The organism is Corynebacterium sp. HMSC074C05 (assembly GCF_001838325.1).
In the GTDB taxonomy this organism is placed as follows: domain Bacteria; phylum Actinomycetota; class Actinomycetes; order Mycobacteriales; family Mycobacteriaceae; genus Corynebacterium; species Corynebacterium amycolatum.
The window spans coordinates 1-56,159 of record NZ_KV836290.1 but is presented as its reverse complement, the minus strand read 5'-3'; the positions used below and the strand labels follow the sequence as shown (position 1 = coordinate 56,159).

The window sequence follows — 56,159 nt, the reverse complement described above, 5'->3', positions numbered from 1 at the left end:
AGCTTTCGCCTCCAGCGCCGGTGCCGGTGCATCGCCGAAGCGGGACAGGAAGCCGAGATCGAGGAGCTCAGTGTGTGCTACTGCCAGCAGGGTGCGCATGAGAATGACGGTGACCAGAGCCTCGATGATTGCCAGCGGAATTTGCGTGATAGCGAACAGGCCGAGGAATGTAGCCAGCGCGCCGCCAACACCGCCCGGGTTTGCCGGGTGCGCAAGAGCGAGCTGCATGGAGGTCACGACGTAGGTGGAGAGGTCAGCGAAGAACGCTGCCATAAACACACCTGGCAGCAGGCCTCCACCGAGCTTTCGAGTCGATACGTAGAAGGCGTAGCCGACCCACGGGCCGACGATTGCCATGGAGAAGATGTTCGCACCAAGCGTCGTAATGCCGCCGTGAGCGAGCAAGATTGCTTGGAAGAGCAACACGATGGAGCCAAGCAGCGCCATCACCGGAGGTTTGAAGATTACAGCACCAAAACCCGTACCTGTCGGGTGCGAAGTAGAACCCGTCACGGATGGAATCTTGATTGCGGAGAGCACGAAAGTAAACGCACCGGCAGCACCGAGCAGCATGCCGCTACCGGGATGCTCCTTCATAGTGCGCTTGGCTTGAACTGCGCCGTGAATGACAAAGGGAGCGGCAGCTACACCCCACCCAATGCAATGAGTAACTGGGAGAAATCCCTCAGCAATATGCATGATGTAAATCTTCTTTCTGCGGCACTATTCACCTCGACAGCACCGCTCGACCGCCAATACGCGGGTGCGAATTGGATGATTTACAGTCGGTCTCCTGGCTGATGGGCTGAGGAAAGCTGTTTTGCTTCCCAGTAATGCCCCGCCTCCCTTCCCCAAAGGCTTGATTCCCCTGAGTGGCTTAGACGACGCACCGCGATTGTCTGGCCCATTAGCTGCATCGTCGGTTATCGACGATAACCGCTGCGCAGACAACTGCCGCAATCGCGCCCAATCACAGTGGCGAGGGCCGCTGCCTATTTGCAAGGCATTCCCGTGCACCGTAAATCAAGTCCCAGAATAGTGGAATCTAAGAAACTTTAATGTTCTTTACCCTCACAATGGAGGTGAGGACTCTGGCCAAGGCAATGGCATGGCGTTAACGTGGCGGAGACAGGGCAAGTGCGGTGACAGAGGGCGGCTGCAACGGCGACCGCAACGGCGCCTGCGCAAGAATTAACAGCCCCCTTCCCCACGCCATTCCCAAAATAGACGAACTGGTCTGTACTAATTGCAGCATCAGGCGTACACTACGGCTACGTACGAAAACTCATTAGGAAGTCCTCTGTGATTTCCGGAATGGATAAGATTAATGACTATTTATAACGATGTCACTGAACTGATCGGCAACACCCCGCTGGTTAAGCTCAACCGTGTTACCGAGGGCCTGCCGGGCAACGTGATTGCCAAGCTGGAGTTTTACAACCCTGCCAACTCGGTCAAGGACCGCATCGGCAACGCAATTATCGATGCCGCCGAGCGCTCTGGCGAGCTCAAGCCGGGCGGAACCATCGTCGAGGGTACCTCGGGCAACACCGGTATCGCGCTGGCAATGGTCGGCGCAGCCCGCGGTTACAAGGTCATTCTCACTATGCCGGACACCATGAGCCAGGAGCGCCGCGTCGTTCTGCGCGCATTCGGCGCTGAGCTTGTACTCACCCCGGGCGCAGATGGCATGCGCGGTGCTGTCGATAAGGCCAACGAAATCGTGGCTAACACCGACAATGCAATCCTGGCTTCCCAGTTCGCCAACCCGGCCAACCCGGCTATCCACGAGGCAACCACTGGTGAAGAAATCTGGGAAGCTGCCGACGGCAAGGTTGATTACTTCGTGGCTGGTGTCGGCACCGGCGGCACCATTACCGGTGCTGGTCGCACGCTGAAGAAGCACAACTCGGACATCAAGCTGGTGGCCGTTGAGCCGAAGGCCTCCCCGCTGCTGACCGAGGGCACCGCCGGCCCGCATAAGATTCAGGGCCTGGGCGCAAACTTTGTCCCAGAGGTTCTCGATCAGGAGCTTCTCGACGAGATTATTGCGGTTACCAACGAGGACGCTATTGAGGTCTCCCGCAAGGTCGCTGCAGCCGAGGGCATCCTCGGCGGCATTTCCGCCGGTGCAAACATCAAGGCTGCTCTCGAGATTGCAGCCCGCCCGGAGGCTGAGGGCAAGAATATCGTCGTGATTGTCCCTGACTTCGGCGAGCGCTACGTCTCCTCCATCCTGTACGAGGACCTGCGCGACTAAAACCAAGCGCTATAAGCGCCCGTAACCTTCTCTGCAGAGCCCGCTAGCTGGCACTTTCCGTCGGCAAGCGGGTTTTTGCATTGCCGACACTTCCGACCAGATAGAATTGACGCCCATGAGTGACTTTTTCCGAATCCTCAAAGAGGATCTGGACAATGCCCGTGCGCATGACCCAGCTGCTCGCAGTGATGTAGAAAATGCCATTGTCTACTCCGGTCTACACGCAATCTGGATTCACCGATTCTCGCACCGCCTCTGGAAACGAGGCGGGATTTTCAAGGGCATTGCACGAGTACTCGCACAGTTTTCCCGTTGGCTGACTGGTATTGAGATTCACCCGGGCGCTCAAATTGGCCGGAGGTTTTTCATCGACCACGGCATGGGCATCGTCATTGGTGAAACTGCAGAGATCGGTGACGGCTGCATGCTCTACCACGGCGTGACACTCGGCGGCCGCTCACTGGAGAAGGTAAAACGCCACCCAACTCTGGAGGACAACGTCACCGTCGGGGCAGGCGCGAAAGTCCTTGGCCCGATCACAATTGGTGCTGGCTCGTCGATTGGCGCCAACTCCGTGGTCACCCACAGCTGCCCACCCGATTCCATCGTGATAGGAATTCCGGGCCGCGTACGCCCTGCCAAGCCCGGCGAACACAAGCCGTTGTGCGATCCGGCGGTGTACGTCCAGGGTGACGGGGACTTCATCTAGCTCGACCCTAAAACTAGTTCTACATACATAAGCCGACCGGCTGCTCTTGCTATCGTGAGCAGCCGGTCGGTTTCTTTATGCGTTCTTTGCCCTTCAGCGACTAGTCAGCCAGTAGATCCTGGTATTCCGGGTTTTTCTCGACGAAGTTGGCAACAGCGGAGCAGCTGGTGCGAATCTTGCGGTTGTTCTTCCGAACATCATCCAGCGCGCCTGCGATAAGCGGCTTGGACAGACCCTGTCCACGGAATTTGCCATCTACTACCGTGTGGTCAAAATCCAGGGCACCTTCCACCGGGGTGTAAGCGGCAAAGCCGGCCTCTTCTCCCTCTACGGTGAGAACGTAGCGCTGACCGGCCTCATCATGCGAAATAGTGTGTGCCATTTTCGGAATCACTTCCCTCTCGTGGTTGTGAAGCGTCGTCATTGCAAACGACTCTTAGGATGTAACCCAGATAACAGCTCGCGCTTCGGATTAATTCCGAATCCTGGCTAATTCTGCACTAGCGGAGGTTCGCCCGGGTGCTCGTCGGCACGCCCGACAGCGACACGGCACGGGACATCGCCCTTCGCGACCTTAGCCGCAGCCTCACCTTCTGCCCACCCCGGACTGACGGCCTCAGCGAGCGGGCCTGCCAAATCCGCCATTTCGCAGTGAGAAAGCCCCGGAGCCACCACACTGATGCGATAACGCTTCCGATCCCCCGGATCCATGCCTGGGTTGGCCTCCGCCCACAAATCAGCGAGCGAAGAGGTGCGCCCCACATCGGGCATGACATCCTCGTAGACGTTGACTTCCTGATCCGGAATCAGTTCCGCGAGCACCCCACGAACCTTCTCAGCAGCCGATTGGCTGCCCTCAGCATCCGTGTAGACGAAGATGCGCACGACCCACGGCAGCGTCTTATCGTGGGACAGCGTTCCTGCTGAGGCGAATTCCTTACTCATGCACAACATCCTATCCGCTAGGGTGTGTACGCGGTTTAATTTCCCCCACTTTAAGGTTTTCGCACGGCTCAATGCACTTTGCTTTACGACGATTCCCGCGACAAACACCTGGTAAAAACAAAGAATCCCCAGTCCGTTTCCGGACTGGGGATTAATTGTGGCCAGAAGCGGGATCGAACCGCTGACCTTCCACTTTTCAGGCGGACGCTCTACCGACTGAGCTATCTGGCCAGACTTGAAATTAATCAAGTGGCGACCCTGACGGGACTTGAACCCGCGACCTCCGCCGTGACAGGGCGGCGCGCTAACCAACTGCGCCACAGGGCCTTAAATGCCGCGCTCAGCTTTCTGGATTACCAGCGCTGCGCACGAGTTGTTACTCTACAGAACAGCGCTAAACATAAGCAAATCGCCAGTTCATGGCAGATATTTTAAGTTGAAAACTGACATCTGGACCCCGGGGCTCGGGGCAACCTAGACTGTGGCGCCCCGGTGGCAGCGACGGGTTAACAGACAAAAGTATGTCCGCTCAGCATGTCGCAGGGTGGACGCTTTTTGCCACTTAGCCCTTAATGCGAGTTACTGACTGCGTTTATGTCTGGCGGCGTTGGGTCGATGCGAGTTACTGACTACGTTTATGACAAATATGGCCTGAAAAATGGCCTGGAAGTGTCATAAACTCGCACAGTTTCACATTTGCAGCCCGCATTCGCTTGTGCAGCCCGCAATCTTTCGGACTGTCAGTTTTGCTACTTAACCCCGGGTTATGGAGCTGCCGCAGTTGGGGGCTGACCAGTCACTATCTTGAGAATCAAACACACTTTTTACCCCCCACACACCGACGCCCGGCGCACCACTAACCAAAAGCAAAAACACCAGCTCCAACCGGAACTGGTGTTTAGAATTGCGACCCTGACGGGACTTGAACCCGCGACCTCCGCCGTGACAGGGCGGCGCGCTAACCAACTGCGCCACAGGGCCATCATGATTTTTCGTGGTACTCCCAACGGGATTCGAACCCGTGTTGCCGCCGTGAAAGGGCGGAGTCCTAGGCCTCTAGACGATGGGAGCCCGACTTGACGCTGCAAAGAGCTGGCCACTCAATGACACATTCCGCGTACGTCTGCAGTGCATGAACACTGCATTTGCGCGCGCTCTTGGCAACGTAAAGAACTATAGAGGATAAGTACCCTTTTCCCAAAATCCACAGCTGAACTGGGATTTCTTAGCTATTTACGAAAGCACTATTAGCGCTCCGATAAGCTCGTCACTATGGCAACTCCGGATTTCATTGTTCAGCTCCGCGAAAAAATAGGCCACGCTCCGCTATGGCTCCCCGGTGTCACAGCTGTCGTCATTCGCGATGTTCCGCCGGATGCACCGATGTACGCCCTGCCCGAGGTATTGCTGGTTCGCCGCTCCGATAATGGGGAATGGACTCCAGTTACCGGAATCATCGACCCGAACGAGCAGCCTCACGACGCCGCCGTGCGGGAGGTAAAGGAAGAAACTGGACTCGATGTCACAGTCGAGGCCCTGCTCGGCACCGGCGCCGTCGGCCCTGTCGAATACCCCAATGGCGATGTCACCTCTTACGTGGATATCGCCATGCGCTGCAGTGTTGTCGGCGACGACGTCCCCCATGTCGCTGACGACGAATCGACCGAAGTCGGATGGTTTCAGATCTCACAGATGCCACCTATGAAGCCACGCTTCCGTCTAATAGTCGCCGATGCTGTCGCGCAGCTCAAGCACCCCGCGGGCTTCAAGCCGCGAATGGGTTACCACAAGCGGGAGAAGTAGCTGCCGCGAAAGGGCAAAACAGGCAAGATACGACAAAACCCCAGGCTGTTAATGACCTGGGGTTTTGCGTGCTTGTGGGCCCTGCGGGGCTCGAACCCGCGACCTGCGGATTAAAAGTCCGTAGCTCTACCAACTGAGCTAAAGGCCCGCGCAAGAAAATAGCCTAGCAATTGCGCGCCAACTTTTAATAATCACCCCACACTTGCGACGGAACTACTGAAACACTCGTGGGATAAATGAGCGCAGTCAAACGCACGACCAATCCAACCGGCCGACCAAAACAGATTCGAAAACGGCAGTTCAGCGTGACACAATACTGTACGTGTTAGATACCTCCACGAGTCCACTCAGCGCCGCCAAGCCCGCCGATGCCACGTCCGCGCACATGCACATCGGCCCCTTTGAGCTCGCTTCCCCCGTGGTACTCGCTCCGATGGCCGGTGTCACCAATGTGGCATTCCGCACGCTGTGCCGCGAGCAGGAGCTGCAGCGTACAGGCACGGTCTCCGGCCTCTATGTCTGCGAAATGGTCACCGCGCAAGCACTGGTCGAGCGCAACGAGAAGACCATGCACATGACAACCTTCGCGCCCGACGAAAACCCGCGCAGCCTGCAGCTCTACACCACTGACCCGAAGTGGACCTACGAGGCCGCGAAGATGATTGTCGACGAAAACCTCGCCGACCACATCGATATGAACTTCGGCTGCCCGGTACCTAAGGTCACCCGCAAGGGCGGCGGCTCGGCACTGCCGTATAAGCGCCGCCTCTTCGGCAACATCGTCGCCGCTGCCGTCAAGGCCACGGAGGGCACCGACATCCCGGTGACCGTGAAGTTCCGCGTCGGTATCGACGACGAGCACCACACGCATCTCGATGTCGGCCGCATCGCCGCCGAGATGGGTGCCCAGGCTGTGGCTCTGCACGCCCGCACTGCGGCGCAGCGCTACTCCGGTCACGCCGACTGGTCGCAGATTGCGCGGTTGAAGGAGCACATGGTCGACTCCGGCTTCAGCAATATCCCGGTGCTTGGCAACGGCGACATCTTCGCCTCCACCGATGCCCGCAAGATGCTCGACGAGACCGGCTGCGACGGTGTCGTCGTCGGTCGCGGCTGCCTTGGTCGCCCGTGGCTATTCGCGCAGTTGTCCGCCGAGCTGCGTGGCAAAGAAGTGCCGCCGGCACCAACATTTGGTGAGGTCGCGGGGATTATCCGTCGTCACGCGGAACTACTCGTGGAGCACGAGGGAGAACGTAAGGGCTGCCGCGACCTGCGCAAGCACATCGCCTGGTACTTGCGGGGATACCCGGCAGGCGGTGAGGTGCGCAAGTCTCTCGCACGCGTCGATTCGCTGGCAACGCTCGACGAAATTCTCACGCCGCTTTACGACGGCCCCAGCGCCCACGCCCGCCCGGAGGACGCCGACGGCGCCCGCGGCCGACAGGGATCCCCTGCAAAGGTGGTCTTACCGGAGGGCTGGCTGGACGACCCGGAGGACGACACCGTGCCTGAGGGCGCGGAGATTATGCACTCCGGTGGCTAAGCTTCGGTTCTGAGCGAGTGTTTACATAACTTTACGAGGGGTAATTGGGGGTTCCCCACTAACGCGCGACCTTGTTGAGGATTGCCTACTATGGAACGCATGCGCACTGTCTACCGAGAACAAATGGACAACTTGGCCCACAGCCTGATTGTGATGTGTGACCGAGTTGGATCCATGCACAAGCTTGCGAACAAGGCCCTCTTTGAGGCTGATTTAGTCTCGGCTGAAACCGTTCTTTCCCAGATTGATTCTCTCGAGGACCTGCGCCAGGATGCGGAGCAGCGAGCCTTTGAGCTGTTGGCACGCGAAGCTCCTGTAGCTGGTGACCTCCGGCAGATTGTCAGTGGCCTCTACATTGTCGAGGACATCTCCCGCATGGGCGCGTTGAGTGTGCATATTGCCAACGTTGCCCGACGTCGCCACCCGAACAAGGCACTGCCGGAGCCCGTGGAGGGATTTTTCCGCGAGATGGCAACTGTATCTGAGCAGATGACGCACGAAACCCGTCAGGTGCTCATCGACTACAACGTTGACCAGGCATTGGCCTTAGATAAGACTGATGACAGCATCGACGACATCCACCAGCACCTGTTTACGCTGACCAACGACGATAATTGGCCACACACCCCTGCGCAGACGGTGGATGTCACCCTGCTGAGTCGCTTCTACGAGCGCTACGCGGATCACGCCGTCGAGGTTGCAGCCCGGATTGTTTACCTGGCCACCGGTTACAAGCGCGATGTCTACCTGGACAAGCTTGAGGACGAGCGCGACCAGCGCAGCTTTAACCAACGCCTGCAGGCCTTGGAGCGTCACCTGCGGATGTAGGTTCGTGGAGTTGCAGGCTGCTGGGCTAGGTGTTGGGTTGCTCAGGGGACTGGGTGTTGGGCCGCTGAGCTGGGCTGGGTGTTGGACTGCTCGGCGGGTTTCAGGCCGGAGTGGAGCCGTTTTTAAGTCACACCAGGCTAAACACCGCCCCACCCAAACACCGCCCCACCCCGAGAAAGTGACTAGGTTTATGACACTTTACTGCGAGTAAACGCTATTCATCTGACATAAACCTAGTCAGTAACTGTTTGATCCCGCCACAAAAACTGTGTGCCCCGGCACAAAACACCTCCGCGGTTAGACAATCGGGTGGCAAAACATGTGCTCGACATAGCAATCTCATAAACCGCAACAACAAAAAGAGCCCCGTACCTCGCGTGCACACGCGTGAGGTACGGGGCTCTTACTTTTTGATTATTTTGGCCATTAAGGCATACGCAAAGCGTTTAGCCGAAGCGACCGGAGATGTAGTCCTCGGTTTCCTTCTTGTCCGGATTCTCGAAGATCTTCTTGGTCGGGCCAACCTCGACCAGGCGACCCGGTTTACCGGTTGCCTCGAGGGAGAAGAATGCGGTCTGATCGGACACACGAGCTGCCTGCTGCATGTTGTGGGTCACGATGACGATGGTGAATTCTTCCTTCAGCTCGTGAATCAGGTCCTCGATTGCCAGGGTGGAAATCGGGTCCAGTGCGGAACATGGCTCGTCCATCAGCAGAACTTCCGGCTCAACTGCAATTGCGCGTGCGATGCACAGACGCTGCTGCTGACCACCGGAAAGGCCGCCGCCCGGCTTGTCCAGGCGGTCCTTGACCTCATCCCAGAGGTTGGCGCCGCGCAGGGACTTCTCGGCAACCTCCTGGAGACGAGCCTTGTTCTTAACACCGGCCAACTTCAGGCCAGCCACGACATTGTCCTCGATGGACATGGTCGGGAACGGGTTCGGACGCTGGAACACCATACCGATGGTGTTACGAACGGAGACCGGGTCAATCTTCGGGCCATAGATGTTTTCGCCGTCGAGAAGCACCTCGCCAGTGACGTAGGCACCCGGGATGACCTCGTGCATACGGTTCAGCGAACGGAGCACGGTGGACTTACCACAGCCGGACGGGCCAATGAATGCGGTAACGGAACGCGGCGGGACGTGCAGGTCGACGTTCTGCACAGCGTGGAAATCGCCGTAGTAGATGTTGACATCGTTAAGATCTAGGCGCTTAGCCATGGTCTTTCAAAAACCTTCCTTGAAATAGCGGACGTTAGGCGCCCAGCATTAACTGCTCTTGACGGAGAACTTGGCGGATACGACGCGCGCCAGGATATTGATGAGGGCAATGATGAGAACCAGCGTGAGCGCTGCGCCCCACATCTTGTCGAATGCCGCACCGGTATTACCGGCCTTGTACATGTCCAGCATGAACAGTGGCAGCGAGGACTGCGACTGGCCGAACGGGTTGTAGGTAATGATTCGCGAGGTTGCAACCAGAATCAGCATCGGTGCGGACTCACCCATAACGCGGGCGACGGCCAGCATGATGCCGGTGACGATGCCCGACAGTGCGGTCGGGAGCACAATCTTCAAAATGGTCTTCCACTTCGGAACACCCAGAGCGTAAGAGGCTTCACGCAACTCGTGCGGAACGATGCGCAACATTTCCTCGGTGTTGCGGACCACGATTGGCAGCATCAGCAGAACCAGCGCCAGCGAGACGGCGAAGCCGGAGCGGCTCATGCCGAACATGACCACCCACATCGAGTAGATGAACAGCGACGCAACGATCGACGGCACACCGGAGAGGATGTCGACCATGAAGGTGGTGACCTTGCCCAAGCGGGAGTTACCTGCGTACTCGACCAAGTAGATGGCGACGAAGATGCCGAACGGCACGGTCATGAGAGTTGTGACCAGAGCCTGAACCAAGGTACCGACGATTGCGTGAGCAACACCGCCGGCAGACGCACCAACGGTGACACCGCGCTGGGAAGCAGTCCACCACTCACCACTCAGCAGTGACGGGGTACCTCGGACGACAAGCTCAAAGAGAACCCACACCAGCGGGATTAGGGCAAGAGCCATGCAGCAGTAAATGAGGACCGTGGAGACGTTGTCCGCTACCTTGCGGGAGCCCTTAATCTGGGTGAATGCCGACTCCGTGGTGGGGACCATGTCTGCGGGGCCGTGAGGCGAAGAATCAGTAGTTGAACTAGTCATTGTTACTTCTCGTTTCTTTTCCTACGACCTTGCTACTTCTTCGCAATGATTCGGGCTGCGGAGTTGACCACGAAGGTCAGCAAGAACAGCACCAAACCTGCGGACATGTATGCGCCGGCCTTGAGGTTGTCATTGAACTCCGGTGCCGCATTGGCAATCGCGGTTGCGAAGGTGGTACCGCCGTCGAAAAGCGAACCACGGAATGCCGAAGACGGGGAGATCACGAGGTACAGAGCCATCGTCTCACCGAGGGCACGTCCCAGACCCAGCATCGAGCCAGAGATAAAGCCAGAACGACCGAATGGCAGAATAGCCAGCTTGACCATCTCCCAACGGGTCGCACCGAGAGCCAGCGATGCCTCAATGTGACCACGCGGGGTCTGAACAAAGACCTCACGGGTGGTAGCCGCGATAACCGGCAGAATCATAATTGCTAGCACAATGCCACCGGTGAAGAGGTTTCGACCGGTCTCGAAGGCCGGTGAGTTTGGGTACAGGGCAAACATCGGGATAAAGCCCAGTGTCTTAGCCAACCACCCGTACAGACCGGCCAATGCCGGACCGAGAGCCATAAAGCCCCACAGACCGTAAACAATCGACGGCACTGCGGCCAGCAAATCCACGAGGTATCCCAGCGGCTTGACCATCTTCTTTGGAGCATAGGCAGTCAGGAAGATGGCAATACCCAGCGCAACCGGCATCGCCAGAATCAGCGCCAGGATGGAAACCGCGACGGTCACCAGAAACATGTTCGGAATACCGAAGTACATGGCGGAGGTATCCGCCAGGTTCCATCGTTCGGTGTAGGTGAAGAAGTTCGCTTCGTTACGGGACATCGCCGGAACTGCGCGCAGGAGCAGGAACACTGCAATTGCGATGATGGCAGCAGTCACCAATGCGGAAGATCCTACCGCCAGAATCTTGAAGATTCGGTCACCAGGACGAACAACGCCGGACTGAATGGCTTGCTCTTCCGAGCTCTCGTCGCCGGAGGAATCCACCTGCGGTGCTGAGGACTGCAACAGACTGCTGTCTACAGCCTCCTGCTTCCCTTCAATGGGAGTCGAGGAACTCATGATCTCATTTCCTAAGTAGAAGTGATTTGTGCTTCAACGCACATGAAGACCGATTGGCCTCAGTACCCCTCTACGAGCGGTACCCAATCAACTGAGGTGTCGATATATAAAGCCAACCGGTCTACGTCAGGTTTTCGGCCTACAGCTCAAATCTGCGTGGCCGGCTGAAGTAATCCTCGCGCCAACCGGGTAACAACAGAACCAACTCTGCTTTCACCCGCGTTGCACGCAAAGAATTACTTGATAGCGTCAACCGCTGCGGACAACTTGTCCTTGAACTCACCCTGAACCGGGATGTAACCCAGCTCTTCGAGCTCTGGGCCCTGGCCCTCTTCCAGAACAACCTTCAGGAAGCTCTTAACCAGATCACGAGTCTCCTCGTCGTAACCAGCGGAGCAGACGATTTCGTAGGTGGTCAGAATCAGCGGGTAAGCGCCATTCTCATCCATTGCGAACAGAGCGTCGGTGTCAACAACCATGTCGTGACCCTCAGTCTTGAACGTGACGGAATCCAGAGCCTTACCGACGGTGTCGTTGTTCAGCTCAACCGGACCATGACCAAAGTCCATCTTGGCGATGCCCAGGTTCTTGTCCTTAGCGAAACCAGCCTCAACGTAGGTGATAGCACCGTCGATGTTGGAAACCTCGTCGACAACACCAGCCGAGCCGTTAGCGCCCTGTCCAGTAGCAGTCGGGAAGGACTTGGAAGCCTCGTGCTTCCACTGCTCCGGAGCAGCTGCGCTCAGGAACTTCATGAAGTTATCAGTAGTACCGGACTCCTCAGAGCGGTAGACAACCTTGATGTCCTTCTCCGGCAGCTTCGCGTCCTTGTTGACCTCAGCAATCTTCGGGTCGTTCCACTTGGTGATCTTGCCGTCGAAGATTTCAGCAACCAGTGCCGGGGTCAGAGTGACATCAACGCCCTCGAGGTTGTAGGCAACGGCAACCGGACCGATAACCATCGGCAGGTGCCATGCGTCGTTACCATCGCAGCGCTTCTTAGCCTCTGCAACCTGGTCCTTGCCGTCCTTCTCCTTCAGCGGAGAGTCGGAGCCAGCGAAAGCAACGGTACCGGCAATGAACTGAGTTTGACCGGAACCAGAGCCAGATGCGTTGTACGACAGGGTCGAACCGGCCTCTTCAAACTTGGTGGCGAACAGGTCCATCGCACGCTGCTGCGAGGTAGCGCCCTCGCCCTGCAGCGTTCCCCCTTCAGCACAAGCGGCCAGGGTGAGACTTGCAACAGCGGCCAGGCCAATGACGGATGCCGCACGGTTCTTCTTCAGCACAGTAAATCCTCCGGGTTTACACAATGAGTGAAACAGTTCTCGTGGAACCGCCACACTCCGGTCCACTGCGCTGAACCTATCTACCGATAGTAACCGGAACCTGTTCAAAACATTAACAATCGGTGAACGGCGCAAGTAATTCTTTATTTATCCTCATTTCCCCTGTAAGAGGCCCTAAAATGCGCCCCTGAAACACTGAGGATTGGACAACATCTCCCCAAAATCACAAGTATCATTGCCCCCGCGACAGAGGAAAACCACCTAAAACTGAGACAAACCTAAGCTCGCCCTCTCCAATAACCTCTCCAATAACTCAGCCCTTCCCCAACAACTCGCCTCCAATAAACCGAACCGTCACATTTACGCGCCGTACATCACATCACGGCGAGCCACTTCAAAGCCAACCGCACGGTAAGTGCGCACTGCCGGAGCATTGTCGCCTTCGACATAGAGAATTACCTTTTCCGCTCCCCGGCTCCGGAGATGGGAAAGCCCAACATTGGTCAACCATCGCCCCAGACCGCGTCCGCGCGCCTTCGAGCTCAGTCCAATCACATAGACCTCACCAGTTGACACAGACTCCTCAGCGTGCCACTTCGTCCAGTGGAAACCGCAAATCTCCTCCGCACTGTCGCGCGCCCCAGCCACATCTGCAGCAAAGAACACGCCCTCCGGGTCGAACCACTGCACATCCCGAGCGCGATCGAGTTGCGGCTGTGACCAATCCCCCTGCTCCGGATGCCAATCAAACGCCTCGTTATTCACTGCTAACCACGCTCGATCTACCGCTGCCGCGCCCCACTTCGCACGTGCCGCAGTCAGGGTCAGGGCTTCAACATCATCACGCTTATCGACGTCCCCCGCCGCCTTCTCCAACGCTGAGCCCGAAACGGACATCTGCAACAGCTCGCGGACAACCTTGCGTCCCGTCAACTCTGCCAAACGGCTGGCGCCGGCGACATCACCGTGAGCCCAGATAGGCAGACGCTCACCGACTTCAGCATCGATATGCGCAAGCAGCTTCGCTCCCACGCCTTGCCTGCGAAACTCCGGATCAACAACCATCTCCATAGCATCTGGCGCAACGGCTGCCAGGCCCAAGTAACGGTCGTCCTCGATAATCGCAAAGTGTCGATGCCCGAAAGAGTCGTCGTCAAGCCCTCGGACGAAAGCCTCTCCGAACGCCTCCACGCCGTCGGTGGAGTGGGCGCGCTGCAGTAGCGTACTGGCGGCGGTGGTGTCTACGTCAAGCAGTTCGGTTACGTTCATACGCCCCACCCTATACACAGCAGCGGATTCAACACTTCCCCGATGTCCGCTGGGCCAAAAGCGATGGGGTACTAATAGAGTGTGTCCATTTCCCGACGACAGAAGAAAATCGGTGGCTCCATCCTCGCCGTTGCCGCGCTGGTGATCGCCACCGACATGGGCTTCGCCAGCCATGCGGAGTACAAACTCTCCGAGCATATTCAAGAGACTGCACAGCTGGAGATGACCCCATACGTCGCCATCGGTGGCAAGGCCTACTTGTCCTCTTTTGTTACGGGTAAGTGGAGCTCCGTAACTTCGCGCATCCGCGATGTGGAGGTACCCGACTTCGGCTTGGTATCTCTGGAGTACGGAGCGTCCAACGTTAAGGTCCCAGCATCGGCAGTGCTCAGCGGAGATTTCCCAGAGTCGCCGACGAAGCAGTACTTCACCAAGCTCTCGCTCGACGGCGTCTCTCTGGGCAACAAGCTGGGGATGACGGATTTGAGCATCCAAAGTCTGAAGGACTCCTCCCCCACCGGCGGCTGGGAGACCGAGGCAATTTTCGAGGCCACACCAGCCGGATGGCAGGGAAAGACTCAGGTCACGGCGAAGTTGCGCATTGTCAGCCGCGACGTGGTCATTACGCCGATGGAGATTATTTCTGCGCCCTCGTCCCCAACGGATTCTAAGAGCCACGTCAAACCTGAGCTGTCTGAGGCTGATACGCAGCACATCATGGACACCTTCGCTCTGACACTGCGAGATTCGGATATACCGATGGGCATGCCGGCGACTCGCGTGTACGTGTCGGGCGGTTCTATCACCATCGAAGGCGAACAGATTCTGTGCACCGTGTCGCCAACGAACTTCATGCCGCCGACATCCCAACAGGATGCCGAGGCGTCAGCACAATCCACGGAGAAGCTGCCGGAGAAGAACTGTCGGGTGCGTCGCTAAGGCCGTCGTCAAGCATCGCCGTTAAACGTCGTTGCAGCGTTGGCACCATGCGCCAACAGCCCATACATGGCCACAAGAGCTTCAGCGGTAGAATGTGAAGCATGACCGAGAACAATGGCAGCAACCAGACAGACGCCGCTGCACAGGAGCCTGCGGCTGCGGCAGCACCTCGCCTCGACGGCAACGAGGCCATTAGCCGCGCGGCCGAGCAGGCCAAGAGCACCGCTACGCGCAACATCACGGAGCTTGAGGGGCTCCCGATCCCTGACGAGACCGCTAACCTGCGCTTCGGCCCGAATATTCACGACGGCCTGCTGGCACTACTGCCGCTGGTCGGCGTGTGGCGCGGTGAGGGGCAGGCAAACACCGTCGTCGACGGTGAGTACAACTTCGGCCAGCAGGTTATCTTCAGCCACGATGGCGAGAACTACCTGAAGTATGAGTCGCGCATCTGGAAGCTGGATGAAGACGGCAAGCCAACCGGACCTGACCAGCGCGAAACGGGATTTTGGCGCATCAACAACGATGACGAGATTGAGTTCATCTGCGTCCACTCCACCGGCGTCACCGAGATTTACTACGGCAAGCCAGTCTCCGAGCGCGCATGGGAACTGCAAGCGGCCTCCACAATGGTCACCGCAACCGGTCCGGCATCGCTCGGCCCGGGCAAGCGCCTCTACGGCCTGATGCCGAACAACGATCTCGGGTGGGTGGACGAGCGCCTGCGGGATGAGGAATTCACTCCCCGTATGTCCGCGCAGCTTAAGCGTTACGCAGGCTAGGTTCTCCCCCGCTTTACGACGGGCGCTGTGTGGCCTGGCTGCGGGGCCCTATTACTTTGCGCACTACGGCTTGGCGCCCTACTGCGACAAGCCCTACTGCATCGCCAGCGCCTCGTCACACAGGTCACGGAATTCCTTTTCCGCAGCTACATCTGGCTGCGGAATGGGCTCACCATCGATGGACTTAACCACGACCGCGATGCGCACCGAGGACACTAGCCACACCGCATCAGCGGCGAATAGGTCCCTTGGTACCAGAACCGTCGGAGTGACTTTCCAGCCGCAGTTGGCAGCTGTTTCAAACAGCGCTGCCTGAGTCGTGCCCGGCAGCACTCCTTCACCGGGATTGGGGGTCAGCAGCTCATTGCCGCGCTGAACGATGATGGTCGATGTCGGGCCTTCCAGGAGCTTTCCCTCTGCGGAGGTGAAGATGACATCGTCAAAACCCTTGGACTTGGCATAGCGTAATGCGGCCATATTAGCTGCGTATGACAACGTTTTCGCGCCGATGAGCGCCCACGGTGCACGGGAGCCAAGGTCGAGCGAGAAACCACGCTCTGCAAGCATGACCGATACCGGCTTCAGGCGATTTTCCGCCACCTTTTCCGCGGAGCTTGCCAAAACGTAGCCAGTCGGCCTTCCAGTGGACTCGCGACCACGCGAGTAAACCCACCGCAACGTCGCATCCCCCTCAATTGACCTATCGCGCAACTCCCGTAGTGCAACCTCGGTAGCCGCCCGCCATTGCTCCAGGTCCGGGGTTGGCAAATCCAGCATTAGCGCTGACGATGCGAATCGCTTCTCATGCCGGTCGGTATTACAGGTATGACCACCCCTGACCAGGAGTGTTTCAAAAACTCCGTCGCCGCGAATAGCTCCGAGATCGTCCGCGTAGAGGAACGGCTGTCCTGCCTCGACAGCAATCGGACCACCGTCTGCGTAGACGTCGATAAGCACTAGAGAAGAAAGCGAATCCGTCATACACACAAGCTTAATCCATGCTTAATTTGGGGATTTCTGGTTAACATGAGAGAGTGAGTGTTGAGTATGTAAGTCCTTTGATGTCTCACGTGGCTGGTGCCGCTGCCCTCGAATTGGGCGGACAGACGGAAGGTTTAGAGAAGGACTCAGAGAACGCCTCAGACGGAACCTCAGCGAAAAACGTTGAGCAAACCACAGGGCAAGCTAGCGTGGCATGGCACTACGGCCGTCCACTGGTAGAGCAACGTCATCTACAGGAGGACTGCGGAGTAGTAGATCGCTCGTACTACCGCGTTATTGAGGTTACTGGCGAGGATCGCCTGACCTACCTCAACACACTTTTTTCACAGAAGGTCGACGATGCCACCCCCGGCACTGTCACTGAAGCACTGAACCTGGATGCCAACGGTCACGTTCTCCACCACATGACGCTGACTGTTTTGGACGATTCCGTGCTTATCGACGTGCCCCCTGTTGGCTTCGACTCCCTGCTGAAGTACCTGAACATGATGGTGTTCTGGTCCAAGGTGGAAATTGCTGAGGTAGAACGGGCGGTTATTTCCGTCATGGGGCCGAATGCCCCTGAGGTACTGGTGTCCGCCGGCCTCGCATTCCCGCAGGTGGGCAAGGCTACGACGGTGGGGCATTCCTATGTCCGGCACCTGCCTTGGCCACGCGGAGGACGTGTGGATGTGCTCGTGCGCCGACAGGATTTAGTCGGTGCTTGGGACGCGCTGGTGGCCGCTGGCGCCTCCCCAGTTGGCCTGATGGGCTGGGAGGCCGAACGCGTAGTCTCCTTGCGGCCAGAGCTGGGAATCGATGTAGATGAGAAGATGATTCCGCATGAGGCTCCGCGCTGGATTGCCTCTGAATTCGACACGGCTGCCGTGCACTTGGACAAGGGCTGCTATCGCGGCCAAGAGACTGTGTCTCGAGTCCACAATGTTGGTCGCTCCCCACGAGTTTTGGTGATGCTGCAGCTCGACGGCTCAGCTACTCTGCCGGAAACCGGCGATCCAGTGATGATGGGCAAGCGCGCCGTGGGCCGCGTAGGCACCGTCGTGCAACATGTCGATTACGGCCCGATTGCATTGGCTCTGCTTAAGCGCTCGGCGCAGGAACGCGAGGGCCTTGTGGTGGGTGACTGCGCCGTGGCCGTCGACCCTTCCTCCATCGACCGCGTCGAGCAGCTGCCACCGGGTCGTGTGGCCATCAACCGCCTGCGTGGGAAATAAGTAACGGGAAATAGGTAAAGCCACCAGACAGAGTGGTGAAAAAATAACTTTTTCCATTCTTTTTCAGAAAGGTTATTCCCCCAGGTCACAGTACATATTGAGTTGCCTGAGCGCGAGGACACAACCCACTATGGACCTCCCCGCGTAACCCCTTCGTCTAAAAATCGGCTATGGTGTCTTACAGGAATTAACGCAATAAGACATAAGTGGGTCGGCCGTATCCCCGTGCCGTCCCACGGATTACACAAGGGGGTCAGGCCATGGGTCGCGGCCGTGCGAAAGCAAAGCAGGCGAAGGTTGCCCGTCAGCTCAAGTACGATTCACCAGAAATGGACTTGGAGCGTCTGCAGCGGGAACTCGTCGGCAAGTCGAACGAGTCCGATCGAGACGACTATTACTCTGACTGGGAGGAATGGGCCTCAGGCGCTGGTCGCGACAGCTAGCGCAAGCTAACCGCTGTCGTATTTTCCGCAAAGCGTTTCTATTTCAATAAAACAAGCACCCGCCAACGATTCCGTTGGTGGGTGCTTGTTTTTGCTTAGCTGGCCAGAGGCGGAGGCTTAGTGACCGCATTTATGTGTGGTTTATGTGCGGCGGCGGTGGGGCCACGGCGGATCAATCCGAGTTACTGACTGCGTTTATGACAAAAACAGCCCGAAAAACGGCTCGGAAGTGTCATAAACTCAAACAGTTTCACATTTGCAGCCCCACGTTATTTCTGGGTTGTCAGTTTTGTAGCCCAAATCCAGTCCCGACCAACCCCAGTCCCCGGCCGCTCGACCAGATGCAGGCCGACGCTTAGAAGCGCGGGTGGCTGCCGCGCAAAACAGCCCCGTCCTCGCCCTCCTCGCTCTTGCGGACAGTACCCAGCTCCCAAGCGTTGATGTGGCGGGCAGTCAGCAGAGCCAGTGCACGATCGCGATCCTCTGCAGAAACAATCGCAACCATACCAACACCCATGTTAAAGGTCTTCTCCATCTCCTCGCGGGAGACGTTGCCGAGCTCAGCAATGGTCTTGAAGATCGGGCCCGGGGTCCATGTTGCGCGGCTCATGTCAGCGGTCAGGCCTTCCGGCATGATGCGGACCATGTTGCCAGCCAATCCACCACCGGTGACGTGGCAGAAAGTGCGAACCTCTGCCTCGTTCATGAGAGCCAGGCAGTCCTTCGCATAGATCTTGGTTGGCTCCAGCAGCTCCTCACCGAGGGTACGTCCGAAGTCTTCGACGTATCCGTCGAGCTCCAGACCGGCCTTCTCCAGGAGAACGTAGCGAGCCAGCGAGTAGCCATTGGAGTGAAGTCCAGAGGATTCCATGGCGATAATGACATCGCCCTCACGCACGCGGTCCGGGCCGAGAAGCTTGTCCTCTTCCACGACACCGACGCCGGTAGCGGAGACATCGTACTCGCCTGGTTCCATCACACCCGGGTGCTCTGCAGTCTCGCCGCCCAGGAGAGCGCAACCCGCCTGGACGCATCCCTCGGCGATGCCGGAAACGATCTCGGCGACGTGCTCCGGCACGACCTTGCCAATTGCGATGTAGTCCTGCAGGAACAGCGGCTCGGCGCCGCACACGACCAGGTCATCGACGACCATGGCGACCAGGTCCAGGCCGATGGTGTCGTGCTTGCCGACGGCCTGCGCCACGGCCAACTTGGTCCCCACACCATCGGAGGATGCGGCCAGCAGCGGCTTTTCGTAGTTGCCCAGTGCAAACAGGCCGGCAAAACCGCCGAGCCCGCCACGGACCTCTGGGCGAGTGGCCTTCTTGGCAATCGGGGCGAATAGTTCAACGGCGCGGTCGCCGGCTTCGATGTCGACGCCGGCTGCAGCGTAGGAAGCACCAGAAACGTTCTCGGTCATTAGAGGCTCTCGCTTTAAACTTTCTCCCCCGGGCGGCGTTACTGCCGTATCCGGGAGTATTGGCGGACCGGGAACAAAGCAACGGCTGCAATCCACAGCACCGCTTGCGCTTCGTTCTCGGTTCAGTTCTCGTAGTTCATTCTAAGGAGGTTTCGAGGCTAATTGCTCGTTGCGGCTTTGGCAGCCTGGGCTGCCTGCATCCTCTCCACAGCTGCCGCATTCGGATTGCCCTCCGGCAGACCCAACGGGTACTTGCCATCGAAGCAGGCACAACAGACTTCGGTCTTTGCCTGCTCGGAAGCGGCAACCATGCCATCGATGGAGACAAATCCCAGGCTGTCGGCGCCAATCGCGGTTGCGATACCGGCGACGATGTCATTTTCATCCACGCCGTTGGCCAACAGCTCGCCCGGAGAGGCGAAGTCAATGCCGTAGAAGCACGGCCATTTCACCGGCGGTGCGGCGATGCGCACGTGCACTTCCTTCGCACCAGCCTCACGCAGCATGCGAATCAGGGCACGCTGAGTGTTGCCGCGGACGATGGAGTCATCGACCACTACCAAGCGCTTACCGGCGATAACTTCCTTCAGCGGGTTCAGCTTCAGTCGAATGCCCAGCTGACGAATCGTCTGCGAAGGCTGAATGAAGGTACGGCCCACGTAACCGTTTTTGGTCAGCCCCTGACCAAACGGAATGCCCGATTCCTGGGCGTAGCCAACAGCGGCCGGGGTACCGGATTCCGGAACCGGCATCACCAGGTCACCGTCAGCCGGGAACTCACGGGCCAACTGGCGGCCCAGCTCAAGACGTACAGCGTTGACGGAGCGACCACGGATGTTGGAGTCCGGGCGCGCCAGGTAGACGTACTCAAAAATGCATCCAGCGTGGGTGGTCTCGGCAAAACGCTGCGAACGCACACCGGAAGCATCAATGGCCACCATCTCGCCTGGCTCGATTTCGCGGACGAACGATGCGCCGACGATATCCAGCGCGCAAGTCTCGGATGCGACTACCCAGCCACCGGACAGGCGGCCCAAGCACAACGGACGCACACCGTGTGGGTCACGCGCAGCGTACAGCGTTTCACCATCGGTGAACGTAAGGCAGAAGGCCCCCTTCAGGCGCGGCAGGAGCGTCAGCGCAGCCGCTTCCACGTTGGTGCTACAGCCGTGGTCTTCTGGGTGGTCAATCTTGCCGGTTTCGTCGGCAAGCAATGTGGTCATGATTGCGGAGTCACTGGGCAGCTCGCCGCCATCGCGCAGCAAGCCCTTGTCGACCGCCTCACGGAACAGCGTGAGGTGGTTGGTCAGGTTGCCGTTGTGCCCCAGCGCGATGTCCGTGCCGTCGGAGGCCATCTGGAACATCGGCTGTGCATTCTCCCACGCAGGAGCTCCAGCGGTGGTGTAGCGCGTGTGCCCTACGGCTACGTGCCCCTTCAGAGCGTCGAGCGTCTGCTCATCAAAAACCTGGGAAACAAGCCCGAGATCCTTGAATACGAGAATTTGGTCGCCGTCGCCGACTGCGATACCGGCGGCTTCCTGGCCGCGATGTTGCAGGGCAAACAAGCCATAGTAGGTGAGTTTGGACACGTCTTCGCCAGGTGCCCAAACGCCAAAGACCCCACATTCTTCACGCGGGGATGTCTCCCCCAAATCGTCGTAAGGCGAAATTGGCAAAAGTTTGGTCTTTGGTGCACCTGAAATGTTGGTATCGGCCACGACATTCACACTAATAGCCCCACCCGCCCGGGCACCAATTCAGTATCCCCCCACGGGTTTTAAGAAATGCGCGCCACCGGCAAATGATTCCCGATTTCCGCCGCGCGCGTGCCCGACATATCGATGTGCGCCTGCACCTGCTCTAACGTGATCATTCCGCACGCGAGTCCCAGCCAAATCTCCGGCGACATCTCCACGACATTGGGCGGCGTACCGCGTGTGTGCCTGGGCCCGTCAATGCACTGGACCGCGACGAAGGGCGGTACGCGCACCTCGACGCTATGCCCCGGCGCCTCTTGGGCGAGCATCCGAACGGACAGACGCACCGCTTTGGCTAGGCTCGCACGGCTTAACGACGGCCCCTGCGCCCCATCTGCCCCGGTGAAGGAGACAGCCTCTTGGTCAGATAGCAATTCGCGGCCGAGAAGACGTTGTGCCGCCCAGGGTGCGGCGGTGGAAAGAGCGCTGCGAACGTCGAAAGGCGAGATTTTGGATACCATAACCTCATCCTAGAGTTATGCTTTCATATATGGATACGCAGTCAACTGAAAAAGCTGAACAGGTGCACGCTCCAGCGTCACCATCTCTTGTACTCCGTTTTATGGCTTCGCCGACCGATGTCATTATGGCCGGAACCAATTCCGTCCACGGCGGCCGTGTGTTGCAGTGGATTGACAAGGCCGCTTACGCCTGTGCGACCGGCTGGTCGGGACGCTACTGCGTGACTGCGTACTTCGGTCACATTCACTTCACTCGCCCGATTCCCAGCGGCCACATTGTTGAGGTGCGCTCCAAGATTGCGCATACCGGTCGCAGTTCTATGCACATCGTCAACGAGGTGCTCTCAGCTGATCCGCGCGAGGGCAAGTTCACCCGCGCAGCTGACTGCCTGGTGATCTTCGTGGCCATGGATGAAAATGGTAAGTCGACACCGGTTCCGAAGTGGGTGCCGCAAACGGAGGAAGAAGAGCGTGTTGAAAAGGCCGCTCTTTCCCGTTTTGAGCTCCGCCGCGACATCGAGGCCAGCATGCGCGCGCAGACCTATTCCGCGGACTCTTCCGCACCCGAGCTGACCACACGTTTCCTGGCAAAGCCAACCGATGTTAACTGGGGCGGAAACGTCCACGGCGGTACCGCCATGGAGTGGATTGATGAGGCTGCGACGGCAGTTACCACCAACTGGGCAGGGCGCCAGACCATTTCTGTCTACGCAGGTGGTATTCGCTTCTACAACCCAATCCACATTGGCGACCTGGTTGAGGTGCGCGCACGCATCCTGCGCACCGGCACGACCTCGATGCACCTGTCGGTGCAGGTCTACTGCTGTGAGCCCCGCAAGGGTGTCGGCGGGCTGCGCAAGGCTCTGCACTCGACCATGACTTATGTCGCAATTGACGACGATTTCAACCCGCAGCCGGTACCGCACTTCCAGCCGACCACGGATGAGGACAAGCGTCTGCACGCCCACGATCTGTCGCTGAAGGCGCTGCGTGATAAGTACAGCCCGCTACCGCTGATTGAGCGCGAACAGGATTAAGCCGCCTGGCCGCCCGGCCTCCTGTTTTTCCACCAGATAGATAGGAACATCCAGCCAATCAGCGCGAAGGTGATGTAGGTGACGTACCGGTCAATCGTCTGCAGGGAGCCCTGGATACTTGGGCCAAACTTCAGGCCCAAGTACAGGTAGAAGCACTTGAGCATTGCGGCACAGAGGAAGAGATACACACCTACTACCCAGCCGCGCACCTTCGCAATACCACCGATGGCCACGACAATCGTGGCCGGAATCGGCGAGAACGGCACAAACGATGCCAGCACACTCAGCCCGATGCGCTCATAGATGAAGTTCTCCATCTTCTTAAACCATCGCGGTGGGTGGCCGCCGAAGCTCATCGTGATGAATTCCGTGCCCCACTTCTTGCCCATCCAGTAGAAGAACGGCATGAACTTGATGGTCGACAGCGCCGCAATCACCACAACAGCGAAGAGGAAGAGCGGCCTATCCTCGTTTTCCGATGCGAGAATCAGCACCGAGAGATTCGAGCCCGTCAGCCACGTATGCAAAAAGGTGTACTTGAGCAGCAAAACCGCGCGGAACGGGATAATTGCAAAGCCGTACACGGCAACCAGCATCAGCGATGCATAGAGAAGCTTGTCTATTTTGTCCGGCTCACGCAGGAAGCTCGGCAGATCCTCACGAGGGTCGTGCTCGGCCTCGTTACGCATGTCGGATGAAGTCATGAACCACAGTTTAACTGCACGCCCCCTTCCGCAGCAGGAGCCGCAGACTATGCCATTACGTACGGCTCAGACGCACTCGCCAAGGACGACCGCAGCGCCGCCTACTATCCTGGGAAGATATGACCACCGATTCACCCGCGCCTGTGCCCGCACAGCAGCCTCACGCACCACGGTCTGAGTCTTCCTCACCATCGCTTGACGACGGCCAGGAGATCGCATCCTCACCGAGCATGCTGCAACGTGTTCGCGCCGCTATCCCGCCTGTGTCCATCCTGGTACTGACGGCGGTATTCCTCTTCGCCGGGTGGTTCACGCTCTTCGGTCCTATCAATGTTCTGGCTTGGCGTGGTGGCACGTTCCCCCGCACCGAGGCAGACCGCCCCTACTATCAGCAGGCTCTGAAGGATGTTGCGCGCTATCAGTACGAGGAGCAGCCCTCCCCTGAGGTTTACTTCGGCCTGGCGTGTGGCGCTACTGATGCCGACATCCGCAGCGTTATCCCCAAGGTCGGCGAGCACCCGAATTCAGACGCAGACCCAACCGCTGATGAAGATGCCGTCGCCGCCGCTGCTGCCACCAGGCCGGGTTCTGCACCTGCGGCTACGAACCAGACATCGAAGCTGAATCCAAACCTTGACGCATTCGGAGACACGGTCGACTGCTCCGGTTCCTGGACTGCGCCATTCTTGTCATTCCTGCTCGCATCCGCGGGTGTTCCGGTCTTTGATACGCCCGAGAATTCGGCTGCCAATAGTGCCACCGACAACAACAGCACAGAGCAGTACAACACTGCGCAGAACAGAACAGCGCAGAACAGCACTGCCACAACCGAGAACCCATGGCTGGTTACGGATGTCGAACAGCTCATGGACGCCTACAAGGCACATGATGCTTTCGTCACCGACAAGGACTTCTCTCCTCAGGTGGGTGACATCATTTTCTACCGCTACCCCGCAGGCCTTGGGGTGCACGCCAACATGGTTGTCGCGGTTCAGGGTGACTGGGTCACCATCGGTGGCGATGAGCTTGGCAAGGTCGGTCTAGCTAGCATGACCCTGCGCAACCGAGGTGGCATCGTGGGCTACGGTGCCACGGGCTACTTCGAGCAAGCACCGCTGGACGCCACCAAATAGCCAAGTTTAAATAGGCAGATTTTCCTCAATGAGGTCGCGCAGAGCGTCGTCGTCAGGCGAGACCTTGGAGCGGAAACGGCCGATGACCTCCCCCTCGGGCGAGATAACGAACTTTTCGAAGTTCCACTTCACGTCCCCAGCCTCGCCGTCGGCGTCCGGGGTTTCCTTCAGCAGCTTGTACAGTGGGTGAGCGCCGGCGCCGTTGACCTCCGTCTTTTGGAAGAGCGGGAAGGTAACGCCAAATTCGCGCTGGCAGAACTGCTTGATTTCCTCGGCACTGCCGGGCTCTTGCCCGCCGAACTGGTTGCAGGGGAAACCGAGGACGAAGAAGCCTCGGGGTGCGAGTTCGTCGAAAAGTCCTTGCAGATCGTCGTACTGATCCGTGAAACCGCACTCCGAGGCGGTGTTGACGATAAGCAGAACGTGGCCTGCCCAGTCGCTCATCGTTGCTTCGTTGCCGTCGATGGTGGTCACTGGGATGTCGAAGAGATTGCTCATAAACCCCACACTAGGGCAGTCCCACGATAGCCGTCAGAGGTGACGACTAGCCGACCTGCTCCATGCCTTCAAAGAACTCGCGGCCCAGCGGCACCGAAGAGTGGTTGACCGGCTGCGCACCCCCATCGACCGCCTGGTCAATGATGCCGACAACATCCTGGCGCAGCTTGTGCTCCCGCAGTTTCGAAGCGTTAACGGAGATACGCACCGCGCGGCCCTTCTCCAGCGAGCGCTGCACTGAGGAGCGCACCGCGCGGCGCCACCAACCGGCGCCGCCGAAGCCCTCGCCGATAGCCAGCACGCGAGTTGGATCAACAGCACCAGTGGTCAGGTCGCGGACCCCATTTCGGTCCGCTGCAACACGGAAGCCCAGCTCCGGCAGCACGTTCATGGTCTCTGGCGACATGGTCCACTTCGGCGGTGCAAAGACATCCGTCTCAAAACCCATCGCACGCATCTGGCGCGTTGCGGCAGTCAGGCGCAAGCGCGCTTCATGTTCGCTTAACGACGCAAATTCGGCGCCTCGGCCTCGAACCGACTGATCGAACCCCGCGAGAACAATCTCGATGCCGTCATCGCTACGACGGCGGAGCCAATCCAGCACCGCCGGAGCTTCCCGCAACGACCAGTTCTTACCCGCATGCGGCGCTACCAGCAGAGACGGCGTAATACCGCGCTGTTCCATCGCTGCCACGAAACGAGCGACATCGAGCAATGTGCCATCGCGCAAACCCGACACCGACACCAAAAGCGGCGAACCGACCACACCACCGTCAACAGTTACGAGCTCTTTGCCCGCTGGACGAACGACCTGGTCTGTCGTCCGAATCTGTTCTTGCACCCCACTGCCTGCCATGGATTCAACAAAAACAGGCGTATGTAAATTTTTGGTAACGGAGAGGACAAAGCTTGGAGAATACTCAGAGGCCTTTCAAGTAAGAGTTCAGATTATCCCCCAGTGCACAACCTCATCGAGTGCCAGTCCCTTGCGCCAACCGAACTTCTCCAAGTCACGCTCCGCGGCCAGGTGCGTTACCGGACCAATGCACAGCCAGGCCACCGGCCGCACGGGCGCCTCGACACCGACAAAGTTGGCCAGGAAATCCTCATGGTAGAAACTGACCCAACCGACGCCGAGCCCCTCTGCCGTAGCAGCCAGCCACAGATTCTGAATAGCCAGCGCGACTGACATTAACCCGGTGTCATCGACGGTGTCGCGGCCGAGAATGTTCTTGCCGCCACGGGTCGGGTCATAAGTGACGACGATGCCCGTTCCCGAGTCCACAATTCCTTCAATCTGAATCGGATTGAAAGTCTCGCGCCGCTCGCCTTCGAGTTTGGCTGCGAATTCAGCGCGGCGTCCGGCTACGTGGTCGGCAAACTGCTGCAGGCGAGCCGAATCCTGAATGATGTGAAAGTCCCATGGTTGGGACAGCCCCACCGAAGGAGCGGCGTGAGCGGCCGCCAACACGCGCATCAATCGCTCCCTGTCCAACACTTCTCCGGCGAATTCGCGGCGGACATCCCGCCGCCGAAAAAGCGTGTGGTAGACGGCCAACTGATCGTCGGAAAGCGAATCGGTGTCAAAACCCTGCGCGGACAGCAGCGTGCGCATATCCATGCCGTTACTCCACCGCACCAGCAGTGTGGGCAATCCAGGCGTACTCGAAGGCAGTCTGGCGCCAGCGTTCGTAACGGCCGGAAACACCACCGTGACCTGCGGACATCTCTGTCTTGAGCAGGAACTGCCCCGGTTCCCCACCGACGACTTCGCGCAGCTTGGCGATCCACTTTGCCGGCTCCACGTAGAGCACGCGAGTGTCGTTCAAACTAGTAATCGCGAGAATCTTCGGGTACTTCACATCGGCCGAGATGTTCTCGTACGGCGCGTAGGAGGCCATGTAGTCGTAGACCTCCGGGTCGTGGTACGGATCGCCCCACTCATCCCACTCCACCACGGTCAGCGGCAGCTCTGGCATCAGCATGGACGTCAGGCAGTCGACAAACGGGACCACGGCCTGAATGCCCGCGAACCTATCGCCAGCAATGTTTGCGACCACACCCATCAGCATGCCGCCCGCTGAACCGCCGAGCGCTACCAACTGCTGGCGCGTGGTCCAACCAGAATCCAGCAGGTAGTCAGCGACGGCGACGAAGTCAGTGAATGTGTTCTTCTTCGTGGTTGCGCGACCGTTCTCCCACCAGCCACGGCCCATCTCTCCGCCACCGCGGACGTGTGCAATGACGAAAATCATGCCGCGATCCAGCAACGATAGGCGCGCGATGGAAAAGCCCGGATCCATCGAGGATTCGTAGGAACCGTAGCCGTAGAGCAGCGTCGGATTCGGCGCATCCAAATCCAAATCCGCCCGGTGAATAATCGACACCGGAATCTGGGCACCATCGCTGGCACTCACCCATTCACGCTTGGCGACGTAATCACCGCGATTAAACTCCCCCCGAATCTTCTGCTCCTTGAGCAGCACCCGCTTGTCCGAGGCAATATCAATCTGCCAGAGCTGCGACGGCGTGGTGAAGGAGCCGTAGGCGTAGCGCAACACCGGGGTGTCCCATTCAGCGTTGCCGGTAGTGCCTGCGGAGTAGAGCTCTTCGTCGAATTCGAGCTCAACGAAGTTCACAGCGGACGCTGGCACTGGGTCGGCAGCATCGCCCGTTTCAGCGGAGCCAGCACCATCCTCGTCCTGCGCCAATACCGCCAGCGCCACACGCCCAATACCGCCGCGACGGTACCCAAACGCGATGTGCCCAGCGAAGCAGTCAACGCCCTCGACACGGACGTCATCGCGGTGCGGGACCAGCTCAGTGAGATCCGAAATACTGTCGAAAGACCCCACCGGCACCATGGCCAGTGCGAAGTTCGAGCCAGTCATATTGTGTGTAATCAGCCACATATCCTGGCCGCTAATGACGGCATGGTCGATGTCGTATTCAACACCGGACTCGCGCGGGCGCACGCAGGTGAACTCACTGGTCGGGTCACTGGCGTCCAGGTACCAGACCTCAGAGGTAATCTTCGAGGAGCTCTCAATAATCAGGTACTTTTCGCTGCGTACCGTACCGACTCCGACCCAGTAGGCCTCATCGGGCTCATGGAAGACACAGACGTCATCCTCGGTGGAGGTGCCCACGCGGTGACGCCACACGGAATCCGGCCGCCAGGCTTCGTCGACCTTCTGATAGAAGATCCATTCCGAGCTAACCCAGGTAGCACCTGCGGCGATGCCCGCAATTTCGTCGTCAAGCAGTTCGCCCGTGCGCAAATCCTTTACGCGCAGCGTGTAGCGCTCGTCGCCTGTGACATCGGTGGAGTAGGCCAGCAGATTGCCGTCCGCCGAGACGCTCGCTGCGCCGAGGGCGAAGAAGTCGTGGCCTTCGGCCAGCTCGTTGGCATCCAGGATGACCTGTTCTCCTGGTGCCGGGGAGTCGTCCGCAATGGTCGGCGGAGTCCACGCGGCAAGACCGTCACCGGCCTCCACACGCACGCGACAGCTCATCCCGTAGGACTTGCCCTCCTGCGTGCGTGAGTAGTACCACCAGCCATTAAGGCGAGTTGGGACCGACATGTCGGTCTCCTGCACGCGCGACTTGATCTCCTTAAAAATCGCGTCCGCGGTGCCATCAAGATTGGAGGTAAAAGCCTCCGTATAGGCATTTTCAGCCTCTAGGTATTTGATAACCTCGGGGTTTTCCTTATCGCGGAGCCACTCGAAGTTATCGGTGAAGTCCCTTCCGTGGAAGGACCGAGTCACCGGCTTCCGTTGTGCACGGGGTGCGGGCAAATCCTTTTTTGCAGGCTTGCCGACGGATGCCGAGTCCAAGGTCACTTCGCTCACGCAGGTTCTCCAATCCAGTCCGAGAAGCGGCGGCCCGACAGTCGTTCGTAGGCCTCGACGTACCGCTCGCGAGTTGCTTCCACAACACTACCCGGCAGCGCCGGCGGCGGAGTGCCCTCGTCCTTCTTCCAGCCGGACTTGGAGCAGGTCAGCCAGTTTCGGACGTACTGCTTGTCGAAGCTCGGGTTAACCGAACCCTCCTGGTAGGAGTCGGCTGGCCAGTAGCGGGAGGAGTCCGGGGTGAGGACCTCGTCGGCCAGCACCAGGTTGCCGTCGGAGTCGAGACCGAACTCGAACTTGGTGTCGGCCAGGATGATGCCGCGCTTAGCAGCCAGTTCAGCAGCCTGGGTGTAGATACGCAGGGTGGCATCGCGCAGTTCTTCGGCACGCTTCTGCCCCAGGGACTCCACAACGGCGTCGAAGGAGACATTCTCGTCGTGCTCGCCCAGTTCGGCCTTGGTGGCCGGGGTGAAAATCGGTTCTGGCAACTTGGAGCCCTCGACGAGGCCCTCTGGCAGCTCAATGCCACAGACAGTGCCGTTTTCCTTGTACTCGACGAGACCCGAGCCGGTTAGGTAGCCACGTGCGACACACTCGAATGGCAGCATGTCCAGCTTCTTGCACACCAGCGCACGGCCGAGGCACTCTTCCGGAATGCGCTCATCGTCAGCCGGGCCAGCCATATGGTTCGGAAAGTCGATCTCGTCGAAGAAGAACACGCTCATCGCGGTGAGCACTCGACCCTTGTCAGGAATCGGGGTCTCCAGAATGTGGTCGAAGGCAGAAATACGGTCACTGACCACAAGCAGCAGAGTCTCAGGGTCAATCTCGTAGATTTCCCGGACCTTGCCCGCGGAAAGATGGTTATACGAGGAAAGTTCAGGTCGCATGGCGATAAAGTCTAAACCCCTATACGCCTTTGCACTCTATTGATACCTCCGGCCACCACCCCAACTAGTGGGGATTGACGCAATTACCGTCGTCAAGCGGGAAAAATTTTGAGATTCAGGACTGCTGCCCATCGAATTTTTCACAGGTAAACGACGGTGTTTACCCCTCACCTCCCCCGCACGGTAGATGACTGGGCAAAAATATTTCTAAAAACGTGACAGAAAACACCGATACCAGTATTGTCTAAATTTAGTAATTCACGTCACACTTCAAGGATTTTGAAGGGAACAATCACATGGCAGCTCAGGCCAACAATAACTCTCTGCGCCGCGCGGTCGTCGTCGGCGGTAACCGCATTCCGTTCGCTCGTTCTAATAAGGAATACGCTAACGAGTCGAACCAGGACATGCTGACCGCTGCAATCGACGGTCTCGTCGCCCGCTTCGGTATCGGCGGCGAACGCCTCGGTGCAGTCTCCGCCGGCGCTGTGCTGAAGCACTCCCGTGACTTTAACCTCACCCGTGAGTGTGTCCTCGGCTCCGCACTGGCGCCGGACACCCCGGCTTTCGACATTCAGATGGCATGTGCCACCGGCATGGAGGCCCTCAACTCTGTCTCCAACATGATTAAGCTGGGCCAGATTGACTCCGCTATCGCCGGCGGTGTGGACACCACCTCCGACGCTCCGATTGCTGTCAACGACCGTCTGCGCAAGATCCTGCTGGAGGCCAGCCGCCAGAAGTCCACTCTGGACATGGCAAAGGTCTTCCTGAAGGCCCGTCCGTCCGACCTGGCTCCGGATACTCCGTCGACCGGCGAGCCCCGCACTGGCCTGTCCATGGGTGAACACCAGGCCATCACCACCGCCAAGTGGGGCGTTACCCGAGCTGAGCAGGATGAGCTCGCCGCCGCTTCCCACCAAAACATGGCAAACGCTTACGACGAGGGCTTCTTCACTGACCTCGTCACCCCGTACAAGGGCGTTTCCCGTGACACCAACATGCGCCCGGACTCCACCCCGGAGAAGCTGGCCAAGCTCAAGCCGGTCTTCGGCCGCGGCCTGGAAGCAGAGCCGACCATGACCGCCGGTAACTCCACTCCGCTTACCGACGGCGCCTCTGCCGTCCTCGTCTCCACCCCGGAGTGGGCCGCTGAGCGCGGTCTGCCGGTGCTTGCCGACGTCGTCGATTCCGAGGCAGCCGCAGTTGACTTTGTCCACGGCGACGAGGGTCTGCTGATGGCTCCGGCTTACGCCACCCCGCGCCTGCTGGCCCGCAACGGCTGGACCTTCGACGACTTCGACTTCTTCGAGATCCACGAGGCTTTCGCCGGCACCGTCCTGTCCACTATGAAGGCATGGGAGGACGAGGAGTTCTGCCGTACCAAGCTCGGACTGGAAGGCCCGCTGGGCTCGATTCCGCGCGAGAAGCTCAACGTCAAGGGCTCTTCCCTGGCAGCCGGCCACCCATTCGCCGCTACCGGCGGCCGCATTGTGGCAGCCCTCGCCAAGATGCTGCGCCAGAAGGCAGACGAGACCGGCAAGACCACTCGCGGCCTGATCTCCGTCTGTGCCGCGGGCGGCCAGGGTGTTGTCGCAGTTCTCGAGGCTCGCGTCTAAAAGCGCACCACCGATAAAGACACTTTTACTTTCAAGGAGAATTTTCCATGACCGATAAGTACCAGGAACTCGTCAACGGTGGTCCGCTCACTGGACTGGCTAAAGCAGCTGGCCTGCCACAGCCACCGTTCCTGCGCCGCCACAAGCCGGGCGGTCCGCTGCTGAACAACGACAAGGTGCTCGTCACCGGCGAGGGTGCAGATGCAGACGCAGTTGCAGCTCAGCTGACAGAGTGGGGCCTGCAAGTTCGTCGTGGCAACGCCGCTGACGACAAGATTGGTGCCATTGTCCTCGTCGCCACCGAGGCTAAGCGCCCGTCAGAGCTGCAGGGCCCAGTGCTCGCTGCTGCAAAGCACATGCGCAAGCTGGACAAGGGTGGCCGCATCGTCACCGTCTCCCGCGCCAAGGATGCTCACCACAACGCAACTCCGGCCGAGATTGCTGAGAACGCTGTCGCCGGTGGTATCGAGGGCCTGATTCGCTCCCTCGGCCACGAGGTTCGTGGCGGCTCCACCGCTAACGGCATCCTCGTTGCTCCGGGTGTCTCGGTCACCGCCCCGTCCGTGATTTCCTCCCTGCACTTCTTCCTCTCCGGCCGCTCGGCCTTCATCGACGGCCAGTTCCTCCGCGTCTCCTCCGACGCTGGTGAGATCCCAGCTGACTGGGATAAGCCGCTGGCTGGCAAGGTTGCCGCTGTCACCGGTTCCGCCCGTGGTATCGGTGCCGCTATCGCTCGTCAGCTCAAGGCTGACGGCGCAGAGGTCATCGTCATCGACGTTCCGCAGGCTGGCGAGGCGCTGTCCAAGGTTGCCAACGAGCTCGGTGGCCTGGCTCTGCAGCAGGACATCACTGCCGACGACGCCGGCAACGCCATTGCCGATGCTGCTGTGGCCCGCTACGGCCGCCTGGACATCGTCATCCACAACGCAGGTATCACCCGCGACAAGATGTTCGCCAACATGGACGACGCCAAGTGGGGCTCGGTCATCGCCGTCAACATCGAGGCTCAGCTGAAGATGAACGAGCAGCTGCTGAACCACAAGGCCTTCGAGAAGGCTCCGCGTATTGCCACCATGGCTTCCACCTCCGGTATCGCAGGTAACCGCGGTCAGACCAACTACGCCACCTCCAAGGCCGGTGTTATCGCAATGGTCGAGGCTTACGCTGAGGAGTTCGCTAAGCGCGGCGGCAACATCAACGCTGTTGCTCCGGGCTTCATCGAGACCGACATGACCGCTGCTATTCCGTTCGTCAACCGCCAGGTTGCTCGACGCGTGAACTCGCTGCAGCAGGGCGGCCAGCCGGGCGATGTCGCCCAGGCAATCGCCTTCCTGGTCTCCGACCGCGCGCTCGGTGTCAATGGCCACGTCCTGCGCGTCTGTGGTCAGAACATCGTCGGCGCCTAAGCGAAGCCACGGCTTCCGCATAGGCTCCCGATAAGGAGGAAAGAGGAAAACTTATGGCTAAGACCCTGGACGCCATTCCCAATCTGGTTCCGCTCTACGCCAAGGCAGCTGCTGGTTCGGCAAAGAAGCGCCCGAACTCCACCGAAATCAAGGTCGATGAACTAGTGGTCAAGGGTGTCACTGTCGATGCCGACCGCGACCAGGACTTCCGCGACGTCGTTGGCGCCCCGAAGTCTGAGCAAGCGTTCTTCGGCCACATCCACGCCCTAATCATGCCCATTCAGATGGAGCTGATGGCTGGGGACGATTTCCCGCTGCCGATGATGGGCCTGGTCCACACCGAGAACACCTACCGCGAAATCTCGCCTGTCACACTCGGCGGCAAGGTTGATATCGCGGTGAAGGTTGCCGCATTCCGCGCTCACCGCTCGGGCACTGAGGTTGTTCTGGAGTCGACTGTTGCATCGTCCACATCCGGCGCCACCTTGGTCGAGGAGCAATCGGTGTACCTGGCCAAGGGCGTTCGCCTGAAGGACGCCGAGGGCTTCGAAGAGGTCCAGGCACAGCGTGAGGCCATCAAGTCCGGCGCCGAGACCATCAAGCGTGAGCAGTTTAAGGTCCCCTTCCCCACCGCTCAGTGGAAGCTGGCTGGCAACACCGGCCGCAAGTGGGCCAAGGTTTCCGGTGACTGGAACCCGATTCACATCACCTCTGTCTCCGCGAAGGCTCTGGGCATGCCAGCAGCGATTGCACACGGCATGTACACCGCCTCCCGCGCGCTGGCTGAGGCACAGGTTCTGCCGGGTCAGTCGTACGAGTTCCAGATTTCCTTCGGTGCGCCGGTCGTTCTGCCGACCACCATCAATGTCGCACTCACCCACACCGGTGACGGTGCAGGTGCTGCTCACAACCTGACTGAGGGCAGCTCCAACATCGGCCGCGCAGTCAACATTGTCGCGTGGGATCGCAAGAAGAAGCGTCCGCACTTCACCGGAAGTGTTCGTCCGCTGAAGTAGTTGATGCGAAAGCGCTGTAGAAAACGCCGCGCTTTGGAAAACCAGTCTCCTCATCGACTGGGCCTTTCCAAAGCGCGGCGGTTTTGTTTCCCTGTTGTGCTTTTGCCCGGGGTACGACTGGAGCCCCCTCCGAGAGACACCGCCTCCTCCCTCTCTCCCCCCCCGGCCGGCAACCCCGCCACTTTCCCGCCTTGAAGATCAGCTGCTGGGTTTTTCCGCCGTTAATACAGAGTCGCGGCTTTACTTCGCAATTGCGTGACTAAGCACTTTTCAACCGCATGTAGGCAACGCCTTGTTGACACCCCATTCACTCCTCTATTTTATGTTCAATCCATTGAACATAGGAGGTAATCGAGTGTCTTCATCATCGAAGACGCCGCTGACTTTCACGGAACTCCCACCGGAGGAGTCACCCCGAATCGTGTACTTCTCCAGTGCTTCTGAAAACACTCACCGGTTCGTCCAAAAGCTGGCTCAACCAGCAGCACGCATCCCGTTACATCCGCGAAAAGACGGAATGATTCGCGTTTGCAGCCCATTTGTCCTGATCACACCGACTTATGGTGGCGGATGTCGGCGCCGCGCGGTACCTAAGCAAGTCATCGCTTTTCTCAACGACGAAACCAACAGGAGTTTCATCCGCGGTGTCATCACCTCGGGCAACACAAATTTCGGCACCGACTTTTGCATAGCCGGAGCCATCATTTCTGCAAAATGCCAGGTTCCGGAGCTATACCACTATGAGCTACTGGGGACAGACCACGATGTGGAGAACGTCAAAGAGGGCCTGGAAAAATTCTGGAGGAGCGCTACTTCTTGAACATCTACAGCTATTCAACTACGCCACCGTCTTTTCGAAAGGACCCAGCTGCCCGCCTTCGGCCAATCAACTGGAACCGAGTGCAAGATGACAAAGATCTCGAAGTGTGGAATCGCCTAACAGCAAATTTTTGGCTGCCCGAAAAAGTTCCGCTGTCCAATGACCTTGCAGACTGGCGACGTCTCACCGATCTAGAACGCGAGCTGACCATGAAGGTCTTCACCGGACTGACCATGCTCGACACAGTCCAGGCGTCTGTCGGGGAGATTTCCCAAATTCAAGATGCCCGCACCGAACATGAAGAGGCCGTCTACACGAATATCGCTTTCATGCAAGCAGTGCATGCAAAGTCTTATTCTTCAGTATTTTCTACGCTATCCAATACCCCTGACATCGACGCTGCCTACCAATGGGCAGTCGCCAATGACATCCTGCAGGCTCGGTCAAAAGCTGTGCTCAAACACTATTACGGCGACGTTCCACTCAAGCGAAAGGCGGCAGCAACGCTTCTTTCGTCCTTCTCGCTCTACGCCGGCTTCTACCTCCCGCTGCACTTCGCATCACGTGGCATCCTGACCAATACCGCCGATATGGTGCGCCTGATTCTGCGTGACAAAGCTGTTCACGGCTATTACTCCGGCTACAAATTCCAGCGAGGCGTAGAAACCTACGACACCGCCACGCAAACGCAGATGAAGGCTTTCGTCTTCGAACTTCTCGATGATCTATACCAGCTCGAACTGAGGTACTCCGAAGCCCTATACCAACCACTCGGGCTCTACGACGACGTTGCCAACTTCATTCGATACAACGCCAACAAAGCGCTCATGAACTTGGGATACCCGCAGCGGTTTAACCATGAAGAGACCGCCTTCAAGCCCGAAATTCTCGCCGCCCTCACCCCGGGGTCAGATGAAAACCACGACTTTTTCTCCGGTTCCGGCTCCGCATATGTCATCGGAAAAGCCGAAGACACCGCAGATGAAGACTGGGATTTCTAAATCCACGTCTTTCCCCATACATCCTAAGAAAGGAACATTCGCATGACTGCACAGATTTCTATCCTGGTAGGAAGCTTGCGTCGAGCCTCCTATGCACGAAAGATTGCACTCAAGGCAGCCACGTACTTCCCCGATGACTTCAAAGTCGACATCGTCGAGATTCGTGACCTCCCTCTCTACAACTTCGACTACGACGACCCCGCAGTGTCCGATATTGCGACTCCCGCGGAATACACCAGTTTCCGGGAAACCATTAAAGCCAGCGATGGCATCCTATTTGTCACCCCAGAAAACAACCGCACAATTCCTGCAGCTCTGAAGAATGCCGTTGACATCGGATCTAAGCCCAACGGTGATGTGGCATGGAAGAACCTGCCCGCGGGAATTATCAGCCACTCCGTCGGCCGTATGGGAGGTTATAGCTCTCAGAAGAACTTGCGACTCGCGCTGTCGTACTTCGACATGCCGATGCTCGGTCAGCCAGAGGTCTTCCTGGGACAATCGCCAACACTCATTGACGAACAAGGAGAATTCACGTCGTCAAGCACTGAGGACTTTGTTCGCGACTACATCAACAGATTTGCAGACCTAGTTCGAGAGCAGAGCCCACGCCACTAACTGAAATCCCCTAATCAGCGCAGCGTTACTGGGGATATCGCCGTATGAAGATTCTTCACTGACTAGGATCAAACGCTGCGTTCTCTGCACGGCTAGGCGCTCGTCGTTAGGCTCATTTTCATGACTGTTTCTATCTCGGCCGTGATCGCGCTTAACGACGACCCCCGCGCCGCTGCGCGGTTTTACGCCGAAGGTTTTCACTCCAACATCAAGCCCAACTCCACCACGCTCACCATCGGCGGGATGGACTTCGAACTCATTGAGAACGGGAACCGCCGATTAACCCCCGCTGTGTCTTTTATGGTGCGATTTGCCCCTGGTCAGGAAAACCAGCTACGCAGACTGTGGGAGCATCTGATGGCGGGTGATGAAACCATCAACGGTGGTGCTACGCTCATGCCCCTGACCAGCTACGATTTCTCGCCGCTCTTTGGCTGGTTGGTCGACGGCAATGGGGTCAACTGGCAACTGATGATTGATTCCTTAACCAGCGGGGCTGCAAGCACGGATGCTGCCGCAAAGACAGCGAATCCCGCCGTTATTCCCTACTTCATGTGGACAGGCGACGAACCACAGGCTGCCGCCGCCACCGAGGTATACAACCGGCTTTTCGGGTCAGGGAATTTCATGACGCTCGACTCGCCGGGCATGCACAATTTCACCTTCGGCGACGGTGTGGCGATGCGCCTCTCCAGCGATTCTGCCGAGGAGGTCGAAAGCGCCTGCCAAGCGCTTGGCCTAACAGGCGCTGAGGTTGCCGAGGGCACGGAAGCCGTCGTCAAGCCTGACCGATTCGGCGTGTACTGGACGCTCTAGCGTTACTTACGGGTCAACGCGATTGTCGCGCCGACGACGACGGCTAACAGAACTGCACCAATAGAGAACCACATCATGTTGGAAGAGCCGTCATCCTCATTTTCTTCGGGGGCCTTCGGATCCTGCTGGCTGCTGGTCGGGGTTTCGCTACTTGGCGACTTGTGCGCGACCTGTTCAAAAGCTGGGCCCGGGATCTTCTCGCCGACCAACTCCGTGGTCAGCTGGTAAGTCACCGGGACGTTTTGAACATCCGCGACATCGTGGGATTTACCGGCGCCCCAACTGTTGTTGAAGAAGACAACGATGTACTGGTCACCATCCAGCCACGCTCTTTCAGCCTCGTAATCACCCGACTTTTCACTATCTTCGCCGATTCGATTGCGGTAGTTAATCCGGGCCGAGTTACCAAATGTTGTCTCTTCGCCGATCTGGTGTTCATTTACCGGACGGTTTTCCTCGCTACCGGCGAGCTGGCGTGCCGAATTCAGCGTCTTGATATCCAGGCCGGAGATCTGTGCAAGCTTGTCCGCTTCTGGGGCGTCAATGAGTTTGACGGCGCCGCGGAGCTGCTGCCCATACTCGGACTTGATCTTGTACACGTGCGTCTCACCAGGAACAATGTCGGCCGTGACGCTGCTGATGTTGTCGGCAGTAAGTTCCGTGGCGTCATCGAACCACGAACCTGGGGTGACCTTCTTAGCCTGATCTGCTTCCGGTGTCGCGGGCGGAGGGTTCAAGCTCTCCTTGTCGGACGGGAACGCCTCCGGCACATCAGTCAGGTTTTCGTTGGCGAAACGCTTGATGGTTACTTCTGCAGGAATGTCCTGACCTTCGAAGGGGCCTCCTTTTCGGGCCACGGAGAACACCATGTTGCCCGACTTACAGTCCCCCTCCGCTCCTCCGGGCTGCTTGGTTGTTATCGATGCGAAAAAGGGGCCATTGGAGTCGATGATGCCATTGCCGAAATCATTGGCAAGGAAGCAACTGCTGTCGTCCAAATGCATAGTGAGCGCGAAGTTGCGGACATCTAGGTCCATCAAAGTCGCGCCTGACGACGCTCCCGGCACCGTGGCCGCACTAATTGCAAGCCGCTCTCCCTCAGCGACCGGGACGGAGAAGTACTCAGCACCGTCGCCTTCCTGATTACTGATGCTGCGCTCGGACTCAGGAGTCTTTTCCCGCAGCTTGGTCGAGAACGTTTCCACGTCGGCAGGAACCTGGGTAGCGCTCGTAGGAGCGTCGCCGCCCTGTATCTCTTGCGCGCTGGACTGCGCGGTGCGTGCGGTGCGGGTCGCCAGCGTCTTCATGGACTCAGCCAGCGAATCGGAGTCCTGGGCATCTAGGTACTCGCCGCCTGTGGCCTCAGCAATGCACTCCAGTTCAGCACGTGCGCCCGCATCAACGAGGAAACCAACTGTGTTGATGACCAGATCAACGCCCTGCTGCTTGAGTTCTTTTGCTACCTCGCACACCGGTGGCGGAGCACAGGTGTCCTCACCATCGGAGACCAACACAATCGAACGTTGCCCTTCTTTCGGCAACTCATCGGCCGCCTGACGCAGCGCAGGCCCCATCGGAGTGTGGCCGGAGGCTTGGATCTTTCCTACTTCAGCAGGAATCTTCGCCGAGTTGCCAGCCTGCACGGGCAGCAGCGTGGTGATGTCCTGACAGCCAGCTTCCCGCTCCTCCGGCGAATTGCCGACTTCCGTGCCGTAGACCATGAACCCAATTTCGGAGTCCTCTGACACAGATCCTGCGAACTTACTCGTCGCGTCCTTCGCTGCCTCCATTCGGGTTTGGCCACCCGCGTCGTCGGCAAGCATTGACCCTGAAGCATCCAGGATCACCATGGTTGGCGAGATAGTACTCGCAGCCTCTTGCGCCTGTGCACGCCCTGCTGTGATTCCCGCAAAAGAGCCTGCGAGCACCAGCAGCATGGAGATGGTGAGCACGACCGCCGAGAGTTGTTTTGTTCTGATCATGTGGTCGGTTCCTTTTCTTCAAGCGTAAAAAAGAACGTTACCCGACAAAAGTGTGTCTGATTCTCAAGATAATGACTGGGCAGACACCAAAAAATTACGGGCTGCAAATGTGAAACTGTGCGAGTTTATGACACTCTCAGACCATTTTTCGGGCCATTTCTGACATAAACGCAGTCAGTAACTCGGATCGACCCGCCGTCGCTGACATAAACGCGGTCAGTAACTCGCATTGAGGTAAGTATCGAAGGCGCCCACCCGCTGTCGCGCCGGTCAACACGCCGGTCGACACGCCGAGCGGACACACTTTTCGCCTATTAACCAGCTCCCCTTAGCGGGACTCCAACCACGCCAAAATGTCGGCGTAGACCTCTTCTTTATTCAACTCGTTGAGAATTTCATGGCGACCATCCGGGTAGACCTTAAAGCGCACGTCCTTCTTCCCCGCGTTCAGGTATTTACCCACGACCTCAGTCACACAGCCAGCGCCACCCGCCGGATCAACGGCACCGGAAACCACGAAAAGTGGCAGATCATCAGGCGCTTTCTCATAGGCTTCAGACGAATTCGCGTAGTGCGTGCCGACGAGAAGGTCGCGGAAAAAGGCATTGGTGGGAACGAAACCACACTTGTCGTCCGCAATATAAGCATCGACAATCTTGTGGTCGCGGGTGAGCCAATCAAACTTAGTGCGGCGCTCAAAGCCCTTGTTGTAATCAGCAAAGGTGAGGGTGTTGAGAAGCTTGCCCGGCGCGGTAGGACGAATCTTAGCCAGCAGGTTTGCAACCTTCATTCCCACATCGCCCTTAGCTCCTGGCCACGACACGGTGCCCATGATAATGACGCCGGTAAGCCCCTCGCCGTACTTGGCGATGTAGTTACGAGTCAGAAGCGACCCCATAGAGTGGCCGAGAATATAGTGCTTGCTGCCTGGGAATTCTGCATCAACGTACTGGCGCACTGCGTGGAGGTCTTCGAGAATGAGATTCCAGCCACCGTAGTCAGCGAAGTAGCCCGGGATGCCAGCATCCGTCTTGGTCATACCGTGGCCGCGATGGTCGTGCGCGACGACGGCATAGCCCTGGGATACGAGGTACTCGGCGAATTTAGCGTAGCGGTTGGCGTACTCGACCATGCCGTGGACAATCTGCACCACTCCCTTAGGAGTAATGGGCGCGCCCTTGTCATTTTCTGGGACCCAGCGCAGCACATTCAATGTGGCACCTGGGCGAGAAAGCGAAGTCCTAACAGCCGATGTCACGTCGGGCACCTTTCGCGTAGAGGTTTCGATACTTATCGCTCATCGTACCGAGGAACTTGGCTGCTCACTGGTGGTTTCGCCAACAAACGAAGAAAAACTCTGCCACCAACGTGACAGAGTTTTCCAAAGGTACTTACGTTTGCGCGTTTCCCGTTTCGCGATTCGCGCGTGACGCACGTGGAGCTACAGAATCTCGCCCGGCTTGTAAGCCGCGGCCTCTGGGTACTTGTCCACGACAGCCTGCACACGTGCAACTACACGGTCAACCTGCGATTCTGCGGCACCGATGAACGCGTGACGGTCTGCCAGAGCGTCGGCAAGCCCTGCGGCATCCAGCGGGAAACGCTCATCTGCAGCGAGACGTTCAGTGAGATTCTGCTCGGCGCCCTTTTCGCGCATATCCAATGCGGTGGCGACGGCGTGCTCCTTGATAATCTCGTGGGCTTCCTCGCGGCCCATACCAGCGCGGACAGCTGCCATGAGGATCTTGGTGGAGGCGAGGAACGGCAGGTAGCGCTCCAGCTCACGGTCGATCATGGCCGGGAATGCACCGAACTCGGACAGGACGGTGAGGAAGGTTTCGAACATGCCGTCCATGGCGAAGAAGGCATCCGGCAGCGCAACGCGGCGGACCACGGAGCAGGAAACGTCGCCTTCGTTCCACTGAGTACCGGCGTATTCGGAGAGCATGGTCATGTAGCCGCGCAGAATGACCTGGAAACCGTGGACGCGCTCACAGGAGCGGGCGTTCATCTTGTGCGGCATGGCGGATGAGCCGACCTGGCCTTCCTTGAAGCCCTCGGTGACGGTCTCATTACCGGCCATCAGGCGGATGGTGGTGGCCAGCGATGCCGGCCCTGCGCCGAGCTCGACCAGCGCGGACAGAGCGTCGAAGTCGAGGGTGCGCGGGTAAACCTGACCGACGGAGTCAAAGACGCGGTCGAAGCCGAGACCTTCAGCGATTTCGTTTTCCAGGGAGGCCAGTGCGGACTCGTCACCGTCAAGCAGATCCAGCATGTCCTGGGCGGTGCCCATCGGGCCCTTGATGCCGCGCAGCGGGTAGCGGGAGATCAGGTCTTCTACGCGCTCGATACCCAGCAGCATCTCGTCCGCAGCGGAGGCGAAGCGCTTGCCCAGAGTCGTTGCCTGCGCGGCGACGTTGTGGGAACGACCCGCCATGACCAGCGACTGGTACTCGGAGGCCTTCTCAGCAGTGCGGGCGGCAACGGCAACGGCCTTGTCACGCACGACCTTCAGCGACTGCAGAACCTGCAGCTGCTCGACGTTTTCGGTCAGGTCTCGTGAGGTCATTCCCTTGTGAATGTGCTCGGTGCCAGCCAGTTCACAGAACTCTTCAATGCGGGCCTTCACATCGTGGCGAGTAATACGCTCACGGGCGGCAATGGAGTCGAGGTCAACTTGGTCGATGACCTTCTCATACGCCTCGATAGTGCCCTCCGGAACCTCAATTCCGCGGGCGACCTGGGCCTTCAAAACTGCAATCCAGAGCTTGCGCTCGAGGATGATCTTGTACTCAGGGCTCCACAACTCCGCCAGAGTCGCAGAGGCGTATCGGTTAGCAAGGACGTTTGCAATCTTCTTTTTCTCAGCCACGCCCTCAAGTATTCCATGACCACGGCATCCGCGGTTATCTAGGCCATGGATGACCACGCATTTCTTCCACGCCTTCGTTGAATTTGCGCATCAATCGCACGAACTCCACGAGCTCCGAGTCCTCCCAGTCATGCGTAATGTCATCGACGGTTTTCTTACGCGCCTCGATTTCCCGGTGCAGCAGCTCTAGCCCCTTGTCGGTCGCGCTATGCACCTTCGCGCTTGACGACGGCGCGGGTCTCTTCGCGATATACCCCTGCCGCATGGCGGCGGCCAGCTGGCGGTGCACCGTAGAAATGTCCAGCCCCAGCGCATCGGAAAGCTCGGCGACCGTCATATCCGGCTGCGCTTCCAGTCGTGCCAGTAGTGCTGCGGCGGAGCGATCCAACAGGATGTCCTTGCGATGTGGTCGGTAGCCGCTGGAGCTCACCCGGGATAGCAGCATGTTCTCGTAAACGAGCGCGGCTAGGTCGTCGTTTCGCACGATGGCAGTCAATCCTCTTGTCGCCTATATGTCGGCCCTTTAATGGGCCTGCGAGATGTATCTGTTTGCTGAACAGCTCCTATTCTAGCGCGCCGCGGATGGGGTTAAGGCCGAAAAAGCGCGTTTGCATCATACAAACCAATTGTTATAATTCGACCCCTAACTGCATTTTTGCACGATACAAATGCCGGGAAGCAGTTTTACCACAGCACTAATTCCACGATCGTTTTCAAACGAGAAAAGAGACCGTATTTTCAGCATGACAACGCATACGACCACGCAGAACAGGCGCAGACAGAACGAGCAGGACGAGCAGCACGGGCAAGACAAGCTCTTCTCCCCCGCGTTCATCATCAGCTGGCTGATTAACTTCAGCATGTACCTGGTGTTCTACCTTTCAATCACAGTCATGGCGCTCTACGCCGTCCAGCGCTTCTCCGCCTCAGATGCCGCCGGCGGCTTCGCTGCCAGTTCTTTCGTGGTCGGCGCCACCATCGCGCGTCTCTTTTCCGGCTACTTGGTGGACACCTTCGGTGGTCGCAGAATCATGCTTGGCTCGCTCGCTGTCATCGTGGCAGCCTGTGCCGCCTACATTTGGGCCGCATCCCTGCCGGTCCTGATTGCAATCCGCATCATCCACGGCCTGACCTACGCATTAGCTTCCACCGCCGTGATGGCCGCCGCCCAGACCGCTATTCCGGCTTCGCGCCGCGCAGAGGGAACTGGCTACATCTCGCTCGGCACCACCCTGGCCACCGCGATTGGCCCAGCTCTCGGCCTAGCCCTTATTGGCTCGGTCGGCTACAGCGTCCTCTTTGCCACAGCTCTCGGCCTGTCCATTGTCGGACTGGTGCTAGCACTCGTTCTGCCACAACACAACGGGCACACCACTGCGGAAACCAAGGCCGAGGCCACCGAGGATTCGTCGGCAAGCGAGACGAAGCGCACATTTTCCTTCGATGACATCATGACGCCGAGAGTGGTGCCGATCGGCCTGTTCATGCTGCTCATCGGCCTGGCGTATGCGGGCGTGATTACGTTTTTGAACCGATACTCTCAGCTGAGCGGCCTGGCTAGGGGCGCCAGCTTCTTCTTCATCGCCTATGCGGTGGCGATGATGGCAGCACGCTTCTCGCTGGGACGCCTACAGGATCACCGCGGCGACAACCCGGTAATTGCCATCGGCCTGGTGTGCTTCACCATCTCACTGCTTGTTCTGGCGTTCGCAACCGCTGACTGGCACGTCATCGCCGCTGGCGCGCTCTGCGGCCTGGGCTACGGCACGCTGATGCCGGCGTGCCAGACCATCTCCGTGCACCTGGCGCCGGCGCACAAGTTGGGCACGGGTATCTCGACGCTGCTCTTGCTCGTCGACGCAGGCATCGGCCTCGGCCCAATCGTGTTGGGCTCGGTAGCTGCCACGATTGGCTTCGACAAGATGTACGCAGGCCTGGCGGTTGTAGTGGTTCTCGCGGCCGTTTTCTACTGGTTCGTACATGGCCGCAAACCTGTTGCGCAGCGCCATCACGTAAATATTCAGAACTAATTGGTGTGCAGCCACTATTAATTGGTGTGCAGTCACTTTTCACAGGTGAATATCGGACAAGGAACACCGATAGCGGTTATGTGCGGTGAGTCACCTATACTTTCCCCCATGACTGAATCATCCACACCACAGAGCATGATTTCGATTGCTGAGGTGAACAAGCACTACGGCGATTACCACGCTTTGCGCGACATCAACCTGGAAATCCCAGCTGGTCAGGTCGTAGTTATCCTCGGCCCCTCCGGCTCTGGTAAATCCACACTGTGTCGAACCATCAACCGCCTGGAAACCATCGACAGCGGCGAAATTCGCATCAACGGCAAGCTTCTCCCAGAAGAAGGCAAGGAACTCACCCGTCTGCGGGCTGAGGTTGGCATGGTTTTCCAGCAGTTCAACCTCTTCAGCCACATGACCATTCGGGACAACGTCACGCTGGCCCCGCTGAAGGTCCGCAAGATCTCCAAAGCCGAGGCCCGCGAGCGTGCGAACAAGCTGCTCGCCCGTGTCGGCATTGCGGAACAGGCCGACAAGTACCCGGCACAGCTCTCCGGCGGCCAGCAGCAGCGCGTCGCCATCGCCCGCGCCCTGGCCATGGACCCGAAGGTCATGCTTTTCGACGAGCCCACCTCCGCGCTCGACCCAGAAATGATTAACGAGGTCCTCGATGTCATGACCGACCTGGCCAAGGGCGGCATGACCATGGTCTGCGTCACCCACGAGATGAGTTTCGCCCGCCGCGTGGCCGACCGCATCCTGTTCATGGCCGAGGGGTCCATTGTCGAAGACACCGACCCGGAGACCTTCTTCACCAACCCGCAGAGCGATCGCGCCAAGGACTTCTTGGCCAAGATCGTCGGGCACTAGGCGAGGCTGGTAACCATGAAGTTTTCACTATTACGAGGAGGCCAGGGACACAGTCGCAACCGGGGCCGCCGAGGTGTCGTCGGCAAGCGAGTTGCGGCGGCTGTCGTAGCTGTTGCCACGACAATGAGCCTCGCAGCCTGCGGTAGCGGCGGACCCCGAAACCTGCTGGCCGATATCGAGGCCGGACACGTGACGTTGGGCACGAAGTTTGACCAGCCGGGTCTCGGTGAGCGCACCCCGGATCGCGAGTTCGCGGGCGTCGATACTGATGTCTCCCGCTACGTCATTGAGTACATCGCCAACAAGAACGGTTGGGACGTGCCCGAGATGGAGTGGCGCGAGACCCCGTCCGCTCAGCGCGAGACACTGATTAACAACGGCGAGGTCAACATGATCGCCGCCACCTACTCCATCAACGCTGGCCGCCTGGCGGCGGTTGACTTCGCCGGCCCGTACCTGGTCACGCACCAGGCACTGTTGGTACGCGGTTCCGAGGGCATCCAGGGGCTTGACGACGTCGCCCCGGGCACTCGCCTGTGCTCTGTTTCCGGTTCCACCCCAGCGCAGAAGGTCAAGGACGCTCTGCCGGAGGTGCAGCTGCAGGAGTTCGATACTTACGCCGCATGCGCCGAAGGTGTGAAGCAGGGCGTGGTCGATGCTGTGACCACCGATGCGACTATTCTCGCGGGCTTCGCCCAGCGCTACAAGAAACGCTTCGGCGATGACTTCCGCGTGGTTGAGCTGCGTAACCCGGATGGTTCCTACTGGACCAACGAGTACTACGGCATCGGCCTGCCCAAGGGCGATGATGCTAGCCGTGAGGCCATCAACGAGGCGCTGGAATCGCTGTACGACACCGGTGAACTGCAGAAGATCCTGAAGAAGCACTTGGGCGACAAGTTCGAGCTCGACGACAAGCCGGCAATCGGCGATTTGTCGTTCGTAGAGAAGAAGTAGGAAGGGGTGCGAGCAAACAATGAATCCAGAACTATGGAGTGAAATGGGGCCGGAACTACTTCCGGCTTTCTGGGTGACCATCAAACTGACGATTGCCTCGGCAATTGGTTCCCTGATCTTTGGCACGCTCCTCACCGCTATGCGTGTGAGCCCCGTGGGAATCCTGCGTACCCTGTCGACCTGGTACATCAACATCGTCCGCAATACGCCGCTGACGTTGATTGTGCTGCTGGCCTCGATGGGCCTCTACTACAACTTGGGCCTGCTGCTGGCTGCGGAGAATGACTCCTTTATTGTCAAGCAGAACTTCCGCCTCGCGGTGCTGGCGTTTGTTGCCTACACCTCGTGCTTCGTCGCGGAGTCCCTGCGCGCCGGTATTAATACCGTTCCGTTCGGGCAGGCAGAAGCCGCCCGCTCCCTGGGGCTAAGCTTCGGCCAGAGCTTCCGCTACATCATCTTCCCGCAGGCATTCCGTGGCGCTATCGTGCCGCTTGGCAACACCCTGATTGCGCTGACGAAGAACACCACGATCGCCTCAGTAATCGGTGTGGCTGAAGCGTCGCTGCTGATGAAGACCATGACCGAAAACTACGCCAGCGATATCCTGATTATCTTCGGCATCATCGCTGTCGGCTTTATTATTCTGACTCTGCCGACCGGTCTGTTCTTCGGCTGGGCTGGCAAGCGATGGGCGGTGAAGCGCTAATGGCTACTCGCGCAACAGTTCTTTATGACGCGCCGGGCCCCAAGGCTCAGCGCTTCAACCGAATTCTCACCTGGATCGTGGCCGCCATCGCGGTTGCGCTCCTGGCGTGGATGGGAATAACCCTGGCCAACAAGGGCCAGTTCGAGGCCAATAAGTGGTCGTTCTTCCTCGAATCCACAACCTGGACCACATACATTCTGCCCGGTCTGGTCAGCACCATTATCGCGGCTGTCGTCTCTATTGTGTTGGCACTGGTTGTTGGCGCTCTCCTGGGCGTCGGCAGGCTGAGCCCGGTCGCGCCGGTGCGCTGGCTGTGCTCGGTGATTGTCGAGTTCTTCCGCGCCATCCCGGTGCTGGTGCTCATGCTGTTTGCCTACTCGGTGTTCGCCATCTGGCAGCTGTTCCCGTCAAGCTACCTCGGCTTTGCGGCTGTTGTGTTCGGTTTGACCATGTACAACGGATCTGTGATTGGCGAGACACTGCGCTCCGGCATCGAGTCGCTGCCAAAGGGCCAGCGAGAAGCCGCGATTGCGCTGGGTCTTTCTCACCGCCAGACGATGGTCACCATTTTGCTGCCGCAGGCAGTCGCCGCCATGTTGCCGGCGATTATCTCGCAGATGGTCATTGCACTGAAGGACTCCGCACTGGGCTACATGATTGGCTACGTCGAGGTTGTCCGCTCTGGTCGCCAGCTTGGCGAGTACTACGGCGCCATGATCCCAGCGCTGGTCGTCGTGGCGATCATTCTGATTGCTATCAACTTCGGTCTGGCCAACCTTGCCGAACGCATCGAAAGCCAGCTCCGCGCCGGCCGCGCTCGACGCAATATTATTGCAAAGGTCCCGCAACAGCCCGACGTCGGTGTCACCACCAAGGACCAGGCCAACGTGGATTGGCACGACGAGGACTACAAGGACCTCCGAGGCACCCACGAGTAAAGCTGATCACGGCTTTACGCCGCATTCGCTTTACGACGAATACAGCGACGCCGCCCACGGAAACTACTTTTGGTTTCCGCCGGGCGGCGTTTTCTTCGTTGGCGTTGCTTCGCTCCTATCGATGAGCTACTCACTGATGGACAGGCTCCGGTGCATCGATAGGTGAATAGCGTGGCCACAAGTGCCGGGCACTACTGCGACCGCGCTCTCCTACGGCTCAGACTTGGTCCCCGACTCCTCTGGCCCCTCCGATTCCGACTTTTCGCCAGACTCAAACTCACCTTCAACGACCACATCGGACTGAATAACCAAACGTCCGTCTTCATCGTGGGTGTATTCAAAGCGCGGGAGTTCGTTGCCCTCTTCGTCGTAGCCCGGCGCGGGCGCTGCTTCGTGCTTCTCCAGCTTCTCCGGAGTGTCGGTCTTGCTCCACTGTCGCGTGACCGGCTTGCGCACGGCCATATGGTCATCGCTCATGCCCTTGACCAGGGAGTACATCATGATGAAGTGGAGGAAGAAGAACGGCACACCAATGACAATCACCGCGGATTGCAGCGCTTCCAGTGCAGTTTCACCAGAAATCAGCAGCAGAGAAGCTGCCACAGCACCGATCATGATGCCCCACAGGACTCGGTAGAAGGTCGGAGCCTTGTTTTCCTCACCGGTGGACATCATGTCCATGACCATCGAAGCCGAGTCGATAGAGGTGACGAAGAAAATCATGATTACAAAGAGCGCAAACACGCTGACAAGCGTTGTCAGCGGGTACTGCTCCAACAGAATAAAGAGTGCCGGTGAGGGGTCTCCGCCTTCGACAACTGGTTCAGTCAGAATTCCTGGCTGCTCGTTTTCCAGCTCAAAACCTGCACGCCCGAAGATGGAGAACCACAGAATCGACACGATTGTCGGCAGTGCAATCACACCGGCAATGAACTGGCGGACTGTACGTCCACGGGAAATACGCGCGATGAACATGCCCACAAATGGCGACCAGCAGATTGTCCAGGCCCAGTAGAAGACCGTCCAGGCACCCTGCTTCCAATTCGGGTTGACGTCGTAGGAGTCAGTCCAGAACATGACGCGCGGCAGCGCATCCAAGTAGACACCCGCCGTATCGACGGTCTGGCGCAGCAGCGTCAAAGTCGGGCCCATTAGCAGCACGAAGACCATCAATCCCATGGCGGCCCAAATATTGGCATTGGACAACACCTTAATGCCCTTGTCCAGCCCGCGAGCCACGGAAATCGAGGCAATCACAATAATGATGGCAATCAGAATGAGCTGCACCATCGAGTTTTCCGGGGTACCGATTACACGAGCAGCACCGGAGTTAATCTGCAGCGCACCCATGCCCACCGATACCGCGATACCGACAACCGTACCGATGATGGCGACGGCGTCGATAAGCTTGCCCGGCCATGAGTAAATGCGGGCACCGAGCAGCGGCGCGAAGATGGAGGAGACGCGCGGCGGCAGGTGACGCTTGTAAATGAAGTACCCCAGCGCGAGCCCCGGCAGCGCCATGATGACCCACATGTGAATACCCAGGTGGTAAATGGTAAATGCCATCGCAGTGTTTTGAGCTTCGCGGGTCATCGGATCTTGACCGAACGGCGGGTTGTAGGCGTGATTAAGCGGTTCGGCCACACCCCAGAACATCAGCATGGAGCCAGTACCACCAGCGAAGAGCATGCCGAACCACTCGGCGATGGTGTATTCGGGCTCTTCGTCGTCATCGCCAAGCTGAATGCGTCCGTAGCGGGACACGAACAGGCCAATGAGGAAGATAAAGCTTACCGAGACACCACCGATGAACAGCCAGCCCAGGTTAGATGTAACCCATTCGGAAGCAGCCGAGTAGGCATCCCGAGCGGTATCCCCCAGCACAACGGTCACTGCCACAAAGAGGACAATGAAACCCATCGCTGTCGTGAAGATCAACGGATCGGTCGGCAGGTTCTTGAGAAAACCACCCGACTTCTTTTCTTGCGTGTTTACTTGTGGCGTTTGTGTAGATCCCATTGTCGGGGTCAGCGCCTTTCACTTCTAGATTGTCTGTCTTTAAAAGACAGCTCGGAAGACACATTCCTCCCAAGTCAGTTATCTACGTTACAAAAAGAAACCCAGCCATTCTCAATATCCAAGCCTTTGTGCTGTAATTGAGACTTTTTCCTTCGAGTTCACGCTGGTTTAACTGAACGTCAAAGTGGAAAACCTATCGTTCGACTCCATGCAGCTTTCCCGTCGCAGCGCTCTACGTTTAGGCGCATCCACCGCACTTGCTACTTCAGTCACGCTCGCTCATGCCTCTGGAGCTGCCGCTTCAGTTACACCGGGTTCACCGTCACTGGCCTCCCCAGGGTTATTGCGTTCTCGGCCACAGCTCACCCACGGCGTTGCAAGTGGCGATATCCGCGGCGACGGTGCATTAATTTGGGCTCGCTCCGACCGTCCCGCCCGCATGGTGGTTGAAACTGCTGCAACTGAGAGCTTCCAGAATGCCAAGGTATTCCGCAGCAACTCTCTGTTAACTCCGGACACCGACGGCACCGGACGTCTACGTGTCGTCGGTCTCGAGCCGGGACAGGAAATCTTTTACCGCGTCACGCTCGAAGAGGCAGATACTGGAATCTGCTCTGATCCCGTTATCGGCACCTTCCGTACTACCCCCAACCGCGCATCCAACATCCGCCTGCACTGGTCCGGCGATGTCGCAGGACAGGGTTGGGGAATTAACGACGAGATCGGTGGCTACACCGGCTTTTCCACCATGCTGGAGCGCAATCCAGACCTATTCATTCACTCAGGCGACACCTGCTACGCCGACGGTCCGCTGGAGGAATCCGTCACGCTTTCCGACGGCACTGTGTGGCGCAACCATGTCACGACAGCCAAATCCAAAGTTGCTGAAACCCTCGAGGATTATCGCGGCCAGTACTCCTACAACCTCATGGACAAGAACTACTTGGCCTTCAATGCGCAGGTTCCGCAGCTGGTCCAGTGGGATGACCACGAAACAGTCAACAACTGGTACCCCAACGAAGTCCTAGACGATGATCGCTATACCGAACGCGATGTCAACACTCTGGCCAAGCGCGCCTACCAAGCATTCCATGAGTGGCAGCCAATTGATCAGCAAATGGCTGTAGATGGGCGCGTCTACCGAAAGGTTTCCTATGGACCATTACTAGACATCTTCATTCTGGATATGCGCAGCTACAAGGGAGAAAACACTTCCAACAATCCGCGCTCGACAACCGAAGAACCAATCCTTGGCGAAAAGCAGACCACCTGGTTAATCGACTCCCTCAAGGACTCCCGCGCGACGTGGAAGATTGTTGCTAATGACCTACCGCTTGGAATCATCGTCCCCGACGGCGACGATGGTGACCAAGAAAGCGTATCCAATGGTGCCTCCGGTGCGCCTGCAGGACGTGAACGTGAAATCGCCCGCCTGCTCAGTGCCATTAAAGATGTTTCAAATGTCGTCTGGCTCACCGCCGATGTGCATTACACCGCAGCTCACCACTACAGCCCGGAGCGCGCACAATTCACCGACTTCGCACCCTTCTGGGAATTCGTCTCCGGTCCGCTCCATGCAGGCGCTTTCGGCCCCAACGAAATGGATTCGACCTTCGGGCCGAAGGTGGAATACGTCCACGCACCGGGTAAAGACAATGCCAACGCCGACCCCACACAGGATTTCCAGCACTTCGGCGAAGTCGACATCGACGGCGACTCACGCGAGATGACTGTCCGTCTGCTCACCACCCGCGGCACCGAATTGTGGTCGACAACGCTGAAGCCGCAGGCGTAGGCAAGCTGTTCAACAGAGCGTGGCGGCAGGTACTAATTAGTGCGTTCCGCCACGCTTCACGACGGTCTCCTGCCCCGCCGCCTGCCAGGCCACAATGCCCCCGTCCAGGTTGATGAGCTCCGGCGTGACACCATCAGCCTCGGTATCGCTGGCCAGCAGCTCAATCGCCTGTTGCGAGCGGGCCCCCGAGTGGCAGTGAATGAGAACTCCCTCTGCCCCAGTTGCGACACCGTCAGCCTGCGCAAGTGCCTCATTCACAGCAGCCCACCCACGGCTGCGAATATCGCCGAGTGGCACAAGCACCGATCCGGCAATGGCAGCCTCCGCGTGCTCATCGGGTTCACGTACATCGATGAGAGGCACTCCCCTGGCAAGAAGCTCGTGCGCCATGTTGGGACCGATGCTGCGCACGCTCTGCGCCGGGTCCTCTTCATCCTCGGACCACGATGCTGCGCATACTTGCGCAATTTCGGTCAGGTCGGAAACGGGTTCGCGCTCCGGGTCGGCTGCAAAGGACAGTGTGCGGGTGGTTGCCTCCAGAGCGTCGATAAGCACGAGCTTGCCAACGCCGACCTTGCCGACACCGGTGAGCACCTTGATTGCTTCGACGACCATCATGGAACCAATCTGACCGACCATTGCGCCGAGGACCCCACCTGCGGCGCACGACGGCACGGAGCCGGGGTCGGGGATGTCGGGGTAGAGATCGCGAAGCATGGGTCCGTGGCCTGGCCAGAAGACGGACAGCTGCCCTGCGAACTGCAGGATTGTGGCCCAGACCAGCGGGGTTCCGGTCAGCTCCGCAGCATCGGAAGACAGATAGCGGGTGGCGAAATTGTCCGCGCCGTCGAGCACTACATCGTGAGTGGCAAAGAGCTTCTCGGCATTGTCGACGCTCAACCTGTCGACAATTGCGGTCACCGATGCCTCGGAGTCGAGGCGCCGCACGGCATCGGCGGCGGATTCGGCCTTCGGGCGACCAATGTCAGACTCGCGGTGAATAACCTGGCGCTGCAGATTGGACTCGTCGACCACGTCATCGTCAATGATGGTGATGTGTCCGACCCCTGCACCTGCCAGGTACAACAGCGCAGGCGATCCCAAGCCACCAGCTCCGATGACGAGGACGCGGGAGGCTCGCAAGATCCGCTGCCCCTCAGCGCCAAAGCCCGGCAATGTTAGATGCCGCGCGTACCGGCGAAGGTCGCGATCCGATAGATTGACACCCTGCTCAGCCATTACAGGGAATCCTGCTCGCGTGCGCCGCTGACACGCTCGGTGATGATTCCCTCAAACGACGAGCTCGCCTGAGCCAGTCGGCGGCGTGGAATGCGACCGGACTCGCGAGCAGTCAGACCCGCTTCAACGCCGAAGCGCATCGCCGTGGCCATGCCCACCGGATCATGCGCACGCGTCACGGCGGATGCCAGCAGCACCGCATCGCAGCCCAGCTCCATTGCCTGCGCTGCCTCGGAGGCGGTGCCGATGCCCGCGTCCAGAATGATGGGCACATTCGCGCGGTCAACAATCAGCTCGATGTTGTGTGGGTTGAGAATTCCCAGGCCAGTGCCAATCGGAGAGCCCGCCGGCATGACCGCCGCACAGCCCAGATCCTCCAGGCGCTTGGCCAGCGCCGGATCGTCATTGGTGTAAGCGAAAACCACGAAGTCGTCAGCCACCAGCTGCTCCGCAGCGGCGACCAGCTCGACCGGGTCCGGCAGCAGAGTGTCCTCGTCGGCGATGACCTCGAGCTTCAGCAGGTTGGTCTCCAGCGCCTCGCGGGCCAACTGCGCAGTCAACACCGCGTCACGAGCGGTATAGCACCCCGCGGTATTCGGCAGCGCCGCGATATTGTTGCGCTGCAAAATCTCAAAAACGCTCTGCTTCGTGCCGGGCGTAAAGCGGCGCATCGCCACCGTAGTCAGCTCGGTGCCCGAAGCCACCAGTGCGCGCTCCAGCGTATCCATACTGGTCGCACCGCCAGTTCCCATAATCAGACGGGAGTTCAATTCCAACCCGCCAATGCGCAGCGGTTCCCGTGTAAGTTCGCGCGTCAGTTCGCTCGCCGCCCCGGTTTCGTTTTCCTGTGCGGACACATTTGCTTGTGCGGACTTCTCAGTCATCTCTAGCCTCCCTGAACTGCTGTCACGATGTCGATTGCACCTGCCACGGGCGTGGTCGCCCACTTGGCACGCGGAATCACCGCACCATCCACGGCTACTGCAATCCCCAGGCGGGTACCGTCCGCGGCAGTGCCGTCGTCGTTAAGCACGTGCCCCGTGTGCTTTGCGACAAGATCTGCGACCATCTCCCCCGCAGCCGGTGTGTAGCCTTCGCCATTGAGTGTTGTAGCGGACATAAGCGAGCCTCCTCTAGTCGCTGAAGCGGAATGGATTGACGGCGGAAAGAAGCGCCGGGTCGTTATCATTTTCTCGACCTGCGACGACATCGGCGGTGAACTTGGAACCGATGGCCGTAAGCAGAATGCCGTGGCGGAAGTAGCCGGTGGACACGGTCAGTCCTGGAGCCACGCGGCCAATCATGGGGACATCGTCCGGGGAACCCGGCCGGGCGCGGGCGGTCATCTCGTAGATTTCGCAGTCTAGAATGCCGGGCACTAGGCGGTATGCGTCGCGGAGTAGCTGGTGGACGCCTTCGGCGGAGACGCCGGTCAGGTCATCTTCACGCGAGGTAGCGCCGAGCACGACGGTGCCGTCAGCACGCGGGACGATATAAACCGGACGCCCCTGAACCACACCGCGAATAGTGCGGGTGACCAGCGGCTGCAGGCGCTCCGGTACACGCAGACGCAGCACATCCCCATAGACCGGGCGCAGTGGCAGATTCAGATTCTCCGGCAGACCGGTGATATCGGCAGTGTTCAACCCCGCGGCCAGAACGACCTCATCGGCGAGGTAATCATTTCCGTCCGCACCGCGCAGACCGATGGCGCGGTCGGAAGCGTAGATAACCTCTTGCGCGCGGGTGCGGATGACACGGTCTCCCAGAATGCTCAGCAACGCCTCGGCGAGCAGACGCGGATTGACCTGGTGATCGCCTGGAATATCCACCGCACCAACACAGCCCGGCCCCAGTGCCGGTTCTGCCCGGCGCGCCTCGGTGGCGGTGATGCGGTTGATCTCCATGCCCATGTCATGCTGCAGCTCAACGAGCTCACTGAGTGTCTGCCGGTCGGCGGCATCACCCGCACAAACGAACGTGGAGTTTTCGATGTAGCCGACATCGTGGCCTGATTCCTCAGCGATGTTCTGAGCAAAGTCGCGGTAGAGCTTGCCCGACTCCACCATCAGCGGATACAGCGTCGGCTGATCCCACACAACTTCGGCCACCGGCGCCAGCATGCCAGCTGCGGCGAAAGTTGCGCCGGAAACGGGCTCGGCATCGAGGACGGTCACATCGAATCCCTGGCGGAGTAGTCTCCATGCCGTCGCCAAGCCAATAATGCCCGCGCCTGCGATAACAACGCTTGACGACGGATCCCCTGTGCCACCCTCACCTATCGAGGCAGCACCCATAGCGGCAGCATCCACTGCCATTCCTCCCTCCGGCGGCATAACCCGCATCAGGTAAAAGCGGTCGGCGTTACTCGCCCTCTCAGCCAGCGGTGTCTCATCGATACCGGGCACGGCTCCCGCGGAAATTGGTACTCCCCCATCATATGACTTCCCGATGGCCGCCACGACACCGCATCCTCAACCTCGCCTAGCATGGGGACATGAACGCCTCATCTGCCGCCACTCGCACAACACGACGCGCCCTGCTTGCCGACGCCCGCTTGTACCTCTGCACCGACTCGCGCGCATCCCGCGGTGATCTGCGCGAATTTCTGCACGCCTGTTACGAAGGCGGCACCGACATCATCCAGCTGCGCGACAAGAAAATCGACACTCGCGACGAGATTGCCGCCGTGGAGACCCTCGCCGAGGTCGCCGCTGAACACGGCAAGCTCTTCGCAGTCAATGACCGCGCCGACATTGCCGCGCTGACCGGCGCAGACATCCTGCATGTGGGTCAGGAAGACCTCACGACCGAGCAGGCCCGCCAGATCGTTGGACCCGAGGTTCTCATCGGCCGATCCAACCGAAATCTAGACATGTTCGCCGCCTCGCTTGCCGACGATGGCATCGATTACGCGGTAATCGGCCCGGTGTATGCCACCCCGACGAAGCCCGACCGCCAGCCTGTCGGAGTCGAGATGGTCCGTGAAGCTGCGGCACTGGTACGGAGAGTGCGAGCACAGGGATCAGCGGAGTCTCACCAGGATTCCGTGGCCGATATTGTGCGCCCACACGACCGCGGCGCAAGTGACCCCGTCAAGCCATGGTGGGCAATCGGCGGTATCAACGCCGAGACCGCCGGTGAAGTTATCGCCGCTGGTGCGGAACGCATTGTGGTGGTTCGCGCACTGACCGAGGCAGAAAATCCGGAAGAGGCAGCGCGTGCTTTGCGCGCTGCGGTTGCGGGCGGTCGCTGAGTTTCGTGGGTTAAGTAGCAAAAGTGTGGGTTAATAGACAAAAAGTGTGTCCGTTCGGCGTGTCGCTGGGTGGGCACCATTTGCTATTTAGCCCTACTTCGCCCCAATGCGAGTTAGTGACTGCGTTTATGACAAA

General features: G+C 58.8%; 52 protein-coding genes, 5 tRNA genes and 2 riboswitches (1 of these 59 running past the window's edge). Of the genes, 25 read left to right on the top strand and 32 right to left on the bottom strand.

Features of this window, described 5'->3' with window-relative positions:
- Positions 1–699, bottom strand: partial view of an energy-coupling factor ABC transporter permease gene (locus tag HMPREF3042_RS05410; RefSeq protein WP_070856390.1) — the 5' portion only. 84 nt of this gene lie to the left of the window's left edge; the window shows 699 of its 783 coding nt (coding positions 1–699); its start codon is at positions 697–699; the stop codon falls past the left edge of the window.
- A 66-nt stretch (positions 700–765) separates the two neighbouring features.
- A riboswitch (cobalamin riboswitch) is annotated at positions 766–1,036 on the bottom strand.
- Positions 1,037–1,327: 291 nt separating this feature from the next.
- Between HMPREF3042_RS05410 and cysK the strand changes: the two genes are divergently transcribed.
- Together cysK and epsC are read left to right on the top strand one after the other, a co-directional pair.
- A complete protein-coding gene (gene cysK / locus HMPREF3042_RS05405; protein ID WP_016421364.1) occupies positions 1,328–2,260 on the top strand; it encodes a cysteine synthase A in 933 nt (310 codons plus the stop codon).
- A 115-nt stretch (positions 2,261–2,375) separates the two neighbouring features.
- On the top strand, positions 2,376–2,969 hold the full coding sequence (gene epsC / locus HMPREF3042_RS05400; RefSeq protein ID WP_016421365.1) for a serine O-acetyltransferase EpsC: 594 nt from the start codon (positions 2,376–2,378) through the stop codon (positions 2,967–2,969).
- A 100-nt stretch (positions 2,970–3,069) separates the two neighbouring features.
- Here the strand turns inward: epsC and HMPREF3042_RS05395 are convergent, their stop codons facing one another.
- The 6 genes from HMPREF3042_RS05395 to HMPREF3042_RS05370 form a co-directional block, all read right to left on the bottom strand.
- On the bottom strand, positions 3,070–3,351 hold the full coding sequence (locus HMPREF3042_RS05395) for a GNAT family N-acetyltransferase (protein ID WP_042388192.1): 282 nt from the start codon (positions 3,349–3,351) through the stop codon (positions 3,070–3,072).
- Between the two features lie 107 nt (positions 3,352–3,458).
- Positions 3,459–3,914 carry a hypothetical protein gene (locus HMPREF3042_RS05390; RefSeq protein WP_038626465.1) on the bottom strand — a complete coding sequence of 152 codons (456 nt, stop codon included), beginning with the start codon at positions 3,912–3,914 and terminating at the stop codon, positions 3,459–3,461.
- A gap of 158 nt (positions 3,915–4,072) precedes the next feature.
- Positions 4,073–4,145: transfer RNA gene (locus HMPREF3042_RS05385), tRNA-Phe, on the bottom strand.
- Between the two features lie 19 nt (positions 4,146–4,164).
- Positions 4,165–4,241 (bottom strand) — tRNA-Asp (locus tag HMPREF3042_RS05380).
- A 580-nt stretch (positions 4,242–4,821) separates the two neighbouring features.
- A tRNA-Asp gene (locus HMPREF3042_RS05375) sits at positions 4,822–4,895 on the bottom strand.
- 14 nt (positions 4,896–4,909) lie between these two features.
- Positions 4,910–4,985 (bottom strand) — tRNA-Glu (locus tag HMPREF3042_RS05370).
- Positions 4,986–5,186: 201 nt separating this feature from the next.
- Here HMPREF3042_RS05370 and HMPREF3042_RS05365 point away from each other — a divergent pair.
- Positions 5,187–5,717 (top strand): NUDIX hydrolase, encoded by a 531-nt coding sequence (locus tag HMPREF3042_RS05365; RefSeq protein ID WP_070856388.1) that lies wholly within the window; start codon positions 5,187–5,189, stop codon positions 5,715–5,717.
- 75 nt (positions 5,718–5,792) lie between these two features.
- Here the strand turns inward: HMPREF3042_RS05365 and HMPREF3042_RS05360 are convergent.
- Positions 5,793–5,865: transfer RNA gene (locus tag HMPREF3042_RS05360), tRNA-Lys, on the bottom strand.
- Between the two features lie 237 nt (positions 5,866–6,102).
- On the opposite strand from HMPREF3042_RS05360, the gene dusB reads away from it, so the two are divergent.
- Together dusB and phoU are read left to right on the top strand one after the other, a co-directional pair.
- On the top strand, positions 6,103–7,260 hold the full coding sequence (gene dusB, locus HMPREF3042_RS05355; RefSeq protein WP_070856406.1) for a tRNA dihydrouridine synthase DusB: 1,158 nt from the start codon (positions 6,103–6,105) through the stop codon (positions 7,258–7,260).
- A 90-nt stretch (positions 7,261–7,350) separates the two neighbouring features.
- The gene (gene phoU / locus HMPREF3042_RS05350; protein ID WP_080972852.1) at positions 7,351–8,088 is read left to right on the top strand and encodes a phosphate signaling complex protein PhoU; all 738 of its coding nucleotides are present in this window, start codon (positions 7,351–7,353) and stop codon (positions 8,086–8,088) included.
- Positions 8,089–8,534: 446 nt separating this feature from the next.
- Here the strand turns inward: phoU and pstB are convergent, their stop codons facing one another.
- The 5 genes from pstB to mshD all read right to left on the bottom strand — a co-directional run bounded on the left by pstB (position 8,535) and on the right by mshD (position 13,932).
- Positions 8,535–9,311 (bottom strand): phosphate ABC transporter ATP-binding protein PstB, encoded by a 777-nt coding sequence (gene pstB / locus HMPREF3042_RS05345; protein ID WP_049193811.1) that lies wholly within the window; start codon positions 9,309–9,311, stop codon positions 8,535–8,537.
- A gap of 48 nt (positions 9,312–9,359) precedes the next feature.
- Entirely contained in the window at positions 9,360–10,253 is an 894-nt protein-coding gene (gene pstA, locus HMPREF3042_RS05340) for a phosphate ABC transporter permease PstA (protein WP_049181148.1), read from the bottom strand.
- A gap of 77 nt (positions 10,254–10,330) precedes the next feature.
- Positions 10,331–11,374 carry a phosphate ABC transporter permease subunit PstC gene (gene pstC / locus HMPREF3042_RS05335; protein ID WP_049181149.1) on the bottom strand — a complete coding sequence of 348 codons (1,044 nt, stop codon included), beginning with the start codon at positions 11,372–11,374 and terminating at the stop codon, positions 10,331–10,333.
- Between the two features lie 236 nt (positions 11,375–11,610).
- Positions 11,611–12,663 carry a phosphate ABC transporter substrate-binding protein PstS gene (pstS, locus tag HMPREF3042_RS05330; RefSeq protein ID WP_070429730.1) on the bottom strand — a complete coding sequence of 351 codons (1,053 nt, stop codon included), beginning with the start codon at positions 12,661–12,663 and terminating at the stop codon, positions 11,611–11,613.
- A gap of 360 nt (positions 12,664–13,023) precedes the next feature.
- Positions 13,024–13,932 carry a mycothiol synthase gene (gene mshD / locus HMPREF3042_RS05325; protein WP_070856386.1) on the bottom strand — a complete coding sequence of 303 codons (909 nt, stop codon included), beginning with the start codon at positions 13,930–13,932 and terminating at the stop codon, positions 13,024–13,026.
- Between the two features lie 81 nt (positions 13,933–14,013).
- Between mshD and HMPREF3042_RS05320 the strand changes: the two genes are divergently transcribed.
- Both HMPREF3042_RS05320 and HMPREF3042_RS05315 read left to right on the top strand, forming a co-directional pair.
- Positions 14,014–14,871 (top strand): LmeA family phospholipid-binding protein, encoded by an 858-nt coding sequence (locus tag HMPREF3042_RS05320; protein WP_070856385.1) that lies wholly within the window; start codon positions 14,014–14,016, stop codon positions 14,869–14,871.
- Positions 14,872–14,972: 101 nt separating this feature from the next.
- On the top strand, positions 14,973–15,653 hold the full coding sequence (locus tag HMPREF3042_RS05315; protein ID WP_070856382.1) for a heme-binding beta-barrel domain-containing protein: 681 nt from the start codon (positions 14,973–14,975) through the stop codon (positions 15,651–15,653).
- Between the two features lie 93 nt (positions 15,654–15,746).
- Here the strand turns inward: HMPREF3042_RS05315 and HMPREF3042_RS05310 are convergent, their stop codons facing one another.
- Positions 15,747–16,634 (bottom strand): aminodeoxychorismate lyase, encoded by an 888-nt coding sequence (locus HMPREF3042_RS05310; RefSeq protein WP_070856380.1) that lies wholly within the window; start codon positions 16,632–16,634, stop codon positions 15,747–15,749.
- A gap of 80 nt (positions 16,635–16,714) precedes the next feature.
- Between HMPREF3042_RS05310 and HMPREF3042_RS05305 the strand changes: the two genes are divergently transcribed.
- Positions 16,715–17,869 (top strand): CAF17-like 4Fe-4S cluster assembly/insertion protein YgfZ, encoded by a 1,155-nt coding sequence (locus tag HMPREF3042_RS05305; protein ID WP_083327429.1) that lies wholly within the window; start codon positions 16,715–16,717, stop codon positions 17,867–17,869.
- Between the two features lie 260 nt (positions 17,870–18,129).
- Positions 18,130–18,312, top strand: coding sequence for a DUF3073 domain-containing protein (locus HMPREF3042_RS05300; protein WP_005511943.1), 183 nt, complete (start codon positions 18,130–18,132; stop codon positions 18,310–18,312).
- A 355-nt stretch (positions 18,313–18,667) separates the two neighbouring features.
- Here HMPREF3042_RS05300 and purM read toward each other — a convergent pair whose 3' ends face one another.
- The 3 genes from purM to HMPREF3042_RS05285 form a co-directional block, all read right to left on the bottom strand.
- Entirely contained in the window at positions 18,668–19,732 is a 1,065-nt protein-coding gene (gene purM / locus HMPREF3042_RS05295; RefSeq protein WP_070856379.1) for a phosphoribosylformylglycinamidine cyclo-ligase, read from the bottom strand.
- A 158-nt stretch (positions 19,733–19,890) separates the two neighbouring features.
- Complete coding sequence (gene purF, locus HMPREF3042_RS05290; protein WP_070856378.1) at positions 19,891–21,459, bottom strand: amidophosphoribosyltransferase; 1,569 nt, start codon at positions 21,457–21,459, stop codon at positions 19,891–19,893.
- Between the two features lie 50 nt (positions 21,460–21,509).
- Positions 21,510–21,950, bottom strand: a complete 441-nt coding sequence (locus tag HMPREF3042_RS05285; protein ID WP_070856377.1) for a sterol carrier family protein — start codon at positions 21,948–21,950, stop codon at positions 21,510–21,512.
- 29 nt (positions 21,951–21,979) lie between these two features.
- Here HMPREF3042_RS05285 and HMPREF3042_RS05280 point away from each other — a divergent pair, with 29 nt between their 5' ends.
- Positions 21,980–22,987: an acyl-CoA thioesterase gene (locus tag HMPREF3042_RS05280; RefSeq protein ID WP_038626488.1), complete on the top strand. Its 1,008-nt coding sequence runs from the start codon at positions 21,980–21,982 to the stop codon at positions 22,985–22,987.
- Here HMPREF3042_RS05280 and HMPREF3042_RS05275 read toward each other — a convergent pair.
- Positions 22,984–23,691 (bottom strand): hypothetical protein, encoded by a 708-nt coding sequence (locus HMPREF3042_RS05275; RefSeq protein WP_070856376.1) that lies wholly within the window; start codon positions 23,689–23,691, stop codon positions 22,984–22,986. The genes HMPREF3042_RS05280 and HMPREF3042_RS05275 overlap by 4 nt on opposite strands.
- Positions 23,692–23,810: 119 nt before the next feature.
- Here HMPREF3042_RS05275 and HMPREF3042_RS05270 point away from each other — a divergent pair, with 119 nt between their 5' ends.
- Complete coding sequence (locus tag HMPREF3042_RS05270) at positions 23,811–24,824, top strand: hypothetical protein (protein WP_070856374.1); 1,014 nt, start codon at positions 23,811–23,813, stop codon at positions 24,822–24,824.
- A 6-nt stretch (positions 24,825–24,830) separates the two neighbouring features.
- On the opposite strand, the gene HMPREF3042_RS05265 is transcribed toward HMPREF3042_RS05270, so the two are convergent.
- The 5 genes from HMPREF3042_RS05265 to HMPREF3042_RS05245 all read right to left on the bottom strand — a co-directional run bounded on the left by HMPREF3042_RS05265 (position 24,831) and on the right by HMPREF3042_RS05245 (position 30,066).
- The gene (locus tag HMPREF3042_RS05265) at positions 24,831–25,322 is read right to left on the bottom strand and encodes a glutathione peroxidase (protein WP_070643316.1); all 492 of its coding nucleotides are present in this window, start codon (positions 25,320–25,322) and stop codon (positions 24,831–24,833) included.
- A gap of 46 nt (positions 25,323–25,368) precedes the next feature.
- A complete protein-coding gene (locus tag HMPREF3042_RS05260) occupies positions 25,369–26,178 on the bottom strand; it encodes a polysaccharide deacetylase family protein (protein ID WP_222866696.1) in 810 nt (269 codons plus the stop codon).
- A gap of 87 nt (positions 26,179–26,265) precedes the next feature.
- On the bottom strand, positions 26,266–26,943 hold the full coding sequence (gene bluB, locus HMPREF3042_RS05255) for a 5,6-dimethylbenzimidazole synthase (RefSeq protein WP_070856372.1): 678 nt from the start codon (positions 26,941–26,943) through the stop codon (positions 26,266–26,268).
- A 4-nt stretch (positions 26,944–26,947) separates the two neighbouring features.
- Positions 26,948–29,167: a S9 family peptidase gene (locus HMPREF3042_RS05250; RefSeq protein WP_371440721.1), complete on the bottom strand. Its 2,220-nt coding sequence runs from the start codon at positions 29,165–29,167 to the stop codon at positions 26,948–26,950.
- 5 nt (positions 29,168–29,172) lie between these two features.
- The gene (locus tag HMPREF3042_RS05245; RefSeq protein WP_038626496.1) at positions 29,173–30,066 is read right to left on the bottom strand and encodes a phosphoribosylaminoimidazolesuccinocarboxamide synthase; all 894 of its coding nucleotides are present in this window, start codon (positions 30,064–30,066) and stop codon (positions 29,173–29,175) included.
- A 296-nt stretch (positions 30,067–30,362) separates the two neighbouring features.
- Here HMPREF3042_RS05245 and HMPREF3042_RS05240 point away from each other — a divergent pair, with 296 nt between their 5' ends.
- The 7 genes from HMPREF3042_RS05240 (at position 30,363) to HMPREF3042_RS05210 (ending at position 37,362) form a co-directional block, all read left to right on the top strand.
- Complete coding sequence (locus HMPREF3042_RS05240) at positions 30,363–31,685, top strand: acetyl-CoA C-acetyltransferase (RefSeq protein WP_016421400.1); 1,323 nt, start codon at positions 30,363–30,365, stop codon at positions 31,683–31,685.
- 47 nt (positions 31,686–31,732) lie between these two features.
- Positions 31,733–33,091: a 3-oxoacyl-ACP reductase gene (locus HMPREF3042_RS05235; RefSeq protein ID WP_038626500.1), complete on the top strand. Its 1,359-nt coding sequence runs from the start codon at positions 31,733–31,735 to the stop codon at positions 33,089–33,091.
- Between the two features lie 53 nt (positions 33,092–33,144).
- Positions 33,145–34,107 (top strand): MaoC/PaaZ C-terminal domain-containing protein, encoded by a 963-nt coding sequence (locus HMPREF3042_RS05230; protein WP_038626508.1) that lies wholly within the window; start codon positions 33,145–33,147, stop codon positions 34,105–34,107.
- 355 nt (positions 34,108–34,462) lie between these two features.
- Positions 34,463–34,927, top strand: a complete 465-nt coding sequence (gene nrdI / locus HMPREF3042_RS05225; RefSeq protein ID WP_080971522.1) for a class Ib ribonucleoside-diphosphate reductase assembly flavoprotein NrdI — start codon at positions 34,463–34,465, stop codon at positions 34,925–34,927.
- Entirely contained in the window at positions 34,924–35,928 is a 1,005-nt protein-coding gene (nrdF, locus tag HMPREF3042_RS05220; RefSeq protein ID WP_080971523.1) for a class 1b ribonucleoside-diphosphate reductase subunit beta, read from the top strand. Before nrdI ends, nrdF begins: the two co-directional genes overlap by 4 nt.
- Before the next feature lie 42 nt (positions 35,929–35,970).
- Complete coding sequence (locus HMPREF3042_RS05215; RefSeq protein ID WP_016421405.1) at positions 35,971–36,546, top strand: NADPH-dependent FMN reductase; 576 nt, start codon at positions 35,971–35,973, stop codon at positions 36,544–36,546.
- 120 nt (positions 36,547–36,666) lie between these two features.
- Entirely contained in the window at positions 36,667–37,362 is a 696-nt protein-coding gene (locus HMPREF3042_RS05210; RefSeq protein WP_070856370.1) for a VOC family protein, read from the top strand.
- 2 nt (positions 37,363–37,364) lie between these two features.
- Here the strand turns inward: HMPREF3042_RS05210 and HMPREF3042_RS05205 are convergent, their stop codons facing one another.
- The 4 genes from HMPREF3042_RS05205 to HMPREF3042_RS05190 form a co-directional block, all read right to left on the bottom strand.
- Entirely contained in the window at positions 37,365–39,344 is a 1,980-nt protein-coding gene (locus tag HMPREF3042_RS05205; RefSeq protein ID WP_070856368.1) for a vWA domain-containing protein, read from the bottom strand.
- A 328-nt stretch (positions 39,345–39,672) separates the two neighbouring features.
- A complete protein-coding gene (locus HMPREF3042_RS05200; protein ID WP_070856366.1) occupies positions 39,673–40,602 on the bottom strand; it encodes an alpha/beta fold hydrolase in 930 nt (309 codons plus the stop codon).
- A gap of 183 nt (positions 40,603–40,785) precedes the next feature.
- Positions 40,786–42,216, bottom strand: a complete 1,431-nt coding sequence (gene purB / locus HMPREF3042_RS05195; protein ID WP_070856365.1) for an adenylosuccinate lyase — start codon at positions 42,214–42,216, stop codon at positions 40,786–40,788.
- A 34-nt stretch (positions 42,217–42,250) separates the two neighbouring features.
- A complete protein-coding gene (locus HMPREF3042_RS05190) occupies positions 42,251–42,700 on the bottom strand; it encodes a MarR family winged helix-turn-helix transcriptional regulator (protein WP_038626519.1) in 450 nt (149 codons plus the stop codon).
- Between the two features lie 259 nt (positions 42,701–42,959).
- On the opposite strand from HMPREF3042_RS05190, the gene HMPREF3042_RS05185 reads away from it, so the two are divergent.
- The 5 genes from HMPREF3042_RS05185 to HMPREF3042_RS05165 all read left to right on the top strand — a co-directional run bounded on the left by HMPREF3042_RS05185 (position 42,960) and on the right by HMPREF3042_RS05165 (position 47,711).
- A complete protein-coding gene (locus HMPREF3042_RS05185; RefSeq protein ID WP_070856363.1) occupies positions 42,960–44,246 on the top strand; it encodes an MFS transporter in 1,287 nt (428 codons plus the stop codon).
- Positions 44,247–44,381: 135 nt separating this feature from the next.
- Positions 44,382–45,110, top strand: a complete 729-nt coding sequence (locus HMPREF3042_RS05180; RefSeq protein WP_070856361.1) for an amino acid ABC transporter ATP-binding protein — start codon at positions 44,382–44,384, stop codon at positions 45,108–45,110.
- A 15-nt stretch (positions 45,111–45,125) separates the two neighbouring features.
- Entirely contained in the window at positions 45,126–46,067 is a 942-nt protein-coding gene (locus HMPREF3042_RS05175; protein ID WP_070856359.1) for a glutamate ABC transporter substrate-binding protein, read from the top strand.
- Positions 46,068–46,086: 19 nt separating this feature from the next.
- Positions 46,087–46,773, top strand: a complete 687-nt coding sequence (locus tag HMPREF3042_RS05170; RefSeq protein ID WP_048733083.1) for an amino acid ABC transporter permease — start codon at positions 46,087–46,089, stop codon at positions 46,771–46,773.
- Positions 46,773–47,711: an amino acid ABC transporter permease gene (locus HMPREF3042_RS05165; RefSeq protein WP_070856398.1), complete on the top strand. Its 939-nt coding sequence runs from the start codon at positions 46,773–46,775 to the stop codon at positions 47,709–47,711. The genes HMPREF3042_RS05170 and HMPREF3042_RS05165 overlap by 1 nt, the downstream gene beginning before the upstream one ends.
- Positions 47,712–47,921: 210 nt before the next feature.
- Here the strand turns inward: HMPREF3042_RS05165 and HMPREF3042_RS05160 are convergent, their stop codons facing one another.
- Entirely contained in the window at positions 47,922–49,733 is a 1,812-nt protein-coding gene (locus HMPREF3042_RS05160) for a BCCT family transporter (RefSeq protein ID WP_070856357.1), read from the bottom strand.
- 208 nt (positions 49,734–49,941) lie between these two features.
- Here HMPREF3042_RS05160 and HMPREF3042_RS05155 point away from each other — a divergent pair, with 208 nt between their 5' ends.
- Positions 49,942–51,528 (top strand): alkaline phosphatase D family protein, encoded by a 1,587-nt coding sequence (locus HMPREF3042_RS05155; protein ID WP_070856355.1) that lies wholly within the window; start codon positions 49,942–49,944, stop codon positions 51,526–51,528.
- A gap of 36 nt (positions 51,529–51,564) precedes the next feature.
- On the opposite strand, the gene HMPREF3042_RS05150 is transcribed toward HMPREF3042_RS05155, so the two are convergent.
- From HMPREF3042_RS05150 to thiO, 4 genes are read right to left on the bottom strand one after another with little or no spacing between them, the layout of a single operon-like run.
- On the bottom strand, positions 51,565–52,767 hold the full coding sequence (locus tag HMPREF3042_RS05150; RefSeq protein ID WP_070856354.1) for a ThiF family adenylyltransferase: 1,203 nt from the start codon (positions 52,765–52,767) through the stop codon (positions 51,565–51,567).
- Positions 52,767–53,651, bottom strand: coding sequence for a thiazole synthase (locus HMPREF3042_RS05145; protein WP_070856352.1), 885 nt, complete (start codon positions 53,649–53,651; stop codon positions 52,767–52,769). Before HMPREF3042_RS05145 ends, HMPREF3042_RS05150 begins: the two co-directional genes overlap by 1 nt.
- Before the next feature lie 2 nt (positions 53,652–53,653).
- Positions 53,654–53,887: a sulfur carrier protein ThiS gene (gene thiS / locus HMPREF3042_RS05140; RefSeq protein WP_070856350.1), complete on the bottom strand. Its 234-nt coding sequence runs from the start codon at positions 53,885–53,887 to the stop codon at positions 53,654–53,656.
- A gap of 13 nt (positions 53,888–53,900) precedes the next feature.
- Positions 53,901–55,064, bottom strand: a complete 1,164-nt coding sequence (gene thiO, locus HMPREF3042_RS05135; RefSeq protein ID WP_246822336.1) for a glycine oxidase ThiO — start codon at positions 55,062–55,064, stop codon at positions 53,901–53,903.
- Between the two features lie 7 nt (positions 55,065–55,071).
- Positions 55,072–55,194, bottom strand: a riboswitch (TPP riboswitch).
- A gap of 70 nt (positions 55,195–55,264) precedes the next feature.
- Here thiO and HMPREF3042_RS05130 point away from each other — a divergent pair.
- Entirely contained in the window at positions 55,265–56,023 is a 759-nt protein-coding gene (locus tag HMPREF3042_RS05130; RefSeq protein ID WP_070856346.1) for a thiamine phosphate synthase, read from the top strand.
- Positions 56,024–56,159: the final 136 nt, after the last annotated feature.

Bases quoted from the DNA above. Each gene is read 5' to 3' on its own strand.
- HMPREF3042_RS05245 (WP_038626496.1), bottom strand. From the start codon at position 30,066: ATGCGACCTGAACTTTCCTCGTATAACCATCTTTCCGCGGGCAAGGTC.
- HMPREF3042_RS05280 (WP_038626488.1), top strand. From the start codon at position 21,980: ATGGATACGCAGTCAACTGAAAAAGCTGAACAGGTGCACGCTCCAGCG.
- HMPREF3042_RS05240 (WP_016421400.1), top strand. From the start codon at position 30,363: ATGGCAGCTCAGGCCAACAATAACTCTCTGCGCCGCGCGGTCGTCGTC.
- HMPREF3042_RS05275 (WP_070856376.1), bottom strand. From the start codon at position 23,691: ATGACTTCATCCGACATGCGTAACGAGGCCGAGCACGACCCTCGTGAG.
- HMPREF3042_RS05365 (WP_070856388.1), top strand. From the start codon at position 5,187: ATGGCAACTCCGGATTTCATTGTTCAGCTCCGCGAAAAAATAGGCCAC.
- phoU (WP_080972852.1), top strand. From the start codon at position 7,351: ATGGAACGCATGCGCACTGTCTACCGAGAACAAATGGACAACTTGGCC.
- HMPREF3042_RS05175 (WP_070856359.1), top strand. From the start codon at position 45,126: ATGAAGTTTTCACTATTACGAGGAGGCCAGGGACACAGTCGCAACCGG.
- HMPREF3042_RS05180 (WP_070856361.1), top strand. From the start codon at position 44,382: ATGATTTCGATTGCTGAGGTGAACAAGCACTACGGCGATTACCACGCT.
- HMPREF3042_RS05235 (WP_038626500.1), top strand. From the start codon at position 31,733: ATGACCGATAAGTACCAGGAACTCGTCAACGGTGGTCCGCTCACTGGA.
- pstA (WP_049181148.1), bottom strand. From the start codon at position 10,253: ATGGTCCCCACCACGGAGTCGGCATTCACCCAGATTAAGGGCTCCCGC.
- HMPREF3042_RS05230 (WP_038626508.1), top strand. From the start codon at position 33,145: ATGGCTAAGACCCTGGACGCCATTCCCAATCTGGTTCCGCTCTACGCC.
- purM (WP_070856379.1), bottom strand. From the start codon at position 19,732: ATGACCGAGAACGTTTCTGGTGCTTCCTACGCTGCAGCCGGCGTCGAC.
- HMPREF3042_RS05130 (WP_070856346.1), top strand. From the start codon at position 55,265: ATGAACGCCTCATCTGCCGCCACTCGCACAACACGACGCGCCCTGCTT.
- pstB (WP_049193811.1), bottom strand. From the start codon at position 9,311: ATGGCTAAGCGCCTAGATCTTAACGATGTCAACATCTACTACGGCGAT.
- HMPREF3042_RS05185 (WP_070856363.1), top strand. From the start codon at position 42,960: ATGACAACGCATACGACCACGCAGAACAGGCGCAGACAGAACGAGCAG.
- thiO (WP_246822336.1), bottom strand. From the start codon at position 55,064: ATGGGTGCTGCCTCGATAGGTGAGGGTGGCACAGGGGATCCGTCGTCA.
- HMPREF3042_RS05315 (WP_070856382.1), top strand. From the start codon at position 14,973: ATGACCGAGAACAATGGCAGCAACCAGACAGACGCCGCTGCACAGGAG.
- HMPREF3042_RS05305 (WP_083327429.1), top strand. From the start codon at position 16,715: ATGTCTCACGTGGCTGGTGCCGCTGCCCTCGAATTGGGCGGACAGACG.
- HMPREF3042_RS05395 (WP_042388192.1), bottom strand. From the start codon at position 3,351: ATGGCACACACTATTTCGCATGATGAGGCCGGTCAGCGCTACGTTCTC.
- mshD (WP_070856386.1), bottom strand. From the start codon at position 13,932: ATGAACGTAACCGAACTGCTTGACGTAGACACCACCGCCGCCAGTACG.
- HMPREF3042_RS05300 (WP_005511943.1), top strand. From the start codon at position 18,130: ATGGGTCGCGGCCGTGCGAAAGCAAAGCAGGCGAAGGTTGCCCGTCAG.
- HMPREF3042_RS05215 (WP_016421405.1), top strand. From the start codon at position 35,971: ATGACTGCACAGATTTCTATCCTGGTAGGAAGCTTGCGTCGAGCCTCC.
- HMPREF3042_RS05260 (WP_222866696.1), bottom strand. From the start codon at position 26,178: ATGGCAGGCAGTGGGGTGCAAGAACAGATTCGGACGACAGACCAGGTC.
- HMPREF3042_RS05285 (WP_070856377.1), bottom strand. From the start codon at position 21,950: ATGGTATCCAAAATCTCGCCTTTCGACGTTCGCAGCGCTCTTTCCACC.
- HMPREF3042_RS05310 (WP_070856380.1), bottom strand. From the start codon at position 16,634: ATGACGGATTCGCTTTCTTCTCTAGTGCTTATCGACGTCTACGCAGAC.
- HMPREF3042_RS05210 (WP_070856370.1), top strand. From the start codon at position 36,667: ATGACTGTTTCTATCTCGGCCGTGATCGCGCTTAACGACGACCCCCGC.
- HMPREF3042_RS05265 (WP_070643316.1), bottom strand. From the start codon at position 25,322: ATGAGCAATCTCTTCGACATCCCAGTGACCACCATCGACGGCAACGAA.
- pstC (WP_049181149.1), bottom strand. From the start codon at position 11,374: ATGAGTTCCTCGACTCCCATTGAAGGGAAGCAGGAGGCTGTAGACAGC.
- thiS (WP_070856350.1), bottom strand. From the start codon at position 53,887: ATGTCCGCTACAACACTCAATGGCGAAGGCTACACACCGGCTGCGGGG.
- epsC (WP_016421365.1), top strand. From the start codon at position 2,376: ATGAGTGACTTTTTCCGAATCCTCAAAGAGGATCTGGACAATGCCCGT.
- bluB (WP_070856372.1), bottom strand. From the start codon at position 26,943: ATGGATATGCGCACGCTGCTGTCCGCGCAGGGTTTTGACACCGATTCG.
- HMPREF3042_RS05155 (WP_070856355.1), top strand. From the start codon at position 49,942: ATGCAGCTTTCCCGTCGCAGCGCTCTACGTTTAGGCGCATCCACCGCA.
- HMPREF3042_RS05390 (WP_038626465.1), bottom strand. From the start codon at position 3,914: ATGAGTAAGGAATTCGCCTCAGCAGGAACGCTGTCCCACGATAAGACG.
- HMPREF3042_RS05205 (WP_070856368.1), bottom strand. From the start codon at position 39,344: ATGATCAGAACAAAACAACTCTCGGCGGTCGTGCTCACCATCTCCATG.
- dusB (WP_070856406.1), top strand. From the start codon at position 6,103: ATGCACATCGGCCCCTTTGAGCTCGCTTCCCCCGTGGTACTCGCTCCG.
- HMPREF3042_RS05165 (WP_070856398.1), top strand. From the start codon at position 46,773: ATGGCTACTCGCGCAACAGTTCTTTATGACGCGCCGGGCCCCAAGGCT.
- HMPREF3042_RS05145 (WP_070856352.1), bottom strand. From the start codon at position 53,651: ATGACTGAGAAGTCCGCACAAGCAAATGTGTCCGCACAGGAAAACGAA.
- HMPREF3042_RS05160 (WP_070856357.1), bottom strand. From the start codon at position 49,733: ATGGGATCTACACAAACGCCACAAGTAAACACGCAAGAAAAGAAGTCG.
- HMPREF3042_RS05170 (WP_048733083.1), top strand. From the start codon at position 46,087: ATGAATCCAGAACTATGGAGTGAAATGGGGCCGGAACTACTTCCGGCT.
- cysK (WP_016421364.1), top strand. From the start codon at position 1,328: ATGACTATTTATAACGATGTCACTGAACTGATCGGCAACACCCCGCTG.
- HMPREF3042_RS05150 (WP_070856354.1), bottom strand. From the start codon at position 52,767: ATGGCTGAGCAGGGTGTCAATCTATCGGATCGCGACCTTCGCCGGTAC.
- HMPREF3042_RS05270 (WP_070856374.1), top strand. From the start codon at position 23,811: ATGACCACCGATTCACCCGCGCCTGTGCCCGCACAGCAGCCTCACGCA.